Source organism: Streptomyces sp. NPDC090022 (genome assembly GCF_044748145.1).
Classification (GTDB): Bacteria; Actinomycetota; Actinomycetes; order Streptomycetales; family Streptomycetaceae; genus Streptomyces.
In genome coordinates this window covers 113289-170959 of the sequence record NZ_JBIVFN010000001.1, presented here as the reverse complement: position 1 = coordinate 170959, position 57671 = coordinate 113289, and the positions used below count along the sequence as shown (strand labels likewise).

Sequence of the window (57671 nt, the reverse complement as noted above, 5' to 3'; positions counted from 1 at the left end):
CTGGGCGTTGATCTTCACCGTGAGCTGGCGGCCCTGCAGGGTGAGCTCGGCGGTGCCGCGGGCACCCGAGTCGTTCAGCTGCCGCAGGTCGACCTTGTAGCTCCGGCCGTGCTGCGTCTGCTGGCCTGCATCGTTCGTGTCATGGGCCAGGGCCGGGGCCGCCACGGCGAGCGTGAGGGCAGCGGGCAGGGCCAGGAGGGTGGTGAGGCGGGTTGAGCGCTTGACTGTCATCGCGATGCATCCCCTTCCGGGGGAGTTTCACCGGCATGAGGCCGGATCGCGTTCGGACATTCGTCCCTTTCACTCTCCATTCGGGGCGATCGCGGAGGAGGATTGCTTACCGGTGGCACCACTCTTCACGCGTGAGCGTGAACGTGCTGATCAGCCGCCGGGGGCTGCTCCGCCGAAGGACGACCCGCCCTGCAGGCCCCGTGTGGAGCGCACCGGCGGCACCTGGGGTCGGCCGGTGCGACGGCCGGTGTCACCTCGTAGGCTGCCGCCATGACCGAGAAGATCCTGACGCCGACACCCCGTGACGCTTTCGACCTGCTCATGGCCGGCAACGAGCGCTTCGTCTCCGGCACCCCCGAGCATCCGAACCAGGACGCCGCCCGCCGCACGGAGACCGCACCGTCCCAGCAGCCCTTCGCCGTGATGTTCGGGTGCTCCGACTCCCGGCTGGCCGCCGAGATCATCTTCGACCGGGGCCTGGGCGACCTGTTCGTGGTCCGCACCGCCGGACACGTCGCCGGCGCGGAAATCCTTGGCTCGATCGAGTTCGGCGTCGCTGTCCTCAACGCGCCGCTGGTCGTCGTCCTCGGTCACGACTCGTGCGGCGCCGTTGCCGCAGCCTGCTCCGCCCTGGAGAACGGGCAGACGCCGGGCGGCTTCGTCCGCGACGTGGTCGAACGGGTGACCCCCAGCGTGCTGGCCGCCCGCGCCGCCGGACGCGAGAGCGCCGAGGAGATCCTGGCCGAGCACATCGAGCACACGGTGGACCTGCTGCTGGAGCGCTCCCGCGTCCTGGCCGACGCGGTCGCCGAGGGCCACCTCGGCGTGGTGGGGCTGTCGTACCGGCTGGCCGACGGCAGTGCGCAGCTCGTCGCCGCGCGCGGCCTCGACTTGGCGGTTCCCACCGCGTCCTGACCACTCTCGTACCGGCCCGGTCACGCCCCCAGCCCGCACCGTATCGGCGCGGAACGCGGGCTGCGGGGTGTGCCGGGCGACGGACGGGCGGTGGCGTCACTGACGGCGGGTACAGATCAGACGATAGGCCGCGGCCCTGCGGCGCGGCGGAGCCGGTTGGCGATCGCCAGGCCCAGCCCCTCCTCCACGGGCAAGGAGGCGACGATGAGGTCGCATCCCTGCTGGTCGAGGTGGCGCAAGAACCCATACAGCCGGCGCGCGTACTCGGCCATCGCGGCCGGGACCGTCAGAACGGCGTGCGCCTTCACCAGAGTGCCGGCGAGGCAGGCAGGCAGAAGGACACCCACCTGGTGTCCCTGTTCGCGTGTCGTCTCCGCTTCGATGAGGACCTGCTCAGGCTCAACCAGCACAACCCGTGCACGGGGTGCGTAGTGGGAGGGGTGCTGGCCCGGCACCCGGACCTGACTGATGGAGGGGACCGTGAGCGGGCGCCCCAGCACTGCCTCGAGCTCCTCGCGGGTCACCCCGCCGGGCCGCAGGATGGTCGGGGTGCCGCTGGTGGCGTCGACGATGGTGGATTCGACGCCGACGCGGCACGGGCCGCCGTCCAGCACGAAGTCGACGGTCTGGCCGAGCTCGGCGCGGACGTGGTCCGCGGTGGTGGGACTGACAGAGCCGAAGCGGTTGGCGGACGGGGCCGTGACCGCGCCGCCGAAGGCATTCAGCAGTGCGAGGGCGACGGGGTGGTCGGGCACACGCACGGCCACCGTTTCCAGTCCGCCAGTCGCTTCCAGTGGCACCCGGTGGCCGCGCCGCAGCACCAGCGTCAGCGGCCCCGGCCAGAAACGTTCGGCCAGCAGACGTGCCGCCTCCGGCACGTCCTGGACCCAGTCGTCCAGCTGCTCCGCATCACCGATGTGAACGATCAGCGGGTGAGAGGGCGGACGGCCCTCGGCCTGGAAGATGCGGGAGACGGCGGCGGGGTCCTCGGCGTTGGCGCCCAGTCCGTAGACGGTTTCGGTCGGCAGGGCCACCAGGCCGCCGGTACGCAGCACACCGGCTGCCTTCTCGATGTCATGAGTGCTTGCCGTCACTCTAATGATTCTAGAGCGGTGGCCAGGGCCGGCCGTCCGCTGGGTCACGAGCGGGTGAAACCGTCCCGAAGCCGCCGCTCGCCGAGCGCGGCGGCACACTGCCGGCGACGACCGGGATCGTGCAGGCTTCGTTCTCGATCGACAACTCGGTGACTGCACGCAGCGAGAACGCTGTCGTGCGACACTCGGCGGCCATCCGCTGCCCTCGCTGTGCCGCACACCACGCGAGCGGCTTGCCGATGCCCTCGAAGGCCGAACAGTGCCGGGGGAATGGATCGAGGTGACCGATGCGGCGGCCGCCACCGGCAGGGGATGACGGGTTCGCCCACCGTCCTCCTGGATGGCATCGATCCGTTCGCCCACGACAGCGTGGAGCCGAGCCTGTCCTGCCGGCTCTGCCGCCACGCCGACGGCACGACCGACGGCGCCCCCGCCGTCGCAGACCTGCGCCGCGCTCTGACCGGCGGCCGGCCCGAGACGACCGGAAAGAGTGAGGCAGGACGCCCTCTTACGAGACAGTGGCGCTCTTGTTCCGCTCCACCCGCTCGCGCAGCGTCCGCCCAAACTCCCGCCAGCCCACCCGATCGACCCCGCGCTGACCTTGACGCCCGCTACAGTGTGGCGTTCGTCACGAGAGCCGTTGGAGATAGCGACACGGTGAACAGTTCGCATGCGAAACAGGCCAGGTTCGCGTTCCCCCTGTAAAGCGACACGATCTGCGGGGGACACAGCCTCTGCGGAAACAAACTTGCTCACGACCCTCGGCACCTCCCCTACCGCATTCGGCGTGATCATGGGCGCGGGGGGCGTTGGCAGTCTGGCCGGAGCGTTGTTCGCCTCACGGTTCACGGACCGGTTCGGCGTCGGCCCGGTGATCATCGCCGGATTCGCGGTCAGCCCGCTCGCCCAGGTCCCGCTCCTGCTGGCCGGGCCCGGACACGGCTGGCAGATCGTCCTGGCCGCGGCGCTCGCCGTGCAGTTGTTCTGGGCGACCGCGGCGGGAGTCACCCAGCGAACCTTTTCTTGGGGCACTTCAGATTTGTCTCATCGCGTGTCCCTCTGGACGGTGAACGACGCTCTTGCAGTTCGCTGCTGACTGATATCTCTCGTCTTCATCGGATCTCGGGAGGCAACAGGCATGCAGCTGTACTCAGTTGACGCGTCACTGGCACGTCGGCACTTGGACAACCCTATACTGTCCGGGGCCGAGGCTGCTGAGTTGCTCCAGCGTCTCGGGCTTTCCGATGGAATGCCGATCTTCCTCGACGATGAGACGATGATGCCGGTGGAGCCGCTGTGCTCGTGGGGCCGGAGCATGTCGTATGCGGAACTCGCCGAGGGCACCATGCGTGACTACGGGCGGATCATGCGTAGGTTCGGCGGGCACCAAACCGGCCGTGGGCGGGACGTGCTGTCGGCTACCGAAGCCGATCTCGTGGCGTACAAGAGACTACGCACGCAGGAACAAGAGATGCCCATCGGTGCTTCCGCGTGGTCGAAGGAGTCCTCGGTCCTGGACCGGTTCTTCTCCTTCGCCGTCGAGCAGGGACTCCTTGAACGCCGGCCGATGCGCGTGGCGGCGCGGGGCCGGAATGCGCTGAGTCCTCGGACGCGGCGTGGCATGGACATCCGGCATCTGAGTCTAGAGCAGTACCGCTACTTCCGGGATGTCGGGCTGGGAGGCCAGGGCCCGGACTCGGGGCTGAATCCGTCGTTCCGCGGAAGTTCGCCGCATCGTGACCGGGCAGGCGCTGATCTCGCGGTGTGCAGCGGGATGCGGTGGCAGGAGTGGGCGACGGTGCTGCTCCCCGAGCTGGGTATGGGCCGGGGCACGTGCGCGGAGGAGGCCGATTTCCGGGTACAGGCGTGTGCGAAGTACGGCAAGGAGCGTGGAATCTTCGTCCCCGAGCAGGCAATGCAATCGGTAGAGACGTACTGCCTGCTGGAGCGTCCCGAGTTCACCGCGGCCGCGGCCCGGTCCTTGGAGCGTAGGCATCGCGACCTGTTCGTCGTCTCCCGGGTCGACGTGGAGACGGGCCGCATTCACGGTGTGCTGGACGGCATGCAGCGCGTTCTCTCGATGAAGGCGATGCCGCCCCGGCTGCGACGGATCACCGTCTGGGAGGGTGAATTCGGCCTGGAAGCCCTGGCGGTGTTCCTGTGCCGGGGCGGCCTGATGCCTGGGGCGGACTCGTGGAAGCGGTACCGGCACGCGGCCTGGCGCCGCATGATGGCCCAGCAGAACCCGACGACGCCGAAACTGCCGGCGAGAAGGTGGCGCTGGCACGACCTGCGTCACACCTACGCCTTGCAGCTGCTTACCTACCTGGAACAGCAGATGGACGGCGCCGAGCCAGATCCGATCGCCCGTCGGCGCCGTCACCGCTCCTACCTGAGCGGGCACATCCGGTACAACCCTCTGCTGATCGTGAGCCGCAGACTCGGTCACTCCAGTCCGGAGACCACGTACGCGTATCTGGAGTACACCGATGATCTGCTGCACGAGTTCGATGCCGCTTTCGCCGAGTGGCTGGGAGATCCAGAGGGCGGGGCCACGTACGCGCAGATCGCCGCTCGCGCCTACGGCGTGGAGTCTTCCGCGGTGGGGGTGTGCTGATGGCCCGGTCACGAGCCCGGATCCCGGCGCAGCGGGAGGCGTTCTTGCGCGCGGCGGTGGGCCAGGCGGGCGGTGAGGGCCGGATCGGCGCCCGCGCGGTGCTGGTGAACGACCAGGGTCTGGAGCGGCTGCACTACATCGACCCAGCGGACTACCGGTGTTCCCGGCTGGCTGCACAGCTCGCCGACGAGTGGGCGGAGTATGTGGCCGCCACTGGTCTGTCGGCGTCGGCGTCACGAGACTACGTGCGCGCGGTGGACCGGGTGTGCTCGGCCATGGATGAGCGGTGCGGGGATCCGGCCGCGCTGTCGCTGGAGTCAGCGGACCTGGCACCGCTGCTGGCAGGCTGGGAACGTGCCCTGACGTCCGCCTACGAGGCGGGGTCGCGGCAGCCTGCGATCCTTTCCTCTGCGGTCCGGCTCCTGATCGTCCGTCGTGATGATCACCCTGGACGACCCGTGGACGACGCTCTGTCGGGGTTCGCCCGGGGCCGCACGCTGGCAGCGTGGGGTGAGACTGCGGAGCTGGACGAGTTCAGCCGGGCGGACAAGAAGGCACTGATCAAGGCCGCCTGGTCGGCCGTTCACGCGCTGGAGCGACGGCTCGCGGACGGCTGGGCACTGGCGGAGCAGGGCCGGCATCCGGGTGACGGGGGCTGGCTGGAGGTCCCGAATCTGCTGTGGGGTCTGTCGCGGGGTGCGGTCACGCCGCGGGAGATCGGCGACATTCTACCGCCGCTGACCGACCGGTGGCCGACGGAGCTGCGCGCCATGGCCGCGAAACCCGACGGTACGGTGGCTCCAAGGCGGGCACGGCGCGACCTCATTCAGCATCTGCTGAGCCTCCTCTACCCGACGAACATGGACCTCCACGCCTTCCGGGTCCTGCTGGTGGACGCCACCGGACACGCGTCGGAGGAGGTCACCGGTTTCGGTGAGCGGGATGTGGAGTTCTTCCCGCGGGGTGTGCGGCTGACGCTGGTGAAGAATCGCGCGGGCCGGGTCCGCCATCGGGCCTTCCCTGACGCCCGTACGCCCGGCGACGAGGATGGGGCGGTGGTGGCAGAGGTCGTCGACCGGCCCCGTCGTGAGGTGAGTGCGATCGTGCGCCGGCTGATGGACGTGACGCAGAAGGTCCGTGAGCAGTGTCCGCAAGTGGCAGACACTCTGTTCGTTCGCGTCACGCTGTTCTCCTACGACCTTCGTTTCGGCCGCTGGAATCCGAACATGGCGGGGCGGCGGTTCGCCGACTGGCTCTCCCATGTGGGCGTGGCGGTCGAGGGGGCGGCGCACATCGGGCGGCTGCGTAAATCCACCAAGGTGGAGAAGGCCATCGTCTCGGGCGGCCGGATCAGCGCCGCCGCTGACGATCATCTGGAGGACACCTTCGCCGGGCACTACGCCCAGGGCACCACGCTGCGGATCCTGTCCGGCAAGGTGATCGCCACGGCCCAGAACTACTGGTTCGACAAGGCCGTGGCCGGGCCGACCGTGATCGCAGCCGACGAGGGCATCGACGGTGAACAGCTGCAGCAGATGGGGCTGGATCCCGAACAGGCAGAGCGGCTCGTGCAGGGGGAACTCGACATGGGGGTGGCCAACTGCAGGGATCCATGGGACTCCCCCTTCAGCGCACGGGGAGAGCTGTGCGCGGTGGCGCCGCTGCGCTGTCTGGAGTGCCGCAACGCCTGGGTGCTGCCCAGTCAGCTACCGCAGCTGATGCTGTTCGCCGATCACCTGGAGAAGGTCCGACGCCGACTGGATCCGAGAGCCTTCACCCGGCTATGGGGCCAGTCCTACGTCAACCTCCACGCCGTACTGGAGGAGCGCAGCGAGCAGGAGAAGGCGCAAGCACGACAGCACATCGACGCCGGCCTGGCCCGGCTGGATCTCCCCCTCGCCGCGCACGTGGAGTTCGACACATGATCACCACCAACCCGGGCGGGCGGACGCATTCCCCCTTGTTCCGTGCGGACGAACCGGTCATCCAGGGACGGCCTCTGTTGCCGCAGGCGCGTCAGAAGGGTGCCCGCGTCCCCCTGTTCGGCGACATGGACGTGATGGACTTCAACGGCGTCGTCAACAAACCCGCCAACCGCAACCCGTCGTGGTGGCGGATCCGCTTCGCAGGCGTACTCGCTGAACCGCACTGGAACCTGCTGGCCCGCGAGATCGTGATGATCCTGGCCAACCCCCAGCACGAGCAGCTCCAGGCACACGGGCTCCACTTCGGCTTCGATCCCGGGGACATCGGCACCATCAACCTGACCATCAGCTGCCTGCGCGGCCTTGTCACGTGGGCACGCACGGAGGGTCTGCCCGATGACCCTGGCTATTGGAGCCCGACGGACCTCAAGCAGCGCATCAGAGCGCTGCGCACGCAGGTCGAACCCGCGACACTGACCCGGCATGTCGCGTTCCTGAAGAAGCTGGCGTCTTTCGCACCTGCTTTGAGCTGCGCCTGGCCGGCCGAGGACCCCTGGCCGGGCAAACTCGCCGGACGCGTCGCCAAGGACGTACGTGACGGCGAGCTGTCGACCAAGGCGATCCCGCCCCAGACCTGGTTCCCGCTCATCCGTGCGGCATGGACGTATGTTCACACCTTCGCCCCCGACATCCTCCGAGCCCTGAGCCTGACCGAGCAGCTACGCCGGGCCGCCGCAGCGTCCGCAGCGGGCAAGGACGCGGATCTGGACCGCTTCCTGGCGGACCCGGCGAACAAAGTACCCTGCCATCACGACCCCAAGTGGCCCGCCGACCTGCCGCCAGAGGTCAACTGGTCGATGCTGTGCCTGCTCCTGGGCGTGAAGGAAAGCTTCCTCGGCTCGCTCTTCGGACGGTCCTCGGCCGCGTCCCGTGCCCGCCGGGCCAGGGTCCTGCGGGCGGTGCACCAAGGCCGCTACTCCTACGGCCTGCCCCTGGCACTGACCCAGGTGCGCCGCCCGGACGGCAGCGTCGGTCCCTGGCATCCGGGATTTGACCTGTACGAGCTGTCCAACCTGGCGACCACTCTACGCAACGCCGCATTCGTCCTGGTAGCAGCCTTGTCGATGATGCGGGACTCGGAGTTGCAGGAGATCGCCCGGGGCAGCGTGGTCGAGCACTTCAGCGCCCCCGCCATCGCTTCCACGCTGGTCAAAGGCCGAGAGGGCCGACCGCGCAAGCACTGGTGGATCAGCGAGCCGGTCGCCGAAGCGATCACGGTCGCCGAGGCCATCTCCCCTCACCCGCAGCGGGTGTTCGTCACCCTCAAGTCGGGGGTGGTGAACGAGGAACTGGATGGCGGCAACATGGTCGACTCCTTCATCGCATCCGTCAACGTCGGCACCACCTGGTCCGGACTGGAGGCGATCCCCAAGGGCAAGGTCCGCCCGCACATGTTCCGCCGCACCATGGCGATGCTCACCGATCAGTTCGCCGGATCCGAGATCGCGCTCGGCATGCAGCTCAAGCACATCGCCACCCGAGCCCTGGCCAACCGAGCCACACGCGGCTACGCGGCCCCCGACCCCACCTGGGCCGAGCACCTGGAGCAGGCGGTGCACGCCGCGCGTTTCCGCCGTCTGAAGGACCTGTACGAGGTCCACGGCAGAGGTGAGAACATCGGGTTCGGTCCGGGAGCCGAGCGGCTCAAGGACGCCTTCGACCAGATCGCCGCCACAGCCAGGGCCCGCCACGGAGACGCCCGCGTCGAGACCGATCTGCTACGCAAGGCGCGCATCAGCATCCGCTTCGGCATCCTCAACAACTGCCTCTTCGACGAACGCCACCCGGCCGGAGCCGTCTGCCTGGAGAACGCCGTCGTTCCCCAAGGGCACACTGGCCCCCTCGAGGACCGCTGCCGCCCCGACCGCTGCCCGAACAGCATGATCACCGCCGAGCACGCCCAGCTCTACGAGGCGCACCACCGCACCCAGCTCACGCTGCTCAACACCCCCGGCCTGCCCGCCTGCCGCAAAGCCCTGATCACCAGGGAAGCCGAACGCGCCGAAACCGTCCTGCTCAAGATCCGAGGCACCTCCCCATGACCCAGCGCCCACGCATCACCGAAGACGGTGTCTCCGAAGAAACCGCCAAGGCCCTGCGCGCAGCAATGCTGAGGCTCTTCACCGGAAAGCCGCAGCGCACCGACGGACGACTGACGAAAGAGAACCTCTGGCGGGAAGCCCAGGTCAGCCGAGCCACCATGAACCGCGCGCAGCCGATCCTCGCCGAATGGGACGCCCGTATCGCCGAGCACGGCAAGACCACCATCGGCGAGACCCGCCGGGATGCCGAGATCAGCCGCCTGCGCAGCAAGCTGGCGCACAAGACCCGGCAGTGCACCGAGCTGGAGACCAGGCTCCAAGCCGCCGCGACTGCCATCGCCGCCCTCCACCACGACAACCAGGCCCTGCGCGCCGAGCTCACCGCCCGCACCGGCACGGTCGTCCCCCTCATCACCGCCGGGAGACCCCACTCGTCGACGTGATGAAGAAGCCACCGCGCTGGCCGCTTTGCAGGAGGTACGGTGGAGCAGCCGCGCGCGATGCCTGGCAAGTGTGCGACGTCCCGTGAGTTCCCCCTGGGCCCTCCTGGAAGCGCGCAAGGCCCGCCTCGCGCTGCCGCCGGAGGAACGGCTGGCGGCGCGGGCCGCGAACCTCGAGGCGAAGTGGGTAATGCCCGCCGCGGAGGTCTCCGCCGAGGAGGTCAAGGCCGCGCAGCGGGCCGCGATGACCGCATCGAGGTGGTGGAGATTCGTCCGCGAGATCACGGAAGTGCCGGCACCGCCGCTGCCGCCGGGCTCGTACACCGAGTGCGAGGTCTGTGTGGGCCGGGGGATGCGGGACCGGTACGGGCAGGTACCGGCCGCCGTGGAGCGCCTGGTCCTCGCGGATGCCTCGGGTGTCCAGGCCGCGTTGATCGAGACCTGTCCGACGCACGTGCCGTATGTGCAGGCCACGGCGCGCCGCCGGGGTTTCGCATGCGAGACCGCGGCGGGCCCCTGCTGCCCCGCGTAACGGGTGAGATCCGGTGGGACATCACGGTCAGGCATGTAGAACTCGCGGGAGTGTCCGGAACTCGCGGCGACCACCGGTTGTGCTGACCGACGCAACAGAGAGGAGCAAGACCATGCGAGTCGGCTACTACCGCCCGGCCCCCGTCGGTGCTTGGCCGGTTGGGGCGATGGAAGTTCGCGTAAGGAGTTCCCCGGCGAGGCCGAGCACTGGAGCAGGGGAAGCGCGAGGCAGGGCGGGCTCGCCTGCGCCACCTGCGGCAAAGTCGACTTCCGCCGAGACCGCAACGAGGACAAGCCCGAGATGCTCCCCTTCGAGGTAACCGGCCCGGACGGCGACCTCCGCCTCGAATGCGGAGGTTCCCGACCTGATTCGTTGACCCAGACGGCGTACCCGCGCAGCGCGGCCGCCGAGCCCTCCGAAGTGGACATCATCACGCGGGTGCAGCGCGCGATTCCTGAGCTGGATCACTGCACGTACTACAAACTCCGCTACCGGGGCGAGACACTGTGCATCGCGGTCGACTTCGGGCTGAGGAGCGTGTGGGCATTCCGCGGCGGCGAGCTGTCCGGCGTCGATGAGCAGGCCGATCCGGAGCTCAAGGCCCTGCTGATCCGCAACGGCATCCGTGTCTGACCAACTCAGGGGCATCACTGGGGTGAGAGCCCAAGAGAGGGGCAGCCGGGGTGAAGCCGAAAGGGATAGCAGGACTGTTGGGAGCTGGTCGTGACCCGGGGGGTTTACGCTTGGCGGAAGCCGTCCCGGTGGTCATCCCCCGTGCCACCGGGGCGGCTCCGGCCCGTCAGCTTTGCGGTGCGAAGTGTGCGAGAAGGCGCTCTTTCTGGTTGTTGCCGAGGCCGCGTACGCGGCGGCTCTCGGAGATCTCCAGTTCGGTGAGGGTCTTCTGGGCCCGGACCTTGCCGATGCCGGGGAGCGAGGCGAGGAGCGCGAGGACCGGCATCTTGCCGATGGACTCGGAGGGGTCGGCCAGCACCTCGGTCAGCGACAGCGTGCAACGCTTGAGCGCCGCCTTCACTTCGGCCCGTTCTTGCCGTGCGGCGGCGGCCTTCTCCAACGCGGCCCGGCGCTGTTCGGGTGTGAGCTGAGGCAGCATGTCGGGGGTCCTCTCGTCGGACGGAACGGAACGGGCCCATCATGACGCCGTCGGCAGTCCGGTGACCAGCAGGTTTGATGGGTCAGGCCGCCTGTAAGCGAAGCTGTGCGGGAAGTTGGACCTCGCGGGGGCCGATGCTGCTGGCCCGCTCCCGCCACGCCTCCGTCCGCTCCCTGGAGCGGTATGCCCGCCCCGGTGTCGACGCGGTCGCAGCCCACGTTGCAGCGTCCGACCCGGCTGCCCGCCGCGTATGACAGGCCGGCGGGGTTTCGGCCTGGCAGTGCCCCGGCAAAGGGACTAGCGTGATCCACAGAGCAGTCGTGGTTCCGAAGTCGTTCGCCCGCGGTCACCTTGCCCGCGGGCGCTTTGCTGTGCGGCACTCTCCGGACCAGGGCTATTACCTCCAGACCCGCACCGAGCGGGCCCCAACCCCGTCGAAGGAGACAGGCATGGCCAAGGGCACTGTGAAGTGGTTCAACGCGGAGAAGGGCTTCGGCTTCATCGCGCAGGAGGGCGGCGGCCCGGACGTCTTCGCCCACTACTCCAACATCGCCGGTCAGGGCTACCGCGAACTGCAGGAGGGCCAGCACGTGGAGTTCGACATCACCCAAGGCCAGAAGGGCCCCCAGGCGGAGAACATCCGCGTCGTCTGACCCAGCACCCGAACAGGCCCGGCACCGTGGAGGTGCCGGCGCCTCGGTGTCTGGCCGCGCGCGTCCGCGACCCCCCGGCTGGAGGATCACTGCGGGAGCGCACCCGCACTCTCCCAGTTAGATTGGCGAGAGCCTCGGGGGCCGGGAAGGACTGGCGCGGAGCCTGTGACATTGGAGATCGACTACAAGGCGCTGTTCGTGGCCACGCCCAGTCCGTACCTGGTGCTCGGGCCGGATCTGGTGATCGTCGATGTCAACGAGGCATACCTGCATGCGACCGGCCGGAGCCGTAAGGACCTGGTCGGGCAGTACCTGTTCGACGCTTTCCCCGACAATCCCGCGGACCCGGGGGCGGACGGCGTACGGAACCTGGACGCCTCGCTGCACCGGGTCCTGCGCTCGAGAGAGCCGGATGCGATGGCGGTGCAGAAGTACGACATCCCCGTCCGCGGCCGGCCCGGGGAGTTCGAGGAGCGGTGGTGGTCTCCGATCAACACCCCCGTGCTGGGCCCGGGCGGGCAGGTGGCGTGGATCATCCACCGGGTGGAGGACGTGACCGCGTTCGTGCTGTCCCACACCCGGCCGTCCGGCGGCGGGGGCGGGGCGGTCGGCGGGCGGGAGGCGATGGAGGCCGAGCTGTACGCGCGGGCGCGGGAGCTGCTGCGGCTGAACGAGGAGCTGCGCCAGGCTCACGCCCGGGAGCGTCAGGTCGCCGTGACCTTGCAGGAGGCCATGCTCCAGTCGCCGGATCTGGCCCGGCACCGCGAGATCGCGGTGCGTTACCTGCCTGCCGCCGGGTCCCTGAACGTGTGCGGTGACTGGTACGACGTGGTCGACCTGCCTGGTGACGGCTTCGGTGTCGCGGTCGGCGACGTCGTCGGGCACGGCCTGGAGGCCGCAGCCGTCATGGGCATGCTCCGCAGCGCACTGTCCGCCGCCGTGCGAGCGCTGCACGAGCCGGCCAGGTCACTGGAGGTGCTGGGCCTGTATTCCCGTTCCGTGGACGGGGCGCTGGCCACCACCGCCCTCCAGGCGGTCATCGACCCCCGAAACCGGCGGATCACTTACAGCAGCGCCGGCCATCCCCCGCCCGTCCTGCTGCACCCCGACGGTGCCTGTGACCTGCTGGACCAGGCCACGGACCCGCCGCTGGGCGCCCGCCCCCAGCACGTTGCGCGGCCCCAGGCCAGCCTGTCCTACCGTCCAGGTGACACACTCGTTCTGTATACCGACGGGCTCATCGAACGCCGCGGCGAGGACATCGACGCTGGCCTGCACCGGCTCACGGACACCCTGGCCCGCTACGGCCGATACGGCACCGAACGCCTCGCCGACGCCCTGCTGGCCCGCCTCGGCGTGGTCAGCGGCGCCCGCGACGACATCGCCCTGATCATCGTGCGCCTATGACCCTGGCCCCAGACCGCCGCTCGCCCGAGCGGCGCACTTCCCCGGCGGGCTCCCGCTCGTTTGCCCAACCGTGGCAGAAAATGGACAGCACGCATCCGGTACGGAGCGCGCGGTCGCCGACGGGGGGCGCCTGCGCGAGCTCCGCCGTGCGCTGGCGAGCGGCGGAGCGGATCTCGCGCTCCGCCTGGGAATCACAGACGAGGACGGCCACCACGGTGCACGATTCGCCGACCGGCCAGGCAGGGCGGAGCATGGTAAATGGCCCGAATGCCCGATTGGCGGAGGTGAACCGCGATGACGCTGCCCGTACACCGCCGGCCCGGCCGGCTCCTGGAGAGGACGTTCCCGGCGCTGGGCTGGGGCGAGCCGATGGCCGCGGAGTTCGACGAACTCTTCGAGCGGATGAACAGGCTGCTTGAGTCCGCCGCTCCCGCCGGGGCGTGGGTGCCCCTGGCGGACATGCACGAGAAGGACGACGCCTACGTGGTGGAGGCGGAGCTGCCCGGGATCAAGCGCGAGGACATCGACGTCGAGATCAGCGAGCGGGAGCTGCACATCACCGGGGAGTACAAGGAGCGCGAGCGTGAAGGTGTGCTGCGGCGGGGTACCCGGCGCAGTGGGCACTTCGAGTACCGGGCGCTGCTGCCCGCCGATGTCAAGGCCGAAGAGGTCACGGCGACCCTGGCCGACGGGGTGCTCACCGTGGCTGTTCCCAAGGCGGAAGCGGCCAAGCCGCGGCACATCGAGATCACCGCAAGCTGACAGCAGCCGGAGGACGGCCGGTGCGCGGGGCAGACGGGCTTTGATCACCGCTCTGCCCCGCCCGCTCACGTCAGCCGCACCGGCAGCCGAGGGACGCATACCATGACCGGCACCTACGCTCTCATCAGCCCCGATGGCAGCCTGCAGTTCCGTGACGGAGCCGCAGAGCACATGGGCGAGGACGCCGACCCGCACAACGGTGCCCCGTCCGGGTTCACCATCCTCCGCCCGTCCTGGGGTGCCCGCGGCCTGCACGGCCACGTCGGCGATTCCTCCGCCCTCGCCCGGGACGTCTACCCGCCCAACCACGTGGCAGGCCGTCTGGTGGCCGCACTGGGAGGCCCCGAACGGTACGTCTTCGGCAACCTCACCATCTGCGGCAGCCACATCCCCCAAGGCAGCGAAGAACCCGAAATATGCGGCCTGAGCGAGGCGCAACAGCGGCTCATCACCGCAGTCCACACCGCCGTCTCGCAGCACATCGGCACTCCGTAGACCGCCCAGGTCGTTCACCTCATCCTCTGCCAGCTCAGTTCCAGCCCGTCCACGGCCGTCATGACGCCGCCCAGGCCGACCGGTCACGCGGCCGTGGCCTGCTCGTCCTGCAGCACGCTGAAGTCGACATCGAGGCGGGTGTCGTAGTCCTCCGGGGCGCTCCCTCTCCCGTGGGTCGAGTAGACGCCGAACCGGTTGACGTGCTCCGTCGGGTAGGGTGAGATCTGGGCCAGGTCCAGCGGGTCCATCACTTCGCCCTCCGCCTGCAACTGCCGCACCGCATCCGCGATGTCCAGCGTGTTGTGGAAGATCAGCAGGTTGGCGAGCAGAGAGGTGAACTTCACGTCCTTCTCCTGTTCGACCGGGTCGTAGTGCGCGACCGTGCCGCGCTGGCCGAGCCGCACCCAGTCGCTGAAGCCGTTGAACGCCTCGACCTGCCTTGGCGTGGGCGACCGCGTGCAGAAAGCTGGCATCCTCGCTGGTGGCCTTCAGCTCGATGACGTCACTCAGGTCGAACATCACCGGCCGGCTGGCCTTCAAATGGCCGTGCAGCAGCACCTCCCAGCCTCAGCGCGCGCAGCCCGCCACGATCCTTCATCGTGGTTGTACGGGGTGCTGCCGCACCTGGTGTGCCGGGTTGCGGGGCGGAGAGGCAGCGGCTGGGACGAGGGGAGTCAGGCCCGATGTCATCGCCACGGATCGTTACCGCTGACGACAGCGTGCACCCCCTCGCGTCGCCGGTCAGCTCGCACAACGAGTGGGACCCGCTGGAGGAGGTCGTCGTAGGGCGTCTGGAAGGTGCGACGTTCCCCTCCAGGCATCCGATCGTGACCTGCAACGTCCCGGCATGGGCGGGACGGCTGCAGGGGCTGGCCGCCGGCGTCCGCTATCCCCGCGCCATCGTCGAGCCGGCCCAGCGTGAGCTCGACCGGTTCATCGTCCTGCTGCAGTCCCTGGGCGTGACGGTCAGGCGTCCGGACGCCGTCGACCACCGCCAGCGCTACGCGACCCCCGACTGGCCGTCACGCGGGTTCGCCAACAGCTGTCCGCGTGACAGTCTTCTGGTCGTCGGTGACGAGGTCATCGAGACCCCGATGGCCTGGCCGTGCCGGTACTACGAGACCTTCTCCTATCGCTCACTCGTCAAGGACTACTTCCGTCGTGGCGCGCGCTGGACGTCGGCGCCCAAGCCGCAGCTCACCGACGCCCTTTTCGACGGGGACTACCGGGTCCCCAGGGCCGGCGAGCAGGTGCGCTACCTGACCACGGAATTCGAGCCGGTCTTCGACGCGGCGGACTTCGTGCGGGCGGGCCGTGACCTGTTCACCCAGAGGAGCAACGTCACCAACCGCATGGGCATCGAGTGGCTGCGCCGCCACCTGGGGCCCGACTATCGCATCCACGAGATCGAGAGCCGCTGCCGTACGCCGATGCACATCGACACGACGTTCCTCCCTCTTGCCCCGGGCAAGGTCCTGGTGAATCCCGAGTACGTCGACGCCGACCGCCTGCCCGCGGTTCTCGACGGGTGGGACGTGCTGATCGCTCCTGAGCCCGATCCGCTCCCTGAACGGCTGCTCAAGATCACCTCAATGTGCGGCAAGTGGCTGAGTATGAACGTCCTCGTTATCGACGGCGAACGTGTGATCGCGGAACGGCACCACACCCGCATGCTGCGCGCCTTGGAGAGGTGGGGCTTCGAACCTATCCCCTGCGACCTGCTGCACTACGCGCCGTTCGGCGGGTCGTTCCACTGCGCCACCCTCGACATCCGTCGCCGCGGTGCGCTCGATTCCTACTTCCCCCGGTCGGCCCGCGCGGCCGCACCCTGAATGCAGGCCACACCAACAGACTGCCTGGATACACCGAGCACCTGGAGGTAAACGAGGAAAGTCGCCTCACCTTCACCGTAATGCGGAGCCACTTCGCGTGTGATCAGGCCCGCGGCCCGGTGAGGAGACCCCACCCCCGCCGCAAGAAGGGAGCGTACGCATGTCCCGTCCTGTGACTGTCGGTGTGGACGGGTCGCCGGAGGCCGTCGCGGCGGCCGCATGGGCCGCCGGGGAGGCGGTACTGCGCAAAGCGCACCTGCGGGTCGTCTACGCGGATCAGTCGCCGGGCCCGGCGACCGCGCAGTCCGGCAGCTTCGAAGCGCGGAGTCACTGGGCCGACGATCTGCTGGGCGAGGCCGTGGAAGCGGTGCGGCGAGAGCACCCTTCTCTGGAGATCGAGAGTAGGCGCCGATTCGGACAGCCTTCCGAGGTCCTGGCCGAAGAGGCGGCCGAGGCCGGCCTCCTGGTACTCGGCTCTCGCGGTCTGGGCGGTGTGAGGGGGTTCCTCCTCGGGTCGGTCGGCCTGGCGACGATCAGTGTCACGGATCACCCGGTCGTGCTCGTACGGGCGCCGGAGCGGCCGGACGCAGCCGACGGCTCTGTCCCGGCCGGCCCAGCGCGCGACGTGGTCGTCGGCGTGGACCTCGACCAGTTCTTCGCCCCGCTCCTCGACTTCGCCTTCCAGGAGGCCGCACTCCGCGGCGACCGTGTCCTGGTCCTGTACGGGTGGTCGATCATGCCCGTGGTCCGCGACGCCTCGGCGCTCGTCGCAGCCGAGCGGGACATGGGCCCCGGCATCGCGCGGCGCCTTACGGAAGCCCTGAAGCCATGGCGGCAGAGGTTCCCTTCCGTGGGGGTCGTCGAACAGTCGCCCGTTGGCGGCCCGGCTCGACTGCTCCTGCATGCAGCGGACAACGCGGACCTCGTGGTGGTCGGCCGACGGGTACGCAAAGGATCTCTGGGCGCGCACATCGGATCCGTCACCCATGCCCTGGTTCACCACTGCCCGGTGCCCGTCGCCGTCATCGCCCATGATTGACGCCTTCGCCGCCCGGACCGTGCCGACGTCGGAGTCCGTCGCCCCCTCCCTGACGGCATCCGGGATGCTCGCGAGGCCGACGTGCCTGTTCGGGCCACTCTCTCGTGCGTCAGACGCGGTCCGTCCCGGGGCACTGGGGATCCTTGGCCCGTGAACATCGTGATCGCGGTGTCGAGCGCCCTGATGGCCGCCGCATGTTTCGGCATCGGGTCAGTGCTGCAGCACGAAGCGGCGCGGCAGGCGCCGACGCGGAAGTCGATGAAGCTGCGGCTCCTGCTCGACCTGGTCCGCCGGCCCAGGTGGCTGGCGGGGTTGGTGCTTTCCGTCTCCTCCTTCGCCTTCCTCGGGCTCGCGCTCGCTTTCGGTCCCCTGGTCCTGGTCCTGCCGCTCGCGGCAACCGATCTCCTCTTCGCCCTGCCGTTCCTGGCTCTGCGGCGCGGGGAGCACCTGACCCGTTGGGAGAAGACCGGAATGGTCTGCACGGCAGGAGGCGTGGCGGCGTTCCTGGCTGTGCTGCCGCTCTCTGCCGGCGTTAAGCTCCCTGCTGCCTACGACTGGGCCCCCGCGTTCGCGGTGATCGTCGGTACCGTGGCCCTGCTGGCGCCTGTGGGAGCCAGGCGTCCTGGGTGGACACGGACGGCCGCATACGCGGTCTGCGCGGCACTGATGTTGGCGCTTCTGGACGGCTTGGCCAAGGGCACGGTCGGCCGGTTGCGGGCCGACAACCTCGAAGTCCTGCTCCACTGGGAAACATACGCGTTGATCACCGTCGGGGTGACGAGCCTGGTTCTGTCGCAGAGCGCCTTCCAGGCCGGCTCTCTGGCTGTCAGTCTGCCGATCATCGACACTCTGGAGCCGATCGGTGCCGTCGCGATCGGCATCGCCGTCTTCGGCGAGCAGCTCGCACTCACCGGCTGGGAACTGGCTGTGCAGATGCTGGGAGCTGCGGCGGCCGTGACAGGCATCGTGTTGCTGGGCCGGTCGCCGCTGGCCACGCTATGACGTCCATGCCGCCGTGACATCAGCCGGCCTGCTGCGCCGGACTGATATGCCGAGCGCCTGTCAGTCGGTTGGCCGTGTGGCCTTGGCGGGGTCAGGCTTGAGATACGGGGCAGGGCAGAGCGAAGGAGTGCCCGTGAGTGGTCTGGTGATCGCGGGAGTGGACGGATCGGCGTCGAGTCTTGTCGCTGCGGAGGCGGCGGCCAGGGAAGCCCAGTGGCGAAACGCGGAGCTGCGCATCGTCCATGTCTTCCGCTGGCCGCCGGTCCGCGTGCCGATGGGACCGCCGGTGCCGCCGCCGGCCGAGGGTGAGATCTGGAGGATGACGAAGGGTCTCGTCACCGAGGCCGTGACACGGGCCCGGGCCGCGGCACCGTCAGTGAACGTCACCCACAGCGTGGTGACGGGGGAGGCACTGACAGTGCTGGAGGCACAGTCGCGTGCCGCGGAGCTGGTGGTCGTCGGGTCGCGGGGCATGGGAGGATTCGTCGGACTGCTGGTGGGGTCCACGGCCGTGCACCTCGCGGCGCACGGCCGATGCCCGGTACTCGTGGTGCGGGACCAGGCGGAGCCTAGTGGGCCGGTCGTCCTCGGAGTCGACGGCTCTGGTGCTGGCGTGGCGGCGGTGGATTTCGCCTTCGCGGAGGCCGCCCTGCGCGGCGTGGGCCTCGTGGCCCTGCATGCCTGGACCACGTGGAATGCCCCCGTGCCTCCGCCGCAGGATCCCGCCGAGCCATACGCGAGCGCACCGGGCATGCTCGCCGAAGCCGAGGAGCGGCTGCTCTCCGAGGCACTGGCGGGTCATCGGGAGAGGTACCCGGAGGTTCCGGTCGAGCACCGTGTGGTACACGGTGCGACCCGCGAGACTTTGATCGCTGCAAGCGGCACCGCGCAGCTCCTGGTTGTCGGTGCTCGGGGACGCGGCGGGTTTGCCGGCCTGCTGTTGGGCTCGGTGAGCCAGGCGGTGCTCCACCATGCTCGCTGCCCGGTCGCCGTGGTTCGGGTCCGCGAGGGATGACCACAGTCCACCGCCTCCTGTCGAGCAGCGGTCTGGTTGTGGCCTCGTCGGCGGACGGGGTGGTCTGAGGCTGGTCAGACGGACGGCTTGGCGAGCGAGGTCGGGAGTGCGCTTCCTAGACGGCTTCATCAAGGGATGTACGTCGCTCGCCGATGACGAGAACCGGCACACTCTGTTGGCGCACCAGTTGCTGGGCGACGTTGCCGAGTAGGCGGCGGGACAGGCCGCGTCCGTGTGTGCCGACGACGATGAGGTCGATGTTCTGGTCCTTGGCGGGTCCCGAAGGCGCCTCGGACCGCGGGCAGTTCCAGGTGCTCGCGCAGGGTGGCGCCCTCGTACGCGGTGCGGAACAGGCCCCGGCGTCGCAGCTCGGGGACGACGTGCGTGACGAACTCGCGCAGGCTGTCCGGGGCCAGCGCGGACATGACGTTGAAGCCGTCCGCCGCGCCCTGGGTGAACCACTCCTCCATCAGGTCCGCGATCCGGGCCGGGGTGCCGACCGCCTCCAGATGGCCGTTGGCGATGGCGGTGGTCTGGCAGAGCCGGCGGAGTGTGAGACCGCGGCTCCGGGCCAGGTCCAGCCACAGCCGCCGGCGGGAGGGCAGCGCCGCCTCCTCGGGCAGCTCGGGGACCGGCCCGTCGAGATCGTGGGAGGACAGGTCGCCGAGCAGCAGGCCGAGGTGCGCGAGTCCCAGCTGGGGGTCGACGGAGTCCTGGAGTTCCCGGTACCTGTCCCGCGCCTCGGAGTCCGTGGCGCCGATCACCGGCAGGATCCCGGGAAGGACGAGCATCTCCTCCGGGCGCCTGCCGTACGCGGCCATCCGGCCCTTCACCGAGGCGTAGAACTTCTGGGCTCCGACCAGGTCGTTCTGCACCGTGTACACGACCTCCGCGGTCTCGGCCGCCAGTTCGCGGCCCTGGGGCGAGGCGCCGGCCTGGATGACGACGGGCCTGCCCTGGGGTGGCCGCGGCACGTTCAGCCCGCCCGCGACGCGGAAATGCGGGCCGTGGTGGCCGAGGGGGTGGTGCTTGGCGGGGTCGAAGTAGACGCCCGTGCTCCGGTCGCGGACGAAGGCGTCGGCCTCCCAGCTGTCCCACAGCCCGGTCACCACGGCGACCGCCTCCCTGGCCCGCGCGTAGCGCTCCGGCTTCGGCGGCAGGGCATCGAGGCCGAAGTTGCGGGCTTCCTCGTGCATGGTGGAGGTGACCACGTTCCAGGCTGCCCGCCCCTGGCTGATGTGGTCCAGCGAGGCGAACTGGCGGGCGATGTGGTACGGCTCGTGGAAGGTGGTCGACATGGTCGCGGCCAGGCCGATCCGGCTGGTCAGCGGGGCCAGGGCGGCGAGGACGGTGAGCGGCTCCAGGTCGGTCGCGGTGGCCGACCGCCCCAGCGCGCCGGGCGGGGTGTCGTAGAGGGCCACCGCGAGCCGGTCCGGGATGAACAGCAGGTCGAACAGCCCCTCTTCGGCGGTGCGCGCCATCTCCCGGTAGAAGCCCAGGTCGGCGGTGGTGGGCAGGCCGGGATACCGCCAGCCGTTGACGTGGTACCCCATTCCCTTGGCCGAGGCGCCCAGCTTCAGCGTCCGCTCCCGCTCCCGCGGCATGTGCGATCCCCCGTTCGTTCGGGCGGCGTTGGCATCCCGAGGCGACAGAATCCGTTCGATCGGATTCTCACCTACTCGCGCCATGGAGTTGTCAGTCACGGTAGAAATGTGGTCGATGACGATCCGGTGTGTTCCAGAACCGGAGGACGCCCGGGTACCGCGAGGCGAGGAAGGTCATGACTGACACGGTTCTGCCGTCGGGTACGGAGTACGAGCACCTGCTGGCCGCCCTCCGGGGGCAGCGCCCCTGGGCCTTCGCCCGCTTCGACTCTCCCGATTCCGGGGCGGTACCGGCGCCCGAGCCCCCGCCCGCGAGGCCGACCCTGCCGTCCGACAGCGAGCACTGGGTCCCCCTGCACGCCCGCGTCGACCGGCTGGCCGACACGGACGGGGCCGCGGTGGCGCTGGCGGACGGCCAGCGCACGGTCAGCTACCAGCGGCTGAGACTGCGGACCGACCGGCTGGCCGCGCGCCTGCGCGGGCTCGGGGTCCGTCGCGGCGACCTGGTCGCCCTGGCCCTGGGCCGCGGCCCCGCCTTCGCCGAGGCGGTCCTCGCCGTCTGGAAGGCGGGCGCGGCGTTCCTGCCGCTCGGGGCGGAGGACCCGGTCGCCTGGCGGGCCGCGCTCGCCCACCGGGCCGGGGCCACGGCGTGCGTCGGGGCCGGCCCGGAATCAGCGCTGCCCGGCCTCACCCACGTGGTCTGGCCGGACCCCGCCGAGCACACCGCCGAGCACCCCGCCGAGCACACCGCCGAGCACCCCGCCGAGCACCCCGGCGGGCATCCCGATCCCGCGGACCCGGCCCACCCCGCCGGCCTCGGTGCACCGGAGCCGGCCCCGGAGGAGCGGGCCTGTGTGATCCCCACCTCGGGTTCGACCGGCGAGCCCAAGCTCGTGGTGCTGGAACACCGCGGAGTGGCCAACCTGTTCCGCCTCCAGCGCGACGGCCTCCCCGGACTGGGGCCGGGATCCCGGGTCCTCCAGTACGCGCACCCGACCTTCGACGGCGCGCTCTTCGACCTGGCCCTGGCCCTGGCACACGGCGGGCGGCTGGAGGCCGTCGAGGACACCGAGCTCGCCGGGGAGCCCCTGGCCGCCGCCCTGCGCCGGCTGCGCGTCACGCACGCCGTGCTCCCGGCCTCGGCGCTGCGGACCCTGGGTGACGTACGACTCGACGACCTCGAAGTACTGTGCAGCGTCGGCGACGTGCTGCACCCTGACACGGCAAGAGCGTGGAGCACCCGCACGGCCCTCTTCAACGGATACGGTCCCACCGAGGCGACCGTCTGCGCGACCCTGCACCGGGTGAGCGGCCGGGCAGGGACGTGGCGGCACCGGGTGCCCGTCGGACGGGCCGCCTCCGGCGTGTACACCGTCGTCCTCGGGGACGATCTGCGGCCGGTCCCGCCCGGGGTGCCGGGAGAGATCTGCATCGGCGGGGCGGGCGTGGCCCGGGGCTACCTCGGGCAGCCCGGCCTGACCGCCCAGGCGTTCGTCCCCGACCCGCTCTCCCCCGTACCGGGCTCGCGCCTTCACCGGACCGGGGACCTGGGCCGGGTGCTCCCGAACGGGGAGGTCGAACTCCTCGGCCGGCGAGACCGCCAGGTCAAGATCCGGGGCGTACGCGTCCGGCTCGACGAGGTGGAGCGGGCGCTCGCGGCGGTGCCCGGGGTCCGGGACGCCGTCGCCACCGCCGTCGACGCCGGCCAGGGCGACCGCAACCTGATCGGCTACGTGACACCGCTGCCCGGCCACCCCCTCACGGGCGCCGCCGCCCTCGCAGCGCTCAGGGCGCGGACACCCGCCCACCTCGTACCCGGCACGGTCGTGGTCCTCGACGACCTGCCGCTCACCCCGAGCGGGAAGCCGGACCGCGCCCGGCTTCCCGAGCCGCGCGTGAGCGCCCCCTACCGCGCCCCGCGGACCTCCGGGCAGCGGATGCTCACCTCCACGGCCGGCGCGGTGCTCGGGCTGGACAGGGTGGGCCTGGACGACACTTTCGCCGCGCTCGGCGGGAACTCGCTGCTGGCCACCCGGTTCGCCGCCCGGGTGGCCGAGGCCACCGGGCACCGGCTGAGGATCACCGACATCCTCTCCGGAGCGACGATGGCGGAACTGGCCGAACTGGCGGAACTGGCCGAGCCGGCGGCGTACGACGGGCCCGCCGCGGGCCGTCCGTCCGGCCCCGGGCGCAGCCCCTCGTACGCCCAGGAACGGGTATGGCTGATGCAGCGGCTGCACCCGGACTCGCACGCCTACCACGCCGACGCCGCCATCCGGATCACCGGCCGTCTCGACCTCGCGGGGCTGCGCGCGTCGCTCACCGACCTGGTCCGCCGGCAGGAGGTGCTCCGCAGCCGCTTCCACTCCGAGGACGGCCGGCTGCGGTGCACGGTGGTGGAGCCGTGGGAGGTGAGCCCGGCAGTGGTCGACCTCTCCGGGGCGGCGGGCGACGCGGAACAGGGCCGGCTGCTCGCCGACGCGGTCCGGGAGTTCACCGGCCGCCCCTTCGACCTGGCCGCGGAGCCCCCCGTTCGCTGGCTGCTGGTCCGGCTGGGGACGGACGAGCACGTGCTGGTCCACTCGGAGCACCATCTCGTCCACGACGGATGGTCCTTCAACGTCTTCCTCCACGACCTCGTCGAGGGCTGCCTCGACCACGCCCGCCACGGCGAGACCCGGCGGTCGGCGCTCCCGGTGCGGTACTACGACCAAGCGCGGTGGGAGCGGCAGTGGTCCGCCGGACCGGAAGCCGACCGGCAACGGCGCTTCTGGCGGCGGCAGTTGGCCGGCGCCCAACCGGTGCTCCCACTGCCCCGGCGCGCCGCCGCGGACCGCGCGTCCGCGGGCGCGGCCCCCAGAACGGAGATCGAGGGCGACCTGGCCCGCTCCGTGGAGGAACTCGGGCGCCGCCACGGCTGCTCCCTCTTCGCCACCCTCCTGGCGGGGTTCTTCGCCCTCCTGCACCGGGCCACCGGCGCCCAGGACGTGCTCGTCGGATCCGGACTGGCGAACCGGCGGTGGCAGGACACCGAACGCGTGATGGGGATGTTCGTCAACACCGTCGTCCTGCGCGGGGACATGACCGATGACCCGTCGTTCTCCGAGTTCCTCGACCGGGTGAACCGCACCACGCTCGCCGCCCTGGAGCACCAGGAGCTGCCCTTCGAGGAGGTGCTCGCGCAGGCCGACGCGGCCCGCACTCCCGGGGTCAACCCGCTGGTGCAGGCGGTGTTCAGCTTCCACGACTCGCTGCCCGACCGCTTCACCTCCGTCCCCTTCGGACTGGACGTCATCGAGGGACTCGGAACCGGATCGGCCAAGTTCGAGCTGAACGTGATCGCCTTCCCGCGGCGTTCGGCCGGCGACGGTGCGGTGGGCCGCCGGGCCGGCAACGTGCTCGCCATCCCCGCCTCGCCCGGCGCGCCCGCGCTGCCCCACCCGTCGGCGGAACTCGACGGCGTCACCCTGTCCTGGGAATACGACACCCGGGCGCTCGACGCGCGGTTCGTCGCCGGGCTCATACAGGGCTATCCGGCGGTCCTGCGCGCCGTGCTGGACGATCCGGACCTACCGCTGTCACGTCTTCCGCTGCCGGCCGGGGCAGGCTCCGACGACCTGCCCGAAGGTGCCGGGGGTGCCCGGGGCGCCCGGGCGCACCTTCCCGGAGCCCCGCCGGCGACCGTCCCGGGCGCCGTCCCCGCCGACCCGCCCGCCGCCGTGCCCGCCGCGGAGGCGGCCGTACTGGCCCGGATCCTGGCCGACCTGCTCGACCTCCCCAAGGTGGGCCCGCACGAGGACTTCTTCGCGCTCGGCGGCCACTCGCTGCTGGCGATGCGGTACGCGGCCCGTGCGGGCCTCGAACTGAACCGGGAGATCGACCTGGCCACGGTGCTCGCCCACCCCACCGTGGCCGGGCTCGCTCTGGCCCTGCCCCGCAGCGCGCCCGACGCGCCGCCGCGCAGGCTGCCCCGCTCCTCGGGCGGCTCCCCCGGTCGGTCGGCGCCGTGACCACCGCCTCCACCGCGCCCGCCAGCCCGCGGGGAACCCCGTTCCCCCTGTCCGCTGCCCAGCGCCGGCTGCTGCGGTTGCACCGTCTCGACCGGACCGGGCACGCCCAGAGCACCGCGCGGTGCTTCGTCGTCGACGGCGCGATCGATCCGGTCGCGCTGCGGCACGCCGCGGCCCTGCTGACCGCCCGGCACGAGCCCCTGCGTACGGTCTTCCGCCCGGACGCGTCGGCCACGGGGACGGGGACGGGGACGGTGCAGCTGGTGCTGCCGGCCGGGGAGCTGCCCGTCACCCTCCTTCCGCGACCCGGCACGGGGTCCGTTCTCGGTGCGGAGCCCCGGTCGGCCGCACGCCGGTTCGCCGAGCGTCCCTTCGACACGGAACGGGGCCCGCTGGCCCGGATCGCGCTGATCCCCCTCCGCCCCGGCCGGTCCCTCCTCGTCGTCTGCGCGCACCTGCTCGCCGCGGACGGCTGGTCCTGGGAGGTCATGCTCCGGGAGCTCGGCGTCCTGTACTCCGCCGCCCTGTCGGGCACGGACCCGGACCTGCCGGAGCTTCCGCTCCAGTACGCCGACTGGGCCCACTGGCAGAACCAGAGGGCGGCCGGCCCCCGCGGGGACGCCCTGCGCCGCTGGTGGAGCGCCGAGCTCGCCGGCACCGCCGTGCCCGATGCGGCGCGGCCCGCCGGCACTCCGGAGCGGCCGACCGGCGGCCGCCAGATCGCGGGACCGATGCCCCCGGCCACCGCCGGCGGCCTGAACGCCCTGGCCCGGAGCGAGGGCGTGACGCCCTTCACCGTCCTCGCGGCCTCCCTCGGCGCGCTCATCGGCCGAATCCGCGCCTGCGACGACCTGCTCCTGTGCACCCCGGTCGCGCACCGGGAACAGGCCGGAGTCGAGAACGTCCTCGGCTTCCTCACCGACCACCTTCCGCTGCGCGTCGTCCTGGACGGCGATCCCCCGTTCACCGCGCTGCTGCACCGGGTGGCGGCCACCGTCCGCCGCGCGTACGCGCACAGGGACCTCCCGTACGAGAACAGCACGGCCTGTCTTCGCCGGCCCGGAGCGCCGGAGGGCCCCCGGGTGCCGCCCGTACTGGCACACCACCCGCGCGGCAGCACGGGCTCCCTGGTCCTCGCGGGCTGCCGGGTGCGGGAGGAGGCGCTGCCCTCCGACACCGCGCGGTTCGACCTCACCGTGCGCGTGTCCGAGCTGGCGGAGGGCACCCTCGTACGGCTGGAGCACGACACCGCGGCCCTGGCCCCCGCGGCGGCCGACGAGCTGCTGGCGGGATACCTCGCCCTCCTGGACGCCGTGGCCGAAAGCCCCACCGCCCGGCTCTCCCACCTGCTGACCGCCTCGATGTGAGGGAGGTTCCCGTGTCGGACCGACCGCTTCCCGACGCCACGCCGTCCGAGCTGTTCGCCGCGCGGGTCCGGGCCCACCCGCACTCCACGGCCCTGCTCTTCGGGCACGTCCGGATGACGTACGCCGAACTGGACGCCCGCTCCGAACGGCTCGCCCGCCACCTCTCCGCCCTCGGAGCCGGGCCGGACCGCGTGGTCGCCCTGCTGATGGAGCGCTCCGCCGACCTGGTGGCGGCGGTGCTGGCCGTGGCGAAGGCCGGCGGTGCCTACGCCGCCCTGCCGTCGAACCACCCGCACGAGCGGCTGAACCTGATGATGCGGCAGACCGGGGCGCGGATCCTGCTGACCGACCGGATCTCGCGCGAGGGTGACTTCGCCCGGGACCAGGGCGCGCGAGGTGTCCACCTCGTGGCCGCGGACGACGCCGGGAGCTGGACGGGCGGAGGTCCGGACCTCGGACCGGGCCGCCCCGCCTCCCACCCGGAACACCTGGCGTACGTGGTGTACACGTCAGGATCCACCGGAGCGCCCAAGGGCGTGGCCGTCACCCAGCGGGACGTGGCGGCCCTGGCCCTGGACCACCGGTGGCGCACCCCCGGGCAGGAACGGGTGCTGCTGCACTCGCCGCACGCCTTCGACGCCTCGACCTACGAGCTCTGGGTGCCGCTCCTGACCGGCCGGACCGTCGTGGTGGCCCCTCCTGGGCCGCTCGGGCTCGACGCCCTGGCCCGCACGATCACCCGGCACGGGGTCACGTGCCTCTTCCTCACCACCGCCCTGTTCAACCTCATGGCGGAGACCGTGCTGCCGTCGCTGTCCGGCACGCTCCGAGAACTGTGGACGGGCGGCGAGAGCGCCTCGCCGAAGGCCATGAGAACGGCGCGCGAGCAACTGCCGGACACCGTGATCATGCACGTCTACGGGCCCACCGAGACCACGACCTTCGCGACCTGCGCCCCCGTCACGGACGTGGGCGAGACGGTGCCGATCGGCAGTCCCATGGACGACACGCGCGCCTACGTCCTGGACGATCGGCTGCGCCCGGCGCCGCCCGGGGCGACCGGCGAGCTGTACCTCGCGGGCGCGGGCCTGGCCCGCGGGTACCTGTCGGACCCGGCGGCCACCGCGGAGCGCTTCGTCGCCGATCCGTTCGCGGGGGACGGCGGGCGGATGTACCGGACGGGAGATCTGGTGCGCCGGTCCGCGGCCGGAGGACTGGAGTTCGTCGGCCGTGCGGACGGGCAGGTGAAGGTCCGGGGCCACCGGATCGAACTCGGCGAGATCGACGCCGTCCTGGGGGGCCACCCGGACGTCGCCCGGTGCGCCGTCCTCGCGCACGAGGACCGCAGGGGCGACAGCCACCTGGTCGGCTACGTGGTGCCGGCCGGCGCCCGGCCCGACCCGGCTGCCCTGCGCGCCCACCTCGGTGCGGTGCTGCCCGACCACATGGTCCCGACCCGGTACGTCTTCCTCCCCGCCCTGCCCCTGACCCCCAACGGCAAGATCGACCACCACTCGCTGCGCGGATCCACCGGCGAGTGAGGCCCGGCGCGACCGTGCGGTGACGCCCGGCGCGACCGTGCGCGGACGGTCAAGGACACGGCGCCGGCGGTCAACTTCCGGGCGGGGAGGGTCCGTAGGGTGGCGCCGCGGCGGGGTGGCTGTTCTCGGCCATCCGCCGAGAGGCGATCTTGCGGGCGGAGTGCCGTGTGCCGAGCCTCGTACCGCGAAGCACTGACGTCACACGTACATCGGGAAAGGGGCGTGCCGGTGTCGGCTGAGACCCAGCGGGCGGGGGGCGGCCTCGACGGGGAGGACGCGGCGGCGGTCGTCGAGGCCGTGGAGTACCTGCGGAGCCACGACACGGCGGGCGTGCTGTCCGAGCTGCTGCCCGGTCTCGGTGACGAGCCGCGCCGGGCCCTGGGGAAGTACTGCGCCCTGGCCCATGTCGCGGTACTGGTCTTCCCCTCCTCGATCGCCGGGCTGCGGGAGGCCCTGGGGGCCATGGGGCTGCGGGCCGGGGCGGTGACGCCGAGCACGGTGGTGCGGGCCCGGCTCGCCCGCCGGCACGGGCTGGATCCGGCCGAGCTGGACGTGGTCATCCTGCGGGCCGCGGTCGGCGGTGGCCGGCCGTACGAGGTGGAGGTCTTCGCGCTGGCGGGCGGTGGTGGCGGGAAGCGGCGGTCGGAGATCGCCGCCCGGGAGCGTGCCGAACGCAACGAGTCCCATGTGGCGTTCGCGGTGGCGGACGCGGATCCGGTGGTGCTGGAGGGGCTTCGGGGGACGCTCGTCGGGGCCGGGTTGCGTCCGGACGGCGGTGGCCACAACCCCGGCGAGGGCACGAGCGTCTCCTATTACCGGGTCGACGGCCCGCCGGGCGGGGACGGCGCGGCCGGCGCGGTTGGCGCGGCCGGCGCGGAGGTGCGGGTGCCCCCCTTCGCCCGTCGGCTGGAGCTCACCGTCACCGGGCCGGTCGGCGACCCTCCCGGTGGCGGGTACGGCCCCTTCCCGCTCCCGCCAGCCGACGCCGGGGCGGATCCCGCCCGCCGGCTCCTGGAGATCATGACGGGGGCGTGGGCCACCCAGGCGGTCGCGGTCGCCGCGGAGTCGGGGATCGCCGACCACCTTGCGCCGCCCGGTTCCGCCGGCCCCGGCCTGTCCGCCGCCGCACTCGCCCCACTGGTCGCGGCCGACCCGGATGCGCTCGGCCGGCTGCTCCGCTACCTCGCCGGTCTCGGCCTGGTCGAGTGGGAGGCGGGGGGCTACCGCCTCACCGCCACCGGCGCGCTGCTGCGCGCGGGCGAGCCGGGGTCGATGCGCCCGCTGGCCCTCATGTACGGCGGGCCGTTCTACCGCTCCTTCGGCGAACTCGGCCATGCCGTGCGCACCGGCACGGACGCCTTCACCCACCTCTACGGGCGCCACCACTTCGACCACTTCGCCGCCGACCCCGGGCTCGCGGACCTCTTCGACCGGGCGATGGCCGCCGGTGGTGCCATGTTCGGCCCCGTGCCGGGTCTGCTCGACCTCGCCGGTGCCACCGAGGTGGTGGACGTGGGCGGGGGCAACGGGGAGCTGCTGGCCCGGGTGCTGGCCCACCACCCCCGCCTGCGGGGAGTGCTCCTGGAGCGGGCCGTCACCCTGGACGCCGCCCGCGAGCGGCTGCGGCTCGCGGGCTGCGCCGACCGCTGCACGCTCGTGGCCGGCGACTTCACCGAGGCCGTGCCCGCGGGAGCGGACGCCTACCTGCTGGCGCGGGTGCTGCACGACTGGGACGACGAACAGTGCGCCGTGATCCTGGGCCGCTGCGCCGACGCCATGCGGGCCGGCACGCACCTCTACGTCGTCGAGCGGCTGCTGCCCGAGGACTCGCGGCCCTCGCTGACGCCCGCGTGGGACGTCCACATGCTCTGCAACGTGGGCGGCCGGGAACGGACAGCCGGCCACTACCGCGGGCTGCTGGCGGCCGCGGGGTTCGTGCTGGAGGCGGTTCATCCGCTGCCGCTGGACGGGTTCCTGCTCCGTGCCCGTCGGGCCGCGGCCGCCGGTGCGGCGGCCGCCGCCACGCCGGGCCGGGAAGTGTCCGCCGTGCCCGCCGGCCGGACCCCGGGCCCGGTCCCCGTCCCCGTCCCCGTCCCTGTTCCAGTCCCCGACCGCGTCCCCGTCGCGGAGTGAGCATGGCCGTCACCACCGCCGACTACCTCGTCGCACCGCCCGCTCCGCGACCCGGCGCCGCCCCGTGGCGGACCCTCCCCGACCTCTTCTCCGAGGCCGTGGCCGCGGGCGCCGACCGGTGCGCGGTGCGGGACGCACGGCGCACCTGGACCTGGCGGGAGTGGCGGGAGGAGTCCCGGTCCCTGGCCGCAGGCCTCCAGCGGCTCGGCGTCGCGGCAGGTGACGTGGTGGCCGTCCGGCTCCCGAACTCCTGGGAGTTCCTCACCGCGCACACCGCGATCGCGGACCTCGGCGCCGTCATGCTCCCCCTGCACGCGGCCCTCGGCGCCCGGGAGGCGGCGGCGCTGCTGCGGCGGGCCCGGGCCCGGCTCCTGGTGACCCGGGCGGACGCCCTGGCGGGACTGCCCGGCGGGGTCGTCGGACAGGTCCTGCTCGTCGGTGGCCCGGGCCCCGCCGGCGGCCGGACCGACGGCAGGGCGGCCGCCGCCGGCGCCGTGCACTCGTACGAGGCGGTCGTACGCGAGCACGCCGGTGCCCGCCCGCGGCAGCACCGGCTCACCCCCGACCAGCCGTTCGTGCTGCTGGCCTCCTCCGGTACCACCTCGGCCCGCCCCAAGCTGTGCCTGCACAGCCATGGCGGCCTGCTCGACAACGCGCTCACCGTCGCCCGGGACGGCGGGGCCGGTCCCGGGAGCCCGCTCATCAGCGCCGCCCCCTTCAGCCACCTGTTCGGCCTGCTCACCGTGCACCTGGCGCTGCTCACCGGCGCGCAGCAGGCCCTGCTGCCCCACTGGGACGTGGCGGCCCTGCACGGGCTGCACGCCGCCGGACCGGGCGGGCCGGCCACGCTGTTCGCCGTACCCGCGCACCTGCGCGACCTGGTGCGGCGGCCCGGACCGGTCCGCCTGCGGGAGGTCCGGACCGGCGGGGCGGCGGTGCCCGCCGACCTGGTCGCCGAGACGGAGGGCCGGCTGGGCGCGCGTACCGTCGTGCAGTGGGGCATGTCGGAGCTGGGCGCCGGGATGTACACCCGGCCCGAGGACCCGCCGGAGGCGGCCGTACGGAGCATCGGCCGGCCGGTGACCGGCAGCGCGGCCCGGGTGGTCGCGCCCGACGGGACGCCGTGCCCGGACGGCGAGACCGGTGAACTGCAGTTCCGTGGACCGCAGTTGTTCCGCGGGTACCTCGACGACCCCGAGGCCACCCGGGCCGCGCTCACGCCGGACGGCTGGCTGCGCACCGGCGACCGGGCCTCGCGCAACCCCGACGGGACCTTCGCCTTCCGGGGCCGCCAGGCCGAACTGATCAATGTCGGCGGGCTCAAGTTCAGCGCCTCGGAGGTGGAGGGCCTGCTGGGCGCCCTGCCCGCGGTGAGGGCGCAGGCCGTCGCGGCCCGGCCGGACGCGCGGCTCGGGGAGGTGCCCGCTCTGGTGGTCGCGCTGCGGCCGGGGGCGGAGCTGGGGCTGGACGAGGTCCGGGCGCACCTGCGGGGGCTCGGGGTCGCGGAGTACAAGTGGCCGCTGGAGCTGCTGGTGGTCGACGAGGTGCCGCTGACTCCCACCGGGAAGGTGGCTCGGGCGGCGCTGGCCGCGCTGGTGGCGGCCACGCCGCCGGAGCCGGCCGGCGGGGAGTCCGCCGGCGGAGGGTCGGCCGGGTCCCCCGCCGGCCGGCTCGCCTCGCTCCCCATGGCCGAACGCCCGCGCCGGGCGCGCGAGCTGGTCGAGGACGCGGTGCGCCGGGTGACGGGGACCGCCGGCTCCGCACCGGGCGGGCCGGACACCGCCTTCCGTGACCGCGGTGTCGGCTCCTTCGCCTCGGTCCGGATGACCGGGCTGCTGGCCGCGGCCACCGGGCTGCCGCTCGCCGGCACCGCGGCCTTCGACCATCCGACGGAGCGCGCCCTGACGGCCCATCTCCTGTCGCTCGCCGAGGAGGCGGTCACGGCCGCGGCTCCCGCGCCCGCGCCTGCGCTCACGTCTGCGCCTGCGCCTGCGCCCGCGGCGGAGCCCGCCGATCCGGTGGTGATCACCGGTGTCGGCTGCCGGTTCCCCGGGGGTGTCACGAGCCCCGACGGCCTGTGGCGACTCCTCGCGGACGGTGCGGAGACGGTGGCGGAGTTCCCGGAGGACCGCGGCTGGGACCTGGAAGCGCTGCGGCACCCCGGTGCGGACCACCCCGGGGCCACCCCGGCGCGCCGGGGGCACTTCCTCGCCGACCCCGCCGGGTTCGACGCCGGGTTCTTCGGCATCGCGCCGCACGAAGCCGCGGCCATGGACCCGCAGCAGCGGCTGCTGCTGGAGACCGCCTGGGAGGCGCTGGAACGCGCCGGGATCGACCCGGCCGCCCTGCGGCGGCCGGCGCCGCAACCGGCCACCCCGCCCGGCCCGCCCGTACAGTTCGGACCGACCGGTGTCTACATCGGCATGATGGGCTCCGACTACGCCCCGCGCGTGACCGAGTCCCCCGGGTCCTACGACGGGGTCCTCCTCACCGGCAACGCCGCGAGCGTGGCCTCCGGCCGGCTGGCGTACGTCCTGGGGCTGACCGGGCCGGCCCTCACCGTCGACACCGCCTGCTCCTCCTCCCTCGTCGCCCTGCACCTGGCCCGGCAGGCGCTGCTCCGCGGCGAATGCCGGCTGGCCCTGGCCGGCGGGGCCACGGTCATGTCCACCCCCGCCTCCTTCGTCGACTTCGGCCGCCAGGGAGCCCTGTCCGGGGACGGCCGGTGCAAGGCCTTCGCCGAGGAGGCCGACGGGGCGGGCTGGGGAGAGGGCGTCGCCGTCCTGGTGCTGGAACGCCTCTCCGACGCCCGGCGGGCCGGCCGGGTGCCGCTCGCGGTGATCGCGGGGTCCGCCGTCAACCAGGACGGCGCGAGCAACGGCCTGACCGCCCCCAGCGGCAGCGCCCAACAGCAGGTCATCCGGCTGGCCCTGGCCGATGCGGGCCTGTCACCCGCGGACGTCGACATGGTCGAGGCGCACGGGACCGGGACCCCGCTGGGCGACCGGATCGAGGCGGGGGCACTGCTGGCCGCCTACGGCCGGGACCGCGCGGGAGGGCCGCCGCTGGCCGTCGGGTCGGTCAAGTCGAACATCGGGCACACGCAGGCCGCCGCGGGCCTGGCGGGCGTCATCAAGGTGGTCCAGGCCTTCCGGTACGAGGCCATGCCGCGGACCCTCCACGCCGACCGGCCCGCCGCGGCCGTCGAGGAGGGGGGCGGCGTACGCCTGCTGCGCGAGGCACGGCCGTGGCCGAGGGGGACCCGGACCCGGCGGGCGGCGGTGTCCGCCTTCGGGATCAGCGGCACCAACGCCCACACCGTCCTCCAGGAGCCCCCGGGCGCGGCCGCGGTCGGGGCACGGCCGTCCGGGCCCGTCCCGCCCCACGCCACCGGCGGGGCGCCCGCGGCGCCCTGGGTGCTGTCCGCGCGTACCGGGCCGGCCCTGCGGCAGGCAGCCGCCGGCCTCGTGCGGGCCGGGGTCGCCGCGGACCCGGCGACCGCCCGCCGACTCGCCACGGGGCGCGCGCTGTTCGAACACCGCGCGGTGATCGTCCCCGGCGGTGCCGACGGGCCGGCGGACGGCTGGCCGGCGGACGGCGGGCTGGAGGACGGGCTGCGGGCCGTGGCCGAGGGCCGGTGGGCCCCCCACGTCATCACCGGACGGGCCCGGGCCCAGGGCCGTACCGTCTTCGTCTTTCCCGGCCAGGGCTCCCAGTGGCCCGGCATGGCCGCCGAACTCCACGCCGCCTCACCCGTCTTCGCCGAGTCCCTGGACGCCTGCGAGCGGGCCTTCGCCCCGTACCAGGACTGGTCCGTCCGCGACGTGCTCCTCGGCGCGCCCGGCGCCCCGCCGGCCGACCGCGACGACGTGGCGCAGACCGCCCTCTTCACGGTCATGGTCTCGCTCGCCGCGCAGTGGCGCTCGTACGGTGTGCGGCCCGACGCGGTCATCGGCCACAGCCAGGGCGAGATCGCCGCCGCGTACGTGGCGGGGGCGCTCACCCTCCCGCAGGCCGCCGCCGTCCTCGCCCGCCGGGCGGCGATGGTCCGCACCCTGCCGGCCGGGGCGATGGCCGGCGTGGCGCTCTCCCTCGCGGACACCGCCGACCGGCTGGCGCGGTCGCACGGACCCGGTGGCGGGAAGCCGGCCGTCGCCGCGGTGAACGGGCCCCGCTCGACGGTGGTGGCCGGCGACCCGGCGGCGGTCGGGGAGCTGGTGGCGGAGCTGACCGCGGACGGCATCAAGGCCACCGTGATCCCGGTCCGCTACGCCTCGCACACCGCCGCCGTCGAAGGGCTGCGCGAGCCTCTCACCACCGCGTTGGCCGCGATCCGGCCCCGGCGGGCCCGGACCGGCTTCTACTCGACGGTGACGGGGGCCCGCCTGGACACCGGCACGTCCCTCACGGCCGAGTACTGGTACGAGAACCTGCGCCGACCTGTCGAGTTCGAGCGCGCCGTCCGCGCGGCCCTCGCCGACGGGTGCACCGCCTTCGTCGAAGTCAGCCCGCACCCCCTGCTCACCCATGCGGTGCTGGAGACCGCCGAGGCGGCCGGAGCGGCCGGGACGGCCGGGACGGCGGTCGCGGCCGTGCCGACCCTGCGGCGGCGGGACGGGGGCCCGCACCGGTTCCTGCTGTCCGCCGCGGAGGCGTTCGTCCACGGGGTACCCGTCGACTGGGAGCCGGCCCTGCCCGCCGCCCGGCCCGGGGCCGACGCCCCGGAGCTGCCCACCTACCCCTTCCAGCGGCAGCGGTACTGGCTGACCCCGGCGGGGCGGCCCGCCACCGCACCCGGCCCGGTTCCCGGGCCGGCCTCCGAGCCGTCCGCCGTGCCTTCCGCGGGGGCGGAGGCGGCGGATCCGGAGTCCCTGCTGGACCTCGTACGGGCGCTCGCCGGCGAGGTGTTGGGGCACCGGGCCGGGGCAGGGCCGTCGGCCGAGGACGACCTCTTCGCCGCCGGCATGACCTCGCTGTCCGCCACCCGGCTGCGGAGCCGGCTCGCCCTGCACCTGGGCGTGGGGCTGGCCGCCACCGCCGTGATCGACCACCCCACTCCGGCAGCCCTGGCCCGGTACCTGTCCCACCGGGCGGCCTCCGTGCCGTCCCCGGCCGGGGCGAGGGAGCCGGACCGGGACCGGGACTCCCGGCCGGAGCCGTCCGAGCCGACCGAACTGCCCGACGCGCTGAGCGGACTGGTGCACCGGGCGATGGCCGACGGCCGGGCGGAGGTCGCCCTCCGCCTCATCGGTGACGCCGCCCTGCTGCGCCCCGCGTTCTCCGCCGCGGAGCGTGCCGCGCACCTTCCCCGGCCCGTCACCCTGCGCGCCGCCGGCATGGACGCCGCGGGAAGCGGGGCTGAGCACCGCGGGCCGGTCCTGGTGTGCCTGCCCTCCGCCATGCCGGCCGGAGGTCCGCACGAGTACGCGGCCCTCGCCCGGGCGCTGCCCGGCGACCACCCCGTACTCGCCCTCCCCAACCCGGGGTTCCGGCCGGGCGAGCGTCTCCCGGCGGACGCCGAGGCGCTGCTCGCCGCGCATGCCGACGCCCTCGCCCGGCTCGGCTCCGGTACCCCGTACGTCCTGTGCGGGCACTCCTCCGGCGGCCTGCTGGCCCGGTCCCTGGCGGCCCGGCTGGCCGGGACCGGCGCTCCCCCCGCGGGGCTGGTGCTGCTGGACACCTTCCGCGACGACGAGGAGTTCCGCTCCGACCTGCTGCCCCGGTACCTCCGGGCGGCCCTCCTGCGGCGGTCGGACCGGTCGGACGGTACGGGCTCCTCCGACCCCGGGACCACCCGCCTGACGGCGGCCGGCGCCTACTTCCGCCTGCTCGCCGCGCTGCCGCCCGGGCGGCCCGTCGCCACCCCCACGCTCCTGGTCCGGGCCGCACTGCCGCTCCCGGGCACTCCCCCGGACCAGGCCCCGCCCCGCCGGCACGGCGCCGACACCGTCGCCGTGGCGGACGGGGACCACTTCACGATGATGGACGCGCCCCAGGCCGCCTCGACCGCGGCCGCCGTGGGCCGGTGGATCGCGGCGCGGTGGGCGCCGCCCCCTCCGAGGAAGCGATGACGACCGACACCTTCAGCGGCCCCGGCGACCCGGACCTGGTCGAGCTGCTCGCCGAGTCGCTCGCCGGGTCGCTCGCCGATCCGGCCTTCGACCCGTACGCCGCGGCTGCCGCCGCCGGGCCCGAGCCCGCGGCCCGGGCCTACGACGCCCTGCGCCGCATCACGGCGGCCCTCGACCACGGCAGGCCGCTGCTCGCCGACCACCGGCGGCTGCGCGCCCTGCTGGAACTCGCCGCGATGGCCGACCCCGTCCTCTTCCACGTGATGTTCCTCCACCACTGCATGACCGTCGGCCCCGCGCTCGACTACGGCGCGGCCGGCGCCGACCTCGCCGCGCTCAACTCCGGCGGCGCGGTGGGAGCCGCGCTGATGACGGAACTGGGCCAGGGCAGCAGCGCGGCGGACATCCGTACCGAGGCGTCGTACGACCCGCGGACCCGCGGGTTCGTCCTGCACACCCCGGACCCGGCGGCGGCCAAGTACCCCGTGAACGTCGGACTGCCCGGCGTGCCGCGGCTGGCCGTGGTCAGCGCCCGGTTGCGGACCGGCGGGGCGGACCGCGGCACCTTCCTCTTCCTCGTGCCGCTCCGGGACGCCGGCGGGCCGGCCCCCGGAGTGCGCATCGCGCGGCGGCCGCCCACCGCCCTGCTCCCGCTCGACTACGCGTCGGTGTCGTTCGACCGGGTGCGGGTGCCGTACCACCGCTGGCTGGCCGACGGAGCGGGCGTCGACGCCGACGGCACCTTCCGGGACCCGCTGGCGGATCCCGGGGCGCGTACGGCCCGCAGCCTCGGCATGAGCCGGTTCGCCTGCGGAGCCGTCACCGCGGGGCTCGCCGCGGCCGCCCGCGCCGCCGTGGCCATCGCCCTGCACCACGCGGGACGGCGCCGGACGTACGACCGCCCGACCGGGCGGCGGGTCCCCGCCCTCGCCCACCTCAACCAGCGGCGGAGCCTGTTCGGCGCCGCCGCCCGGGCGTACGCGGCCACCGTCCTGGCCCGGTCCGTCACGGGCGACGCCTGGGCCCTGCGGGACGGTGGCGGGCGGGGCGGCGGTCCGGACGCCGCCGTGATGCGCCGCGTGGCCCTCGCCAAGGCCGCCACCGACCGGCTCGCCGAGGAGGCCGTCTCGCTCAGCCGCGCGGCGGCCGGGGCGGCGGCGTTCTTCTCCGAGAACCGGCTGCTGGACTACCACGCGCTGGCGCTCGCCTTCCGGTCCGCGGGCGGCGACAACCTGCTCATCCTGCTCGATGCGGCCCGTTCCATGGCGGCGGGCGCCGGCTACGCGCCGCCGCGGCCCGGGGGCGGTGCGGGCGGCGGCCGGTGGATCCGGCTCTTCCGCGCCCGCGAGCACCTGTTGCACGCGCGGTTGCGCGCCGCCCTGGAGGAGGGCGCGGCCGGTGGCGCCGACCCCTTCGCGGTCTGGGACGCGTCGAGCGACCTGGCCCGGCGTTTCGCGGACGCCCACGTGGCGCGGGTGACCGCGGAGGCCGTCCGCTCCGAGGCGGACGCGGCTGCCGCGGCGGCCGGCCGTGCGTGTTCCGAGGAGGGGGAAGCGGCTGCGGACGCGGCGGCCGTCCGGGCCGGGCTCTTCGAACTGTTCTGCCTGGAGGAGGTGGAGCGGGACGCGGGCTGGTTCCTCCAGGAGGGCCTGCTGACCGCGGCCGAGGCGCGCGGCCTGCCGAGTTCCTCGGCCGCCGCCTGCCGGGCGCTGGTGCCGCGGACGAAGGCCGTCCTGGGCCTGATGGACCTCCCGGCCGCTCTGGCGCGGGGGGCGCTGGCGGGACCGGACTACATCGCCGAACTCGCCGGAGGGACGCCGGTCGAGGGCTGACCGACCCGCCGGCCCCGTAAGGGTTCGGTAAGGCGTGCGCGGGTGGTGAGGAGGCGGGAACGTCGCGGATCGTGAGTCGCGGCAAGATCCTCCCACCAAACTTGAGGAGTCGTCACATGAAGCGAGACCGGGCACAGTCGGGGCGTCCGCGGCGGACGGCCGCGCTCGGGGCGTGCGCCGCCGTACTCGCCCTGGCGGCCGCCGCCGGCCCCGCGTCGGCCGTGGACAACCCGGGCGGCGGCGCGAGCACCCGGCTCCCCACGACCAACGGCGTCGCCTTCGCCTACGCGTCCATATTCGGCTCCACCCCGCAGAACCACATGGGGACCATCTGGACGGGCACCAAGGTGCACATGCAGTGCTGGGCGGACGGCGCCTGGTCCAACGGCACCAACCGCTGGTTCTTCGTCAGCGCGCCCGGGATCCTGCCGCAGGGCGGCAAGTCCGCCCGGGTGTCCGGATGGATCTCGGCCAACAAGGTCTCCTACCAGGTGCGCGTCCCGCACTGCTAGGGAGACCGGGGCCCGCACCGACCGCACAGGAGCCGGCCCGGACCCTGGCGGGGCCGGGCCGCGACGAACTCCGCTAACCGGTCCGGGACGGGTCCGGGCAGGGGGCGCCCGGCCCCGACTCGTCCCCGCCGGGCGCCGTCGGCTGCGCTCACGACCCCAGGAGCTCGACCACCGCGTGGGTGTCCTTGTAGAAGGCGTCGATATCCGCTATTCGCCCGTCACGGAACGTGTAGAGCTCGACGACCTCGGTTTCGAGGACCCGCCCCGTGGCGCGGGCGGTGAACGTGGCCCTGGACCGTGAGACGACCGTGTCACCGTCCTCAAGCAGCCTCACGTCGCTGATGCTCAGGTCGGCCAGGCCGAAGACCTTCTCGGCCAGCTGCACGAAGCCCGCGGGGCCGTGGAAATCCCCCGGGTAGGGCAGGCTCTCCGCCTCATGGATGACCAGCTCGGGGTCGATCAGTTCGAGCGCCTCCTCGATCGCGCCCGACTCGATCAAGGCGAAAAAGCTCTGCAGCGTCCGGGTGTTCTTGCCCATCATCCGTCCTTTCGCTTCAGGTGTGCGCTCCGGTCCGGGCGGAGCCCGCGGGTGTGGTGCAGGTGGAGGGTCAGAAGCCAGGCGGGACCGTGCAGGCGGCGTCCGAGGAAGTACAGGAGTGCGCCCATGAGCATGCTCGCGGTCACGTAGACCGTTTCCCACATCGGGGACGCCCCGAAGACCAGGAACGGCTCGAACTCGACCAAGTGCGCGAGTAACTCGCAGTAGCTCAGCAGGTAGCACGGCCGCGGTGGCTGCCTTGCGCATCGTTTGCCGGTGGACGGTGACGAGGCTGCCGTCGGAAATCTTCGGGCACACCATGCGCTAACCGTTAACCGGAATCCGACGGGTTCGCCGAATCCTGGAGGGCTCAGGAAGGGAACCGATGGCAGACTACGCCCGATCGCGTGCGGCCTGACGTAGGTTCGCGTGCCCGGGTATGTGCACTGTCAGTGGCCTCTGTCAGGCTGCCTCGGTCAAGTCCAAGATTGATCTGGAGAGACCATGGGCACTTGGGATGTCGGCTCCTTCGATAACGACACCGCAGCGGACTTCTGTGACGACCTCGACGAGGCAGCCGCAGGCGAACGTGAAGGCATCGTCTGCGGCATCCTCACCCGTGTGATCGACACCGCGGGCGATCTGGACGCACGCGCATCTGAGCAGGCCGTTGCTGCGGCCGCCCTCGTCGCCGCGCAATGCCCTGGCGGTGAGCCTGCCGATCCTGTGTATGGGCCGGAAGAGCCCCTTCCTGATCTCACCGGCCTGCGCGATCTCGCCCTTCAGGCCCTTGACCGCGTCATGACCGACCCGTCCGAGCTGATGGACCTATGGGCGGAATCGGATGGCGGCCCCTGGCGCGCGAATATCCGTCGCCTGCAGAGCGTGCTCCTGCCGCAGCCGCCCGGAGAACAGCTCAGCCTTATCTGACCGCACCACAACCACTACCTGATTCCATGCGGAAGGCCGCCATGAGCTGGGATGTACTTCTCCTCCGCCTACCCGACAACGTGACCTCGTTCCAAGAGATCCCAGGCGATCACACCTCGCCCCCGCTCGGCCGCCTCCACGACGTGCTCGCGGCCGTCGCCCAGACCGCCCCGGACGCCGATCTCTCGGACCCGACCTGGGGAGAGCTACTCGGACCCACCTGGTCCATAGAACTCAACATCGGCGACGAAGACCCAGTGGACTCGATCATGCTTCACATCCGGGGATCCGGCGACGACGTGCTCACACCCGTCTTCCGGCTTGCCAAGACTCTCGGCTGCAAGGTCATCGACTGTGCCGAAGGCGACTTGATCACTGCCGGGCAGACGTCGGGCTGGCATGCGTTTCAGCAGTTCCGCGACCGTGTGTCCGGCCCCGCCGAACCACAGCACTAGCATCCACCCGTGCACCCTGAACCCCGACTGAGCCTTGAGAGCCTGCTCCCGCCCGGTCAGATGATCACATCCGGCGAAGGCGATGGAGACGTGCAGCCCCTATGGCTCAGTGACCGGCCGGCCACGGCCGGACTATGGACTCAGCTACATACCGAGCACACTCGCTCCGGCCTGTGGCCGTTGCTGCTTGACGCGCTGGATCCGGATGATGATGAGTTCCGGCCGTGGGGATCGGGCGAGCTCATGCCCGAGCGGATGTCTTCTCCGGCGAGCCACGACCCGGCTGGTCTTCTCGAGGAGTGGTGGGCGACGTACACCGCCATCGATGAAGACGACGACATGCTCGACGCCAAACGACGCCTCGCCGTAACGGCCCCCTTCGGGCAAGCCTGGCCCGGCATCGCTCCCGCCCGGTCGGCTGCGACCGACCCCGACGAACTGGCAGCCGAGTACGCTCAGGCGTTTCTCACCGACCGTCCGCAGTCCCGGCTGGGACTGGTCGCGGCCGCATCCGGCTCCGAGACCCTCACGGTTGCAGGCTGGTGCGGCCCCCTTAACTACGACAACGACACCGCCAAGTTCTCTGCGGTCATCCGCGACTGGGAGCACCGATTCGGCGCCCGTGTCATCGCGGTCGGCTTCTCCACACTGCACCTCAGCGTCGCCACCCCGCCGATGAACGAGGAAGACGCCCTCCTGGTCGCGGCCGAGCACTTCGCTTTCTGCCCGGACAACGTCTGGCAGGGCAGTCGGCCGTACACGCTGACCGCGTACGCCGAGCGGATCACCGGGGCCCACAGCTGGGACTTCTGGTGGGACTGATCCATCCCCCGCCCGGGAAATGCTCACCGGCCCAGCCGGGAGGTGATCTTCAAGCGCTTCGTGAGCCCCTGGTCAGCGCTACCCGTGACCAGCCGTGTGCTGACATCACGGGGTGATGGGGTCGTGCTTCTTGTCTGGGTGTGCCGACAAGACGTAGCGGGTTGCGGAGCGGTTGAACAGACCGAAGAGCTCCATCAGCCGGACCGGGTCGGCGCTGTGACGCGCCTCGTCGACGATTCGGTCCACGCGGAGGCGGCCAGCGGGCAGGCCGACGCGCTGGAAGAGGTGCTGGATCACTCCCGCGCTGATGGACGGGCCGGAGTCGTCGACGGCGGTGTTGCGGGTGACGAAGAAGTGGGGGTTGGAGCTGTCGGGCCACCGCCGGTGGCGCTGGAGTTCCCATGCTGCGGCCAGGCGCAGGGTGAAGGCGTCGAGGTAGACGACGTGGTCCATGCGTCCCGGCCGACGCAGGCCCAGTCGGCCCTTGCTGAGGGCGAGCTCGGTTCGCCGGAGGTGGGCGAGCTGTCCGGGGAGGAGGGCGTAGATGGCGACGAAGGCGACCATGAGGCGGTCGCGGGGGTCGTCGATGCGGTCGAGGAGGCCGGCGATGCGGTCGGAGGTCGGCGATGCGGTCGGAGGTCGGATGCTGGTGAGAGAGGCGCTGCGGGCGGGGTCGCGAAAGACAAGACGCTCGCGTTTGAGGCTCTGAACAGGGAGCGTAGCGATGTATGCAGGCGGCGGGCCTGATCGCCGCAGAGCGGGTTTACGGCGTCCTCGATGTGTTTCTTGGTGATCTCGCGGGATCGGTGAGCCCGGCGGCGCTCCACACTTCGAGGGTGGGCAGGACGGCGACCACGTAGTTTTCGACGGTTTTGCGGCTGCGGGCCTGAGCGGTCGCGCAGGGCCACTCCTCAGGTCCGGAAACCTAGTAGGAGCTGCTGCCGTCAACAGCCCGACAAACTGAGCTCCGACACCCCACTTGCCTAATGAACGGCGAAGGAGTCAATGTTCCAGACGCCACCTCGACGATCCACAATCGCTCGGATGACGACGTAAGCGGCTGACGCGAACTGCTCGGAGCCGCGCAGGGGGCTGCTGTTCGCCATAGGCTGGGCCCATGGCGAACATCCGGGAAGTTTGGTGGCAGGCTGGCCAGTTGGCCGACGTCGTGTCGGACGGGTGGAGGGCCGCGCGGTGGGTCCGAGCACTGCGACGGTCAGCCACCTTGCTGGAGCCGGCGTGGCCGGAGGGATACAGCGGCGGGACCTTCACCTTCGCGCTGCCCACCGTGACGCTCGTCCTGTACGCGGGCAACTTCGAGGGTGAGCTGGACGGGGTTCCGGTGGAGCGGATCGTCTCCGCGCTCGCGCCGGGCTCGGTCGGCGAGACGCAGATCGAGGACACCGTCCGCAGGGCCCTGGCGGACCGACGGCACGATCTTGAGGACGACTCGCGCCTGTCCGCGCTGGTCCGTCAGCTCACCGAGTACCGCCCACCCCTCACCTCCGGCGCGGGCGGGCTGGAGCTCCCCTCCATGGAGCAGTGGCCCGGCGGGACGCTGATGTGCGAGGCAGCCCGGTGGGCGGCGTACTCGCTCACCCACCACCACCTGAGCCCCAGCGGCCACTGACCCGCCGCGCGGCTACTCCTGCCGGCCGAGCAGAGACAGGTCGAGGTCGACGCTGACAGCAGCGTGGTCCGACATCCCCTTCTCCACGGGCTCTATGTGCACCCGGTAGCCGACCAGAGCAGGAGCCAGAGCGGGGCTGACCAGCACGATGTCCTGGCGTCGGGGTACGTCGCCGACGCCGAACGCTGCCGTGGGCACATCCTCCTGACCGAAACGGCTGGAGGCGTCGACGAACCCCGCGCGGTCGAGCAACTCCAGCGCCTCCCGATCGGACCCCTCGCCCTGTCCCGGCGCCCGCAGGTGTCCGTTGAGCAGGTGAGCCGGCAGTTGGGACCAGTCAGGCTCCGGGAACCCGAGCCCGATCGTGTTGATGTCGCCGACGACTAGCGACAGCCGCCTGGGGGCGGCCAGGACCTCCAACGGGGCCACCTCCCTTGCCCTGTTCCGCGGATCGAAGGGATCAAGGTGGAGGTTGCGCAGCTCGATCGGCCGCTCCAGGCCGGGCGCAACCAGGTTCGCCCAGCCCAGGACGTGGTGGTATCGGGCCCGGTCGGAGCCCTCGGCGACCACGCCCACCGTGCTGCCAGTCAGGATCGCGGAATGGAAGCGATGGTCACTGGTGGTGGAGTTGGCCTCGGCGAGGAAGCCCCGGGTCATGTCGAGATCGGCAACGGCACGGTGCAAGCGCCGCCGGCCCAGGAGGTCGAAGAAGTTGCACTCCTGCAGCGCCAGGACGTCCGGTCGAAGCGAACAAAGGAAGGCCATCTGGGCATCCCACCGGTCCGCCGGGCCAAGACCGTCGTCGGCGTGACCGCCGAACAAGGTGTTGAACGTGACGATTCGCAGGAGGCTGTCAGTCGGCATACTGCCGATCCTCTCCCCGACAAGCGCTGCCCGTAACACGGTTGGAGAAAAAGGCCGATCCTGATGGACGCTCGGCGACTCTTGCCCAGCAGGCGCGAAGCCGCCGTCGTCACCAGTGGCTGAGCGGGCGGTCGGCCGCAGCAGCAACGTCTACGCCGCGGAGGATTCCGGCCTCGGAGGCTGCGGGCTCGGATGGAGCGATCAGTCCCCTCCGCACCGTGGGCGTGATCATTCTCCGACCTCGTGGGAGCGGGCCCGTACCCGGACGCTCAGGTGTTCAGGCCGGCGGCCGATTGGTAGTCCGTGGTTGGGGCGCTGCTACTTCCTCCCGAGAGCGGCATGCGCGGCGAAATGTAGCCGAGATTCCCCGGTTAGCCTAACCGGGGAATCTCGGGATGATGGATATCTCCACCGCCACCTACTGCCGGCCCGTCGAAAGGCACACTCACGACAACACCCCTGAATGACAACACGACCGTGGATTCGCGTGCGCCTGGCACTGAACCCTCACGCCGCCGCATAGCTGGCGCGGAAGAGGTCTTGAGCGCGCTCAAGGTCCCTTTCCGTCCGCAGTCGTACCTCCAGATCGCCTGTGCCATGGTGCCCCAGGCCCGTCACGTTCCTGGTGAAGTCAGGGACAAGGTCGACATCGGCCGGGTCAAGCGACAGATACACATGGACCTTGGTCCGCTGGGGCGGGCAGATGCTCGCGAAATTCTGCAGCCGCCGGTAGGCGCTGTAGTGCTTGCGCTGCACCTTGGTGATGCCGTCGCCAAGGCCGAGGAGCACTTCATCCGCCGCTGCCGCCAGCTCCACAAGACGCTCCGGTCCCATGCCGGCCAGTCCCGTGTGCTGCACTCGCCTGCCTTGCGTCGGCCGTCCTGCGACCGTGGCCACGGTCTCAAGGCCAATAAGGTCCCTGCCGAAGAAGCGGTAGCGGACCAGATCGATGCTGCGCCGGTGCTCACGCACGGCGTGGAGGTCGTAGCGGGTGTAGTCGCCGGCCACACAGATCAATCGGGGTCCGCTCCAGAGCACCTGGGCCGCGGCGTTCGCCCCGAGCTTGTCACGGACCAGGTGCTCGAACTCGCTGCGGTGATCGACGAGCCAGCTCAGGTAGAAGAGCCCCTGGTTGATCACGCCCGGATCCGTGCCGCGCTTGTACTCGACCACGACGGGTGCCCCGTTCGCGTCGAGCCCCAGCGAATCGATTCGGCCGGCGTGAACAGGCCCCGTGCTGTATTCGGATGCCAGGAACCGGACGCCCAACAACGCCTCCATGTCTGTCTCGACAAGGCGCTGCACGTCCACTTCGGCAGCGGCGAGCCGGGGCGCGAGCTCGCTCACGCCCCTGTCCATGGTCTTGAACAACCGCAGTTCCCACACCTCCCCATTCCGTGGTCGGCTCCAACGCATAAGGCTGCAGGCATATTTCCAGGCCGACGTGCAGCTACGGAGCGTGTTCGACCGCCGATACAGGCAAGCGAGGCGAGAGCGATGGCGCCCTGGGGCGCGCACAGCAGAAAGCCGCCCTTCCGACCGGGTTGTCACACCGGCTGGAAGGGCGGCTTTCCGCTGCTGACGGGTAGTCAGCGTATGAGCCCGGCGTGCGTCAGGCGTGCGTCAAACGTGCGTCACGTGCGTCGAATATGCGTCAAGATATCGCCCGTAACGCACGTAACGCACATAATGCACACTTGGCAAAGCCGCAGGTCAGCGGCCCTTTTCGGCGGGCTCAAGGATCGCGACGCACTCCACGTGGTGGGTCATCGGGAACGGGTGGAAAGGCTGTCTCTGAGCTCCGCTGCGGCAGCGCTGGAGCCAGAACCTTCACGAGGGACGTCAGCGGAGCAAAGGAACGACGTCGGAACCGCAGGCGTCGATGATGCCCTCGTGGCCACGATGGCTGCAGTCGTAGCGTGGCGGTCCTTAAATGTACGCGGTGAGCTCGTCGGGACCATGGCGGAGTTCTCGCCGTACTGGGCCTCCCAGGTCGGCGACGTGGTTGCCGACCATGCCGTCGAACCAGCTGCACCGGTCCCCGGTGGTGCGTACCAGGGCCCGCGGGCGAGTCCTCTGCGGTGACATATGCCCGCGCGGCGAGACCGACAACGCCCCTAGGAACGGGGGCGTACGGTAGGCAGATGGCCTCTCAGCCCGTGAGGCGGGCGGCGTCTTCGTCGTCCACTGTGGCCCACTGGATGACCGCGCGAGTCTCGCCGTTGAAAGGTCGGCCGCTCTCCGCTTCACTGGCTTTACGAACGATCACACGGTCGATGGCCAGCCGCAACAAGTCCCCCTTGTCGCCCTCGCTGGCACCTTCCCACATGTCCCGGAACAGCCCAGGGTCGTCGAATGCCGTCAGGTCGATGGACGGCCCACGCAGCTCCGCCAGCCGCTCCTCGGCGGCCGTGAGCCGGTCTTCCGCCTCCTTCTTGGCGGGCATCCTGTAGCGTGCTGAGCGGCCCTTGTAGAAACCTGCGCGGTCGTCAGCGTGGAACTGGTCGAGCGCCGCCTCAGCGGCCTTCACAGCAGCCACGGCCTCCCGAGTGTCCTCGGTCTCCTGTGGGGCAGTGAGGGCCTGCCAGCGCGCTGCCACGACGACCATGAGCGGGTCGCCCAGTTCCAGCCGCCCCAGGCGCGCCGCCCACTCCCCGAACACGTACCGCTCGATGGCGCTGCGGTACACGGACGCGGGTTCCGCGCAGGCACCGCCCTGCGGCTTCAGCTGGCACCGGTAGTTGGGACCATCGGCCACCATGCGCAGGCCGCACGACGCGCAGTAGAGCAAGCCGGCGAGCGGGTACCAGCGGCGGCCTTCCGGGCGTTTCGCTGGCCGCACGGCATGCCCGGCGAGGGAGGCCCGCGCCTTCTCTGCGGTCTCCTCCGGGATCATCCTCCGCACCGTGTCCGGCTCGACACAGCGGACCGGATTGCCCTTTTCGTCAAGGTACTTGGCAGGCTTGTGCCCGTTGCCGGACGCCACGGTGAGCCACCCGCAGTAGACGGGGTGGTGGATGATCCGGCCGATGGTGTTCGCCCGCCACGTCTTCCCCGACGGCGAGGGGATGCCCTCGGCGTTGAATGCTTTCGCCAGCGCTCGCGACGATGTGCCCCCGGCGACGCTGTCGAAGATCCGCTCGATGACCGCCCAGGGCGACTGCTTCTCCCCCTTGCGCCGAGTCATGTCCGGCGACACCTTGCGGGTGACCGGGTCGACCACCACACCGTACGGGGCTTGGTTCAGCCACCTCCCCTCGCGCTGCTGCCGAGCCTTGGTCGCGCGTACGTTGTGGCTCAGCCGCTGGGAGTACTCTCGGGCATCCTCAGCGCGCTGGATGATCCAGCGACGATCGCGCTCGATGGAACTGTCCAGCTGTTCGTAGTCGAAGATCACACGGGCCCGGCCGAGGATCGGCACAATGGCCTCTACACCCTTCCGGGTGAATCGGTCCAGCGCGTACACCCACAGCGCGGGCACCTCGCCGTTCAGCACGGCCTCCATGGCGGCGTCGTACTTCGGCCGCTGGATGTCCGACCAAGCGGACAGGTTCTCCTTCCAGACCTTACGGACCCGGTATCCCTCCTGCTCAGCCCACTGGCGGCCCCGGTCCTCCTGCGCCCGGATGGACAGGGCCCGCTCCCCTTCCCGGACAACCTTGGACTTCCGGAGTAGGAGATCGACCTCCGGCATGTCGCCCGTACTGCCTGCGTGCATGGGACCAGCCTCTGACCTGCGGGTTCGGCCCGCATCCCGAGCGGTAACAGGGTGTACCGCTGACCTGGGTCTCGGAGCACCACAGCGTGCCCGGCGTGGCCGGCTCGGCGCCCACCGTGCTGGCCGCCGCCGTCGCCGCGGCCACCCGGCGGATCCGGGTCGGTACGGGCGGGGTGATGCTGCCCAACCACCAGCCGCTGGTGGTCGCCGAGCAGTTCGGCGTACTGGAGTCGCTCTTCCCCGGCCGGATCGACATGGGGCTCGGCCGCTCCGTCGGCTTCACCGGCGGCATCCGGCGGGCCCTGGGCCGGGACACCGGGGACGCCGACCGGTTCGAGGAGCAGCTGGCCGAGCTGCTGGGCTGGCTGGACGGCACGCAGCGGGCCCATCCGCAGGTGCACGCCCACCCGGCCGAGGGGCTGCGCGTCCCGGCGTTCGTGCTGGCCACCGGCGAGGGCGCGGGCATCGCGGCGCGGGCCGGGCTGCCCCTGGTGGTGGGCGACCTGCGCCGGCGCGACCGGGTCGCGGGGATCGTGGCGGCCTACCGCGCGGAGTTCCGGCCCTCGACGTGGGCCGAGGAGCCGTACGTCGTGGTCTCGGGGACGGTCGCGGTCGCGGCGACGACCGAGGCGGCGCGGCGGATCCTGGTACCGGAGGCGTGGTCGCTGGCGTACTCCCGGACGCACGGCAGCTTCCCGCCGCTGCTGCCGGCCGAGGAGGTGCAGCGGCTGGCGATGACCGCGAAGGAGCGGGAGCTGTACGAGGGCGCCCTCGCCGGTCACCTCCACGGCACCGAGGAGGAGGTGGCGGCCGAGCTGGCCCGGGTCGCCGAGGTCACCGGGGCGGACGAGCTGCTGGTGACGACCTCCACGTACGACCGGGCGGCGCTGCTGGACTCCTTCACGCGCCTCGCCCGCCTCGCGCGCCTCTCACCCCTCACTCACCCCACCGGGCCCGGCGGCCCCGCCCCGCGGCCGTGAGCCCCGGCCCTACCGGCCGCCGCCCCTGAGCCCGGCCGCGGCATCGGGTCCGGCCAGCTCGACGCGGACCAGCGCGGCCGCCAGCCGGGGCAGCTCGGCGTCGTCGACCAGCCGGGCCAGGCCGCGCGGGGTCCGGGGCAGGCCGAGCCCGGCCGCGCCGTCGCAGGCGCGGGCGTCGAAGGCCGGGCGCAGCTCGGGCCACAGCCCCTGGACCTCGCGGCAGAAGATCCCCGCACCGACCGGGCCGATCCGGGGCACCTCGCGCAGCAGCTCCCGCACCCGGTCCGGATCGCCGCCGGCCGCCGCGCGCAGCCGTCGCAGATCGCCGCCGTACCGGTCCAGGAGCAGTTCGGCGCCCCTGCCCAGGGCGGTGGAGGTGCTCTCGTCGTAGCGCACGTAGTGGGCGCGGCCCAGTGCGTCCACCCGGTCCTGCCAGGAGGACGCGGCCATCGCGCGGGGGGTGCGCAGACCCGCCGCGAACAGCTCGCGGGCCGCCGCCACCGCGAGGTCGGCGCGGATCCGGACGGAGAACAGCACACACAGGGTGAGCAGCTGGTAGAGCGGTGCCGGCGTGTCGCGCAGCCGGATCCCGGCCTCCTGCGCATGGGTGCGCCCGTACCCGTCCAGCAGCCGTCCGACCAGCGCCCGCGCGTCCATGACCGCTCTCCTCCGCCCCTCCCCCGTCGTCGTCCCCGGTAGCGCCCCGGTAGCGCCCCGGGCTGTGTCTGCCCGCTCCCGCCCACCCCCTAAACTGGGGCGAATGCACCAGTCGCCACCGCCGCATCCCGCCGTCGATCCCTGGATCCGGGTCCGGGGGGCCCGGGAGCACAATCTGCGCGGGGTCGACGTGGACATCCCGCGCGACGCGCTGACCGTGTTCACCGGTGTCTCCGGGTCGGGCAAGAGCTCGCTCGCCTTCGGCACGCTGTACGCCGAGGCACAGCGCCGGTACTTCGAATCGGTGGCGCCGTACGCCCGCCGGCTGATCCACCAGGTCGGGGCGCCGAAGGTGGACGAGGTCAGCGGACTGCCGCCGGCGGTGTCGCTGGAGCAGCGGCGCTCGGCGCCGGGGTCACGGTCCTCGGTCGGGACGGTCACCATGCTGTCCAACTCGCTGCGGATGCTGTACTCGCGGGCCGGTACGTACCCGCCGGGCGCGCCGCGCCTGGACTCCGACGCCTTCTCCCCCAATACGGCTGCCGGGGCGTGCCCTTCGTGCCACGGGATGGGCCGGACGCACCACACCACCGAGGAACTCCTGGTGCCCGACCCCTCGCTGTCGATCCGTCAGGGGGCCGTCGCCGCCTGGCCCGGGGCCTGGCAGGGCAAGAACCTGCGGGACATCCTCGACGCGCTGGGCCACGACGTGGACCGGCCCTGGCGGGAGCTGCCGGCCGAGGACCGCCGGTGGATCCTGTTCACCGAGGAGCAGCCGGTGGTGACGGTGCATCCGGTACGGGACGCCGACCGGATCCAGCGCCCTTACCAGGGCACCTATATGAGCGCGCACCGCCATGTGATGCGCACGTTCGCCGACAGCAGGAGCCCGGCGCTGCGGGCGCGCGCCGAGCGGTTCCTGACCACCGCGCCGTGCCCGGCGTGCGCCGGTCACCGGCTGCGGCCGGAGGCGCTGGCCGTGACCTTCGCGGGGCGCACGATCGCGGAGCTGGCGGCGCTGCCGCTGACCGAGCTGGACGCCGTACTGGAGCGGTCGCCGGGCGCGGCGGAGGCAGCCCGGGTGCTCACGGCGGACCTGCGCGCGCGGATCGCGCCGGTGACCGAGCTGGGCCTGGGGTACCTGAGCCTGGACCGGACCGCGCCGACCCTGTCGGCGGGCGAGTTGCAGCGGCTGCGGCTGGCGACGCAGCTGCGGTCGGGGCTGTTCGGGGTGGTCTACGTCCTGGACGAGCCGTCGGCGGGGCTGCACCCGGCCGACACGGAGGCGCTGCTGCGTGTACTGGACCGGCTGAAGGCGGCCGGGAACACGGTGTTCGTGGTCGAGCACCACCTGGACGTGGTGCGGCACGCGGACTGGCTGGTGGACGTCGGCCCGCTGGCCGGGGAGCACGGCGGGCGAGTGCTGCACAGCGGGCCGCCGCGGGCGCTGGCCGGGCTGGCGGAGTCGGCGACGGCCCGCTTCCTCTTCGGCCGTCCGGCCCGGACGCGGCGGGCGCCGCGCCCGGCGACGGGCTCGGTCCGGCTGGCCGGTGTCACGCGCAACAACCTGCGCGGGCTCGACGCCGAGTTCCCGCTGGGGGTGTTCACGGCGGTGACGGGGGTGTCGGGCTCGGGCAAGTCCACGCTGGTGGGGCAGGCGCTGGCGCGGGAGGTGGACGAGCGGATCGGGGAGGCGGACTTCCCCGTACGGCGGCTGGTGGAGGTCGACCAGAAGCCGATCGGGCGGACCCCGCGGTCCAACCTGGCGACGTACACCGGGCTGTTCGACGTGGTGCGCCGGCTGTTCACGGCGGCCCCACAGGCGCGGGCGCGCGGCTGGAAGGCGGGCCGGTTCTCGTTCAACGTGGCGGGCGGGCGGTGCGAGACCTGCCAGGGCGAGGGGTTCGTGTCGGTGGAGCTGATGTTCCTGCCCAGCACGTACGCGCCGTGCCCGGCGTGCGCGGGCGCGCGCTACGACGAGGAGACGCTCGAGGTCCGGCACGAGGGTCTGAACATCGCCGAGGTCCTGGGCCTGACGGTGGAGGCGGCGGGCGCGTTCTTCGCCGGTGTCCCGGCGGCGGCCCGCAGCCTGCGGGCGCTGGAGGAGATCGGGCTGGGCTACCTGCGGCTGGGGCAGCCCGCGACGGAGCTGTCGGGCGGCGAGGCGCAGCGCATCAAGCTGGCGACGGAGCTCCAGCGGATCCGTCGCGACCACACCCTGTACCTGCTGGACGAGCCGACGACCGGACTGCACCCGGCCGACGTGGAGATCCTGCTGGGGCGGTTGCACGGGCTGGTGGACGCCGGGCACTCGGTGGTGGTCGTCGAGCACGACATGGACGTGGTCGCGGGCGCCGACTGGGTCATCGACCTCGGGCCGGGCGGTGGCGCCGAGGGCGGCAGGGTGGTGGCCGCCGGTCCCCCGGAGGCGGTGGCCCGCGCGGCGGGCAGCCGCACGGCCGGCTACCTGGCGGCGGCGCTGCGCTGATCGCCCGGTGGCGGGCTACGCGTCGCCGGGCAGCAGACGCTGCGAGTGTTCCCGGAAGGCCCACCGCCCCTGGCTGCGCGTGAACGTCCACACCAGGTCGTGCCGGTCCGGCCAGCCCGAGGGGACGCCGAGGACGCCGTCCGCGCCGAGGGCGTGGACCAGGCGCGGGATGCCGGCGTGCTCCCAGCAGATCAGGACCGGTGCCACGGCGGCCAGGGCGGCGCGCGCGAGGGCCTTCTCCCTGCCCACGGCCAGGTCGGTGCGTACCGGCAGGCGCAGTACCTCGGCCAGGGCTGCCACCGTCTGGCGGGAGCGGGCGGGGCCGGCGGCCGCGAAGAGCGTGGCGGGCCGGGGCAGGGCGGCGCCGCGGGCGGGCGGGAAGAGCCGGGGCAGGGCCTCGGCGCGGCGCCAGCCGCGCAGGGCGAGGGAGCCGGGGTCGTCCTCGCCCTCCTCGTCCGCGCCGACGTCCCCGGCGTACGGTTGCTCCGCGTGCCGGATCACCATGATCAGCGCGTCCTTGACGGCGGTCGCCCGGGGGCCCGGCGCCGGACGGCTCCCGTCCTCGTCGGCGGCGCAGCCGGCGGCCAGCGCCAGCGGGGCGAGGGCGGCGAGCACGGTACGGCGCCGTGGTCCGGGCCCGGCGGGTCCATGGGGCATGGGGTCACTGTCGCCCACGGCTCCGGCCCCGCCGGGGTGCGGCACGTCGTACGAGCCGCTGGTCAGCCGATCGGATCAGCGCCTGCCCTTGCGCGTGGCACGCAGCCACTCCTTGTTCATGGCGGCGATCGACGGCAGCGGGATGCCCTTGGGGCAGGCGGTCGCGCACTCACCGGTCAGGGTGCAGCCGCCGAAGCCCTCGTCGTCCATCTGGGCCACCATGTCGAGGACGCGGGTCTCGCGTTCGGGCGAGCCCTGCGGCAGCACGTTCAGGTGGTTGACCTTGGCAGAGGTGAACAGCATCGCCGAGCCGTTGGGACAGGCTGCCACGCACGCGCCGCAGCCGATGCACTCGGCGTGCTCGAAGGCGTAGTCCGCGTCGGCCTTGGGGACGGCGGTGGCGTGCGCCTCGGGCGCCGATCCGGTGGGGGCGGTGATGTAGCCGCCGGCCTGGATGATCCGGTCGAAGGCGCCGCGGTCGACGACGAGGTCCTTGACGACGGGGAAGGCGGCGGCCCGCCACGGTTCGACGTCGATGGTGTCGCCGTCGGCGAAGGAGCGCATGTGCAGCTGGCAGGTGGTGGTGCGCTCGGGGCCGTGCGCGTCGCCGTTGATGACGAGGCTGCACGCGCCGCAGATGCCCTCACGGCAGTCGTGGTCGAAGGCGACGGGTTCCTCGCCGCGCAGGATGAGGTCCTCGTTGAGGGTGTCGAGCATCTCCAGGAAGGACATGTCCTTCGAGATGCCGTCGACCTCGTAGGTGGCCATGGCGCCGGGGGCGTCGGCGTTGCGCTGGCGCCAGACGCGCAGGGTGAGCTTCATGCGTAGCTCCGCTGGGTGGGGTGGACGTACTCGAAGACGAGGTCTTCGCGGTGCAGGACGGGGGCGGTGCCGGTGCCGCGGAACTCCCAGGCGGCGGCGTAGGAGAAGACGTCGTCCCGGCGGGCGGCCTCGCCGTCGGGGGTCTGGGACTCCTCCCGGAAGTGGCCGCCGCAGGATTCGGTGCGGTGCAGGGCGTCGAGGCACATCAGCTCGGCGAGTTCGAGGTAGTCGACGACGCGGTTGGCCTTCTCCAGCGACTGGTTGAACTCGGCGCCGCTGCCGGGGACCTTGATCCGGCGCCAGAACTCCTCGCGGATCTGCGGGATGCGGTCGAGTGCCTTGCGCAGGCCCTCGGCGTTGCGGGCCATCCCGCAGTACTCCCACATCAGTTCGCCGATCTCGCGGTGGAAGGAGTCGGGGGTGCGGTCGCCGTCGACGGCGAGCAGCCGCTCGATGCGGCCGGTGGTCTCGCCGACGGCGGAGACGGCTTCGGGGTGGGTGGCGTCGACCGCTTCGGCGTGCGGGTTGCGGGCGAGGTAGTCGTTGATGGTGGAGGGCAGGACGAAGTAGCCGTCGGCGAGGCCCTGCATGAGGGCGGAGGCACCGAGGCGGTTGGCGCCGTGGTCGGAGAAGTTGGCCTCGCCGATCGCGAACAGGCCGGGCACGGTGGTCTGGAGGTCGTAGTCGACCCACAGCCCGCCCATCGTGTAGTGCACGGCCGGGTAGATCCGCATGGGGACCTCGTACGGGTCCTCCGCCGTGATCCGCTCGTACATCTCGAACAGGTTGCCGTACTTCTCGGCGACCTTGGCCTTGCCCAGGCGGCGGATGGCGTCGGCGAAGTCCAGGTAGACGCCCTGGCCGGCGGGGCCGATGCCGCGGCCCTCGTCGCAGACGTTCTTGGCGGCGCGGGAGGCGATGTCGCGGGGCACCAGGTTGCCGAAGGAGGGGTAGATGCGCTCCAGGTAGTAGTCGCGCTCGCCTTCGGGGATCTCGGCCGGCGGGCGGGTGTCGCCCTTGGCCCGGGGGACCCAGATCCGGCCGTCGTTGCGCAGGGACTCGCTCATCAGGGTGAGCTTGGACTGGTGGTCGCCGGTGCGCGGGATGCAGGTGGGGTGGATCTGGGTGAAGCAGGGGTTGCCGAAGTACGCGCCGCGCCGGTGGGCCCGCCAGACGGCGGTGGCGTTGGAGTTCATGGCGTTGGTGGAGAGGTAGAAGACGTTGCCGTAGCCGCCGCTCGCCAGGACCACCGCGTCGGCGAAGTACGTGGAGATCTCCCCCGTGATCAGGTCGCGGGCGACGATGCCGCGGGCGCGGCCGTCGACGACGATCAGGTCGAGCATCTCGGTGCGGGCGTGCATCTCGACGTTGCCGGCGGCTATCTGGCGCGACAGGGCCTGGTAGGCGCCCAGCAGCAGCTGCTGGCCGGTCTGGCCGCGGGCGTAGAAGGTGCGGGAGACCTGGACGCCGCCGAAGGAACGGGTGTCCAGCAGGCCGCCGTACTCGCGGGCGAAGGGGACGCCCTGCGCCACGCACTGGTCGATGATCTCGACGGAGATCTGGGCGAGGCGGTGCACGTTGGACTCGCGGGCCCGGAAGTCGCCGCCCTTGACGGTGTCGTAGAACAGGCGGTGGACGGAGTCGCCGTCGTTGCGGTAGTTCTTGGCCGCGTTGATGCCGCCCTGGGCGGCGATGGAGTGTGCACGGCGCGGGGAGTCGGAGTAGCAGAACTGGACCACGTGGTAGCCCTGTTCGGCGAGGGTGGCGCCGGCCGCGCCGCCGGCGAGGCCGGTCCCGACGACGATGACGGTGTGGCCGCGCCGGTTGGCGGGGTTGACGAGCTTGGCCTCGAAGCGGCGGCGGTCCCAGCGCTCGGCGACGGGGCCCGCGGGGGCCTTGGTGTCGGCGATCGGGTCGCCGGTGGTGTAGTGGGCGTACTGGTTCATGGTCAGCTCACGATTCCGGTCATGACGGCGACGGGGACGGAGACGAAGCCCGCGAAGAGGATCAGTGCCAGCGCGTCGGCGACGGCCTTGAGGGCCTTGTCGCGGCGGGCGTTGCCGGCGCCGAGGGTCTGGGCGGCGCTCCAGAAGCCGTGCCGGACGTGCAGGCCGATGGCCGCCATCGCCACGATGTAGATGGTGTTGCCGTACCAGGTGGAGAAGGTCGCCAGGACGTTCTCGTACGGATGCCCTTCCCAGGCCCGCTCGTTGACGGTGAGCGTGGTGAGGTCGAGCAGGTGCCAGACGATGAACAGGCCGACGATGATCCCGCCCCAGCGCATGGTGCGGGTGGCGTAGCTGGCCCGGCGGCGCTTGTGGGCGTACTTGACCGGGCGGGCCTTGATGTCGCGGCGGCTGAGCTGGTAGGCGGAGACGGCGTGGGCGACGACCGCGGCGAGCAGGACGACGCGGGCGATCCACAGCCCCCAGTGGCTGTGCAGGAACGGTTCGCCCATGTGCCGCAGCCAGTGGGCGTAGCCGTTGAAGTCCTCGGGGCCGAAGAAGATCTTCAGGTTGCCGAGCATGTGCACGACGAGGTACGCGAGCATGATCAGCCCGGACACCGCCATCACGGTCTTCTTGCCGACGGTGGAGTCCCAGAGCGTGCGCGTGATGGACGGCCGTCGGCCCGTCCGCGTTGCCAGAGCCATGCGGAAAACGGTAGGTACGCGGGTCCCGAAAGGTCCAAGACATGGTGGAGCTCATCTTGATAGGCACTGCCTATCCAAGGCGGTAGCCTGGGGGAATGCAGTTCCAGCAGCTCGTGTACTTCGTGGCCGTCGCCGAGACCCGGCACTTCACCCGGGCCGCGGAGCGGGTGCATGTGGCGCAGCCGTCGCTGTCGCAGCAGATCAAGGCGCTGGAGCGGGAGCTGGGGGCGGAGCTGTTCAGCCGGGCCCGGGGGAACGTGGGGCTGACGGACGCGGGCGAGGCACTGCTGCCCCTGGCCCGCCGGATCCTGGCGGACGCGGACACGGCGCGCCTGGAGGTGCAGGAGCTGGCGCAGCTGCGGCGGGGCCGGGTGCGGCTGGGGGCGACGCCGAGCGTGTGCACGGGCCTGCTGCCGGACGTCCTGCGCGCCTTCCACACGGCTCATCCCGGGGTGGAGCTGCTGATCGAGGAGAGCGGTTCGCTGGACCTCGTACGGGAGCTGGCGCGCGGGGCCCTGGACCTGGCGCTGATCGCGCTCCCGCTGCCGCCGGCGGCGCCCGCGCTGACCACGGTGGAGCTGCTGACGGAGGACCTGGTGGTGGTGTCCTCGGCGGAGCTGCCACCGCCGGGCGGTGGCGGGCCGCTGAGCATCCGGGGGCTGCGGGACGAGCCGATGGTGATGTTCCGGCACGGCTACGACCTGCGGGAGCTGACGGTGGCGGCGTGCCGCGCGGAGGGCTTCGAGCCGGCGTTCACGGTGGAGGGCGGCGAGATGGACGCCGTGCTCGGCTTCGTCCGGGCGGGCCTGGGGCTGGCGGTGGTCCCGGCGATGGTGGTGGACACGGCCGGCCCGGGGCTGCGCGCGACGGCGCTGGCGGGCTCACCGCTGCGCCGCACGATCGCCCTGGCCCACCGCACGGACGTGGCCCCGCCGCGGGCGGCGCGCGAGCTGAAGCGGATCCTGGTGGGCTGAGTCGCTCTGCGGGGGCCTGGACCGGGGCCTGGACCGGCCTGGACCGGGGCCTGGCCCTGGTCCGGTCCCGGCCCCTGGTCATGGTCCGGCCTGGTCCGGGTCCTGGTCATGGTCCGGCCTGGTCCGGGTCCTGGCCCTGGTCCGGCCCCTGGTCATGGTCCGGGACCGAAGCCTGGTCCGGGTCTTGGTCCGGGGGCCTGGTCCGGCCCCGATTGGTCCTACCCGGGGCCGCCGATGGCGTGGCGGGGGGGGCGGGGCCGCCGATGGGGGCCCGGCTATCGCCGGGCGGCTCGCAGGGCCGTATCGGTGTCGCGCAGGAGTCCGGGGGCGAGGCTGCGGTGGAGTGCGGCGAGCGGCGGCCACCAGACGCGGCCGAAGGGCCGGCGGTAGTGCAGGAAGGTGGCCAGCGACACGCGTCCGGGGGGTGTGCTGATGAGGAGGTTGCCGGCCAGGAACCAGGAGGCGGCCTCGAGACGGATCCAGTCCTCACCGCGGCCGGCGATCCGCCATCCGGCGACGGTGTCCGGCGACGGCCCCCGGCGGAGGTGCATGCCGAGCAGGCCGCGCCAGATCAGCCGTTCGCCGGGGGTGGGAACGTCTCCGAACATCGCCCGGGCCCACCGCTCCGGCGTCGCGGTCGCGTCGGTGGCGAGGGTGAACAGGTCGGCGTAGTCGATGACGGGCACCGAACCGAGCGCGAGGACGGACGGGGGGATCTGGTGCGTTCCGACCGCGCGCTCGACCGCGCGCCCGGCCCCACGCCCGGCCCCACGCCCGGTTCCACGCTCGGCCTCACCGGCGGCCGGTGGACACGGAAGGTCCCGCTCACGCCATGCGCGTTCCCACTGGCGCGTCAGTGCCGGATAGACGATGAGGTGGCGCAGCGGCCTGATGGCGGCCAGATAGAGCCGTCCGCGCAGGCCATGGGGCTTGACCAGGACCGCCATCCGCAGCTCGTGTTCACCGCCGTCGGTCGGCACCCACCCGAGGTGCATGACCGCGTGAACGGTCTTGTTCGCCAGCTCGTCGGCCGATTCGTCGCCCAGGCTGAAGACCGGGGTGAGGGGGCCGCCGTCCGCGACCGGGCCGCCCGTGGCGTCGCGAAGGTCGTGCGGCAGGCGCTCGCGCAGCGAGCGGCCCCGCGGCGCGGTGCCCGCCTCGGCTCTGTCCCACCCGAGGAGCGCACCGAGCGTGCGGCGCACGGCGAACAGGAACCGGGACGGTCCCGGCTGCTGCTCGGG

The 57671-nt window shown here is 72.3% G+C and carries 45 protein-coding genes and 3 pseudogenes (2 of these 48 cut by a window edge); 30 read left to right on the top strand and 18 right to left on the bottom strand.

The genetic code is table 11. The features are described from left to right. Positions 1 to 231 (bottom strand): annotated as a pseudogene (locus ACIPXB_RS00740) (hypothetical protein) (its annotated part extends 438 nt beyond the left edge of the window); the annotation flags it as partial. Between the two features lie 270 nt (positions 232 to 501). On the opposite strand from ACIPXB_RS00740, the gene ACIPXB_RS00735 reads away from it, so the two are divergent. Then, positions 502 to 1146, top strand: coding sequence for a carbonic anhydrase (locus ACIPXB_RS00735; RefSeq protein ID WP_401442716.1), 645 nt, complete (start codon positions 502 to 504; stop codon positions 1144 to 1146). 116 nt (positions 1147 to 1262) lie between these two features. On the opposite strand, the gene ACIPXB_RS00730 is transcribed toward ACIPXB_RS00735, so the two are convergent. After that, positions 1263 to 2240 (bottom strand): L-threonylcarbamoyladenylate synthase, encoded by a 978-nt coding sequence (locus ACIPXB_RS00730; protein WP_401442713.1) that lies wholly within the window; start codon positions 2238 to 2240, stop codon positions 1263 to 1265. A gap of 748 nt (positions 2241 to 2988) precedes the next feature. On the opposite strand from ACIPXB_RS00730, the gene ACIPXB_RS00725 reads away from it, so the two are divergent. From ACIPXB_RS00725 to ACIPXB_RS00695, 7 genes are all read left to right on the top strand, one after another. Next, a complete protein-coding gene (locus ACIPXB_RS00725) occupies positions 2989 to 3336 on the top strand; it encodes a hypothetical protein (RefSeq protein WP_401442710.1) in 348 nt (115 codons plus the stop codon). A 123-nt stretch (positions 3337 to 3459) separates the two neighbouring features. After that, positions 3460 to 4857 carry a tyrosine-type recombinase/integrase gene (locus ACIPXB_RS00720; RefSeq protein ID WP_401442708.1) on the top strand — a complete coding sequence of 466 codons (1398 nt, stop codon included), beginning with the start codon at positions 3460 to 3462 and terminating at the stop codon, positions 4855 to 4857. Beyond that, positions 4857 to 6782: a hypothetical protein gene (locus ACIPXB_RS00715; RefSeq protein WP_401444359.1), complete on the top strand. Its 1926-nt coding sequence runs from the start codon at positions 4857 to 4859 to the stop codon at positions 6780 to 6782. Before ACIPXB_RS00720 ends, ACIPXB_RS00715 begins: the two co-directional genes overlap by 1 nt. Continuing rightward, on the top strand, positions 6779 to 8884 hold the full coding sequence (locus tag ACIPXB_RS00710) for an integrase (RefSeq protein ID WP_401442705.1): 2106 nt from the start codon (positions 6779 to 6781) through the stop codon (positions 8882 to 8884). Before ACIPXB_RS00715 ends, ACIPXB_RS00710 begins: the two co-directional genes overlap by 4 nt. Next, positions 8881 to 9327 (top strand): hypothetical protein, encoded by a 447-nt coding sequence (locus ACIPXB_RS00705; protein ID WP_401442702.1) that lies wholly within the window; start codon positions 8881 to 8883, stop codon positions 9325 to 9327. The genes ACIPXB_RS00710 and ACIPXB_RS00705 overlap by 4 nt, the downstream gene beginning before the upstream one ends. Before the next feature lie 82 nt (positions 9328 to 9409). Beyond that, complete coding sequence (locus ACIPXB_RS00700) at positions 9410 to 9856, top strand: hypothetical protein (protein ID WP_401442700.1); 447 nt, start codon at positions 9410 to 9412, stop codon at positions 9854 to 9856. Positions 9857 to 10156: 300 nt separating this feature from the next. Next, positions 10157 to 10489, top strand: coding sequence for a hypothetical protein (locus tag ACIPXB_RS00695; RefSeq protein WP_401442697.1), 333 nt, complete (start codon positions 10157 to 10159; stop codon positions 10487 to 10489). Between the two features lie 166 nt (positions 10490 to 10655). Here ACIPXB_RS00695 and mihF read toward each other — a convergent pair whose 3' ends face one another. Next, positions 10656 to 10967 carry an integration host factor, actinobacterial type gene (gene mihF / locus ACIPXB_RS00690; protein ID WP_401442695.1) on the bottom strand — a complete coding sequence of 104 codons (312 nt, stop codon included), beginning with the start codon at positions 10965 to 10967 and terminating at the stop codon, positions 10656 to 10658. A 449-nt stretch (positions 10968 to 11416) separates the two neighbouring features. Here mihF and ACIPXB_RS00685 point away from each other — a divergent pair, with 449 nt between their 5' ends. From ACIPXB_RS00685 to ACIPXB_RS00670, 4 genes are all read left to right on the top strand, one after another. Further along, positions 11417 to 11620, top strand: coding sequence for a cold-shock protein (locus tag ACIPXB_RS00685; protein WP_401442692.1), 204 nt, complete (start codon positions 11417 to 11419; stop codon positions 11618 to 11620). A 165-nt stretch (positions 11621 to 11785) separates the two neighbouring features. After that, a complete protein-coding gene (locus tag ACIPXB_RS00680) occupies positions 11786 to 13027 on the top strand; it encodes a SpoIIE family protein phosphatase (RefSeq protein WP_401442690.1) in 1242 nt (413 codons plus the stop codon). A 294-nt stretch (positions 13028 to 13321) separates the two neighbouring features. Next, entirely contained in the window at positions 13322 to 13789 is a 468-nt protein-coding gene (locus tag ACIPXB_RS00675) for an Hsp20/alpha crystallin family protein (protein WP_401442687.1), read from the top strand. 102 nt (positions 13790 to 13891) lie between these two features. Continuing rightward, positions 13892 to 14284, top strand: coding sequence for a hypothetical protein (locus ACIPXB_RS00670; RefSeq protein WP_401442685.1), 393 nt, complete (start codon positions 13892 to 13894; stop codon positions 14282 to 14284). Between the two features lie 83 nt (positions 14285 to 14367). Here ACIPXB_RS00670 and ACIPXB_RS00665 read toward each other — a convergent pair whose 3' ends face one another. Then, positions 14368 to 14757, bottom strand: coding sequence for a Tn3 family transposase (locus tag ACIPXB_RS00665; protein WP_401442683.1), 390 nt, complete (start codon positions 14755 to 14757; stop codon positions 14368 to 14370). 210 nt (positions 14758 to 14967) lie between these two features. On the opposite strand from ACIPXB_RS00665, the gene ACIPXB_RS00660 reads away from it, so the two are divergent. The 4 genes from ACIPXB_RS00660 (at position 14968) to ACIPXB_RS00645 (ending at position 19172) form a co-directional block, all read left to right on the top strand. Then, on the top strand, positions 14968 to 16116 hold the full coding sequence (locus ACIPXB_RS00660; protein ID WP_401442681.1) for an amidinotransferase: 1149 nt from the start codon (positions 14968 to 14970) through the stop codon (positions 16114 to 16116). A gap of 160 nt (positions 16117 to 16276) precedes the next feature. After that, positions 16277 to 17155: a universal stress protein gene (locus ACIPXB_RS00655; protein ID WP_401442679.1), complete on the top strand. Its 879-nt coding sequence runs from the start codon at positions 16277 to 16279 to the stop codon at positions 17153 to 17155. A 150-nt stretch (positions 17156 to 17305) separates the two neighbouring features. Continuing rightward, on the top strand, positions 17306 to 18157 hold the full coding sequence (locus ACIPXB_RS00650) for a DMT family transporter (protein ID WP_401442677.1): 852 nt from the start codon (positions 17306 to 17308) through the stop codon (positions 18155 to 18157). A gap of 133 nt (positions 18158 to 18290) precedes the next feature. Further along, positions 18291 to 19172: a universal stress protein gene (locus ACIPXB_RS00645; protein ID WP_401442675.1), complete on the top strand. Its 882-nt coding sequence runs from the start codon at positions 18291 to 18293 to the stop codon at positions 19170 to 19172. A gap of 115 nt (positions 19173 to 19287) precedes the next feature. Here ACIPXB_RS00645 and ACIPXB_RS00640 read toward each other — a convergent pair whose 3' ends face one another. Together ACIPXB_RS00640 and ACIPXB_RS00635 are read right to left on the bottom strand one after the other, a co-directional pair. Then, the gene (locus tag ACIPXB_RS00640; protein ID WP_401444358.1) at positions 19288 to 19395 is read right to left on the bottom strand and encodes a hypothetical protein; all 108 of its coding nucleotides are present in this window, start codon (positions 19393 to 19395) and stop codon (positions 19288 to 19290) included. A 100-nt stretch (positions 19396 to 19495) separates the two neighbouring features. After that, positions 19496 to 20776, bottom strand: a pseudogene (locus ACIPXB_RS00635) (LLM class flavin-dependent oxidoreductase); the annotation flags it as partial. A 176-nt stretch (positions 20777 to 20952) separates the two neighbouring features. On the opposite strand from ACIPXB_RS00635, the gene ACIPXB_RS00630 reads away from it, so the two are divergent. The 7 genes from ACIPXB_RS00630 (at position 20953) to ACIPXB_RS00600 (ending at position 38242) form a co-directional block, all read left to right on the top strand. After that, on the top strand, positions 20953 to 24786 hold the full coding sequence (locus ACIPXB_RS00630; RefSeq protein ID WP_401442672.1) for an amino acid adenylation domain-containing protein: 3834 nt from the start codon (positions 20953 to 20955) through the stop codon (positions 24784 to 24786). After that, positions 24783 to 26153, top strand: coding sequence for a condensation domain-containing protein (locus tag ACIPXB_RS00625; RefSeq protein ID WP_401442670.1), 1371 nt, complete (start codon positions 24783 to 24785; stop codon positions 26151 to 26153). The genes ACIPXB_RS00630 and ACIPXB_RS00625 overlap by 4 nt, the downstream gene beginning before the upstream one ends. 11 nt (positions 26154 to 26164) lie before the next feature. Beyond that, positions 26165 to 27694, top strand: a complete 1530-nt coding sequence (locus ACIPXB_RS00620; protein ID WP_401442668.1) for an amino acid adenylation domain-containing protein — start codon at positions 26165 to 26167, stop codon at positions 27692 to 27694. Between the two features lie 228 nt (positions 27695 to 27922). Next, entirely contained in the window at positions 27923 to 29827 is a 1905-nt protein-coding gene (locus ACIPXB_RS00615; RefSeq protein WP_401442666.1) for a methyltransferase, read from the top strand. Positions 29828 to 29829: 2 nt separating this feature from the next. Next, complete coding sequence (locus tag ACIPXB_RS00610; RefSeq protein ID WP_401442664.1) at positions 29830 to 35898, top strand: beta-ketoacyl synthase N-terminal-like domain-containing protein; 6069 nt, start codon at positions 29830 to 29832, stop codon at positions 35896 to 35898. Further along, the gene (locus tag ACIPXB_RS00605) at positions 35895 to 37730 is read left to right on the top strand and encodes a hypothetical protein (RefSeq protein WP_401442662.1); all 1836 of its coding nucleotides are present in this window, start codon (positions 35895 to 35897) and stop codon (positions 37728 to 37730) included. The genes ACIPXB_RS00610 and ACIPXB_RS00605 overlap by 4 nt, the downstream gene beginning before the upstream one ends. 116 nt (positions 37731 to 37846) lie before the next feature. Next, entirely contained in the window at positions 37847 to 38242 is a 396-nt protein-coding gene (locus ACIPXB_RS00600) for a hypothetical protein (protein ID WP_401442660.1), read from the top strand. A 148-nt stretch (positions 38243 to 38390) separates the two neighbouring features. On the opposite strand, the gene ACIPXB_RS00595 is transcribed toward ACIPXB_RS00600, so the two are convergent. Both ACIPXB_RS00595 and ACIPXB_RS00590 read right to left on the bottom strand, forming a co-directional pair. Further along, on the bottom strand, positions 38391 to 38780 hold the full coding sequence (locus ACIPXB_RS00595) for a nuclear transport factor 2 family protein (RefSeq protein WP_401442658.1): 390 nt from the start codon (positions 38778 to 38780) through the stop codon (positions 38391 to 38393). After that, positions 38780 to 38986 carry a hypothetical protein gene (locus ACIPXB_RS00590; protein ID WP_401442656.1) on the bottom strand — a complete coding sequence of 69 codons (207 nt, stop codon included), beginning with the start codon at positions 38984 to 38986 and terminating at the stop codon, positions 38780 to 38782. The genes ACIPXB_RS00595 and ACIPXB_RS00590 overlap by 1 nt, the downstream gene beginning before the upstream one ends. 298 nt (positions 38987 to 39284) lie before the next feature. Here ACIPXB_RS00590 and ACIPXB_RS00585 point away from each other — a divergent pair, with 298 nt between their 5' ends. From ACIPXB_RS00585 to ACIPXB_RS00575, 3 genes are read left to right on the top strand one after another with little or no spacing between them, the layout of a single operon-like run. Further along, the gene (locus ACIPXB_RS00585) at positions 39285 to 39710 is read left to right on the top strand and encodes a DUF4259 domain-containing protein (protein ID WP_401442654.1); all 426 of its coding nucleotides are present in this window, start codon (positions 39285 to 39287) and stop codon (positions 39708 to 39710) included. Positions 39711 to 39751: 41 nt separating this feature from the next. Then, positions 39752 to 40165 (top strand): hypothetical protein, encoded by a 414-nt coding sequence (locus ACIPXB_RS00580; protein ID WP_401442651.1) that lies wholly within the window; start codon positions 39752 to 39754, stop codon positions 40163 to 40165. A 9-nt stretch (positions 40166 to 40174) separates the two neighbouring features. Beyond that, positions 40175 to 40987 carry a DUF4253 domain-containing protein gene (locus ACIPXB_RS00575; protein WP_401442648.1) on the top strand — a complete coding sequence of 271 codons (813 nt, stop codon included), beginning with the start codon at positions 40175 to 40177 and terminating at the stop codon, positions 40985 to 40987. 105 nt (positions 40988 to 41092) lie between these two features. Here the strand turns inward: ACIPXB_RS00575 and ACIPXB_RS00570 are convergent, their stop codons facing one another. After that, positions 41093 to 41551, bottom strand: a complete 459-nt coding sequence (locus ACIPXB_RS00570; RefSeq protein ID WP_401442646.1) for a hypothetical protein — start codon at positions 41549 to 41551, stop codon at positions 41093 to 41095. Positions 41552 to 42212: 661 nt separating this feature from the next. Between ACIPXB_RS00570 and ACIPXB_RS00565 the strand changes: the two genes are divergently transcribed. Then, positions 42213 to 42617, top strand: coding sequence for a hypothetical protein (locus ACIPXB_RS00565; protein ID WP_401442643.1), 405 nt, complete (start codon positions 42213 to 42215; stop codon positions 42615 to 42617). 12 nt (positions 42618 to 42629) lie between these two features. Here ACIPXB_RS00565 and ACIPXB_RS00560 read toward each other — a convergent pair whose 3' ends face one another. The 3 genes from ACIPXB_RS00560 to ACIPXB_RS00550 all read right to left on the bottom strand — a co-directional run bounded on the left by ACIPXB_RS00560 (position 42630) and on the right by ACIPXB_RS00550 (position 47199). Then, on the bottom strand, positions 42630 to 43481 hold the full coding sequence (locus ACIPXB_RS00560) for a hypothetical protein (RefSeq protein ID WP_401442641.1): 852 nt from the start codon (positions 43479 to 43481) through the stop codon (positions 42630 to 42632). 507 nt (positions 43482 to 43988) lie between these two features. Then, entirely contained in the window at positions 43989 to 44867 is an 879-nt protein-coding gene (locus ACIPXB_RS00555) for a DUF5655 domain-containing protein (protein WP_401442639.1), read from the bottom strand. A 766-nt stretch (positions 44868 to 45633) separates the two neighbouring features. After that, positions 45634 to 47199: a recombinase family protein gene (locus tag ACIPXB_RS00550; protein ID WP_401442636.1), complete on the bottom strand. Its 1566-nt coding sequence runs from the start codon at positions 47197 to 47199 to the stop codon at positions 45634 to 45636. Between the two features lie 65 nt (positions 47200 to 47264). Here ACIPXB_RS00550 and ACIPXB_RS00545 point away from each other — a divergent pair. Beyond that, positions 47265 to 48179, top strand: a pseudogene (locus ACIPXB_RS00545) (MsnO8 family LLM class oxidoreductase); the annotation flags it as partial. Between the two features lie 9 nt (positions 48180 to 48188). Here the strand turns inward: ACIPXB_RS00545 and ACIPXB_RS00540 are convergent. After that, positions 48189 to 48836, bottom strand: coding sequence for an endonuclease (locus ACIPXB_RS00540; protein WP_401442634.1), 648 nt, complete (start codon positions 48834 to 48836; stop codon positions 48189 to 48191). Between the two features lie 103 nt (positions 48837 to 48939). Here ACIPXB_RS00540 and ACIPXB_RS00535 point away from each other — a divergent pair, with 103 nt between their 5' ends. Then, positions 48940 to 51324, top strand: a complete 2385-nt coding sequence (locus tag ACIPXB_RS00535) for an ABC transporter (protein WP_401442632.1) — start codon at positions 48940 to 48942, stop codon at positions 51322 to 51324. Between the two features lie 15 nt (positions 51325 to 51339). Here ACIPXB_RS00535 and ACIPXB_RS00530 read toward each other — a convergent pair whose 3' ends face one another. The 4 genes from ACIPXB_RS00530 to ACIPXB_RS00515 all read right to left on the bottom strand — a co-directional run bounded on the left by ACIPXB_RS00530 (position 51340) and on the right by ACIPXB_RS00515 (position 55456). Beyond that, entirely contained in the window at positions 51340 to 51981 is a 642-nt protein-coding gene (locus ACIPXB_RS00530; RefSeq protein ID WP_401442630.1) for a hypothetical protein, read from the bottom strand. Between the two features lie 75 nt (positions 51982 to 52056). After that, on the bottom strand, positions 52057 to 52803 hold the full coding sequence (locus ACIPXB_RS00525) for a succinate dehydrogenase/fumarate reductase iron-sulfur subunit (protein WP_401442628.1): 747 nt from the start codon (positions 52801 to 52803) through the stop codon (positions 52057 to 52059). Further along, positions 52800 to 54749 (bottom strand): fumarate reductase/succinate dehydrogenase flavoprotein subunit, encoded by a 1950-nt coding sequence (locus ACIPXB_RS00520; RefSeq protein WP_401442625.1) that lies wholly within the window; start codon positions 54747 to 54749, stop codon positions 52800 to 52802. Before ACIPXB_RS00520 ends, ACIPXB_RS00525 begins: the two co-directional genes overlap by 4 nt. Positions 54750 to 54751: 2 nt before the next feature. Beyond that, on the bottom strand, positions 54752 to 55456 hold the full coding sequence (locus ACIPXB_RS00515) for a succinate dehydrogenase (protein ID WP_401442622.1): 705 nt from the start codon (positions 55454 to 55456) through the stop codon (positions 54752 to 54754). Positions 55457 to 55551: 95 nt separating this feature from the next. On the opposite strand from ACIPXB_RS00515, the gene ACIPXB_RS00510 reads away from it, so the two are divergent. Beyond that, the gene (locus ACIPXB_RS00510; protein WP_401442620.1) at positions 55552 to 56430 is read left to right on the top strand and encodes a LysR family transcriptional regulator; all 879 of its coding nucleotides are present in this window, start codon (positions 55552 to 55554) and stop codon (positions 56428 to 56430) included. Between the two features lie 275 nt (positions 56431 to 56705). Here ACIPXB_RS00510 and ACIPXB_RS00505 read toward each other — a convergent pair whose 3' ends face one another. After that, a protein-coding gene (locus tag ACIPXB_RS00505; protein ID WP_401442616.1) for a DUF2867 domain-containing protein crosses the window boundary here: on the bottom strand, positions 56706 to 57671 show its 3' portion. The gene runs 156 nt beyond the window's last position; the window shows 966 of its 1122 coding nt (coding positions 157-1122); its start codon lies off the right edge, out of view — the gene reads right to left on this strand; it ends in the stop codon at positions 56706 to 56708.

Excerpts from the sequence above, each read along its gene's own strand:
- ACIPXB_RS00510 (WP_401442620.1), top strand. The coding sequence starts at position 55,552 with ATGCAGTTCCAGCAGCTCGTGTACTTCGTGGCCGTCGCCGAGACCCGG.
- ACIPXB_RS00535 (WP_401442632.1), top strand. The coding sequence starts at position 48,940 with ATGCACCAGTCGCCACCGCCGCATCCCGCCGTCGATCCCTGGATCCGG.
- ACIPXB_RS00735 (WP_401442716.1), top strand. The coding sequence starts at position 502 with ATGACCGAGAAGATCCTGACGCCGACACCCCGTGACGCTTTCGACCTG.
- ACIPXB_RS00570 (WP_401442646.1), bottom strand. The coding sequence starts at position 41,551 with ATGGTCGCCTTCGTCGCCATCTACGCCCTCCTCCCCGGACAGCTCGCC.
- mihF (WP_401442695.1), bottom strand. The coding sequence starts at position 10,967 with ATGCTGCCTCAGCTCACACCCGAACAGCGCCGGGCCGCGTTGGAGAAG.
- ACIPXB_RS00715 (WP_401444359.1), top strand. The coding sequence starts at position 4,857 with ATGGCCCGGTCACGAGCCCGGATCCCGGCGCAGCGGGAGGCGTTCTTG.
- ACIPXB_RS00655 (WP_401442679.1), top strand. The coding sequence starts at position 16,277 with ATGTCCCGTCCTGTGACTGTCGGTGTGGACGGGTCGCCGGAGGCCGTC.
- ACIPXB_RS00560 (WP_401442641.1), bottom strand. The coding sequence starts at position 43,481 with ATGCCGACTGACAGCCTCCTGCGAATCGTCACGTTCAACACCTTGTTC.
- ACIPXB_RS00675 (WP_401442687.1), top strand. The coding sequence starts at position 13,322 with ATGACGCTGCCCGTACACCGCCGGCCCGGCCGGCTCCTGGAGAGGACG.
- ACIPXB_RS00595 (WP_401442658.1), bottom strand. The coding sequence starts at position 38,780 with ATGGGCAAGAACACCCGGACGCTGCAGAGCTTTTTCGCCTTGATCGAG.
- ACIPXB_RS00670 (WP_401442685.1), top strand. The coding sequence starts at position 13,892 with ATGACCGGCACCTACGCTCTCATCAGCCCCGATGGCAGCCTGCAGTTC.
- ACIPXB_RS00585 (WP_401442654.1), top strand. The coding sequence starts at position 39,285 with ATGGGCACTTGGGATGTCGGCTCCTTCGATAACGACACCGCAGCGGAC.
- ACIPXB_RS00695 (WP_401442697.1), top strand. The coding sequence starts at position 10,157 with ATGCTCCCCTTCGAGGTAACCGGCCCGGACGGCGACCTCCGCCTCGAA.
- ACIPXB_RS00710 (WP_401442705.1), top strand. The coding sequence starts at position 6,779 with ATGATCACCACCAACCCGGGCGGGCGGACGCATTCCCCCTTGTTCCGT.
- ACIPXB_RS00605 (WP_401442662.1), top strand. The coding sequence starts at position 35,895 with ATGACGACCGACACCTTCAGCGGCCCCGGCGACCCGGACCTGGTCGAG.
- ACIPXB_RS00630 (WP_401442672.1), top strand. The coding sequence starts at position 20,953 with ATGACTGACACGGTTCTGCCGTCGGGTACGGAGTACGAGCACCTGCTG.
- ACIPXB_RS00525 (WP_401442628.1), bottom strand. The coding sequence starts at position 52,803 with ATGAAGCTCACCCTGCGCGTCTGGCGCCAGCGCAACGCCGACGCCCCC.
- ACIPXB_RS00515 (WP_401442622.1), bottom strand. The coding sequence starts at position 55,456 with ATGGCTCTGGCAACGCGGACGGGCCGACGGCCGTCCATCACGCGCACG.
- ACIPXB_RS00685 (WP_401442692.1), top strand. The coding sequence starts at position 11,417 with ATGGCCAAGGGCACTGTGAAGTGGTTCAACGCGGAGAAGGGCTTCGGC.
- ACIPXB_RS00660 (WP_401442681.1), top strand. The coding sequence starts at position 14,968 with ATGTCATCGCCACGGATCGTTACCGCTGACGACAGCGTGCACCCCCTC.
- ACIPXB_RS00600 (WP_401442660.1), top strand. The coding sequence starts at position 37,847 with ATGAAGCGAGACCGGGCACAGTCGGGGCGTCCGCGGCGGACGGCCGCG.
- ACIPXB_RS00665 (WP_401442683.1), bottom strand. The coding sequence starts at position 14,757 with ATGCCAGCTTTCTGCACGCGGTCGCCCACGCCAAGGCAGGTCGAGGCG.
- ACIPXB_RS00580 (WP_401442651.1), top strand. The coding sequence starts at position 39,752 with ATGAGCTGGGATGTACTTCTCCTCCGCCTACCCGACAACGTGACCTCG.
- ACIPXB_RS00550 (WP_401442636.1), bottom strand. The coding sequence starts at position 47,199 with ATGCACGCAGGCAGTACGGGCGACATGCCGGAGGTCGATCTCCTACTC.
- ACIPXB_RS00540 (WP_401442634.1), bottom strand. The coding sequence starts at position 48,836 with ATGGACGCGCGGGCGCTGGTCGGACGGCTGCTGGACGGGTACGGGCGC.
- ACIPXB_RS00530 (WP_401442630.1), bottom strand. The coding sequence starts at position 51,981 with ATGCCCCATGGACCCGCCGGGCCCGGACCACGGCGCCGTACCGTGCTC.
- ACIPXB_RS00610 (WP_401442664.1), top strand. The coding sequence starts at position 29,830 with ATGGCCGTCACCACCGCCGACTACCTCGTCGCACCGCCCGCTCCGCGA.
- ACIPXB_RS00520 (WP_401442625.1), bottom strand. The coding sequence starts at position 54,749 with ATGAACCAGTACGCCCACTACACCACCGGCGACCCGATCGCCGACACC.
- ACIPXB_RS00705 (WP_401442702.1), top strand. The coding sequence starts at position 8,881 with ATGACCCAGCGCCCACGCATCACCGAAGACGGTGTCTCCGAAGAAACC.